The 54,638-nt window shown below is 59.4% G+C and carries 56 protein-coding genes and 2 tRNA genes (2 of these 58 cut by a window edge); 29 read left to right on the top strand and 29 right to left on the bottom strand.

Features of this window, described 5'->3' with window-relative positions; genetic code table 11:
- Nucleotides 1-46: the end of a hypothetical protein gene (locus Q3Y53_RS01605; RefSeq protein WP_226424731.1), read on the top strand. It extends 164 nt beyond the left edge of the window; the window shows 46 of its 210 coding nt (coding positions 165-210); the start codon falls outside the window, past its left edge; it ends in the stop codon at nt 44-46.
- Here the strand turns inward: Q3Y53_RS01605 and Q3Y53_RS01600 are convergent.
- Nucleotides 1-968, bottom strand: the 5' portion of a protein-coding gene (locus Q3Y53_RS01600) for an SDR family oxidoreductase (protein ID WP_303532116.1). The gene continues 1 nt to the left of window position 1, outside the view; 968 of the gene's 969 nt are visible here — the first part of the coding sequence; it begins with the start codon at nt 966-968; only part of the stop codon is in view: it crosses the left edge, with 2 bases visible at nt 1-2. The two genes, Q3Y53_RS01605 and Q3Y53_RS01600, sit on opposite strands and share 47 nt — an antisense overlap.
- A gap of 32 nt (nt 969-1,000) precedes the next feature.
- Between Q3Y53_RS01600 and Q3Y53_RS01595 the strand changes: the two genes are divergently transcribed.
- Complete coding sequence (locus Q3Y53_RS01595) at nt 1,001-1,168, top strand: serine protease inhibitor (RefSeq protein WP_226424733.1); 168 nt, start codon at nt 1,001-1,003, stop codon at nt 1,166-1,168.
- Nucleotides 1,169-1,171: 3 nt separating this feature from the next.
- Here the strand turns inward: Q3Y53_RS01595 and Q3Y53_RS01590 are convergent, their stop codons facing one another.
- Nucleotides 1,172-1,567, bottom strand: a complete 396-nt coding sequence (locus Q3Y53_RS01590; RefSeq protein WP_226424734.1) for an HNH endonuclease — start codon at nt 1,565-1,567, stop codon at nt 1,172-1,174.
- A 161-nt stretch (nt 1,568-1,728) separates the two neighbouring features.
- On the opposite strand from Q3Y53_RS01590, the gene Q3Y53_RS01585 reads away from it, so the two are divergent.
- A complete protein-coding gene (locus tag Q3Y53_RS01585) occupies nt 1,729-3,333 on the top strand; it encodes a DEAD/DEAH box helicase (protein ID WP_303532113.1) in 1,605 nt (534 codons plus the stop codon).
- Here Q3Y53_RS01585 and Q3Y53_RS01580 read toward each other — a convergent pair.
- From Q3Y53_RS01580 to Q3Y53_RS01570, 3 genes are all read right to left on the bottom strand, one after another.
- Nucleotides 3,288-3,578: a hypothetical protein gene (locus tag Q3Y53_RS01580; RefSeq protein WP_303532111.1), complete on the bottom strand. Its 291-nt coding sequence runs from the start codon at nt 3,576-3,578 to the stop codon at nt 3,288-3,290. The genes Q3Y53_RS01585 and Q3Y53_RS01580 overlap by 46 nt on opposite strands.
- Nucleotides 3,579-3,669: 91 nt before the next feature.
- On the bottom strand, nt 3,670-4,080 hold the full coding sequence (locus Q3Y53_RS01575) for a DUF6554 family protein (protein WP_226424737.1): 411 nt from the start codon (nt 4,078-4,080) through the stop codon (nt 3,670-3,672).
- Nucleotides 4,081-4,113: 33 nt separating this feature from the next.
- Complete coding sequence (locus Q3Y53_RS01570; protein WP_226424738.1) at nt 4,114-4,626, bottom strand: AbrB family transcriptional regulator; 513 nt, start codon at nt 4,624-4,626, stop codon at nt 4,114-4,116.
- Between the two features lie 84 nt (nt 4,627-4,710).
- Between Q3Y53_RS01570 and Q3Y53_RS01565 the strand changes: the two genes are divergently transcribed.
- From Q3Y53_RS01565 to Q3Y53_RS01555, 3 genes are all read left to right on the top strand, one after another.
- Nucleotides 4,711-5,034, top strand: coding sequence for a chemotaxis protein (locus Q3Y53_RS01565; RefSeq protein WP_303532106.1), 324 nt, complete (start codon nt 4,711-4,713; stop codon nt 5,032-5,034).
- Nucleotides 5,035-5,072: 38 nt separating this feature from the next.
- Entirely contained in the window at nt 5,073-5,291 is a 219-nt protein-coding gene (locus Q3Y53_RS01560) for a hypothetical protein (RefSeq protein ID WP_226414611.1), read from the top strand.
- A gap of 109 nt (nt 5,292-5,400) precedes the next feature.
- The gene (locus Q3Y53_RS01555; protein ID WP_226424740.1) at nt 5,401-5,622 is read left to right on the top strand and encodes a hypothetical protein; all 222 of its coding nucleotides are present in this window, start codon (nt 5,401-5,403) and stop codon (nt 5,620-5,622) included.
- A 21-nt stretch (nt 5,623-5,643) separates the two neighbouring features.
- Here Q3Y53_RS01555 and Q3Y53_RS01550 read toward each other — a convergent pair.
- A tRNA-Gly gene (locus tag Q3Y53_RS01550) sits at nt 5,644-5,715 on the bottom strand.
- Nucleotides 5,716-5,747: 32 nt separating this feature from the next.
- Nucleotides 5,748-6,896: an alanine--glyoxylate aminotransferase family protein gene (locus Q3Y53_RS01545; protein WP_303532100.1), complete on the bottom strand. Its 1,149-nt coding sequence runs from the start codon at nt 6,894-6,896 to the stop codon at nt 5,748-5,750.
- 38 nt (nt 6,897-6,934) lie between these two features.
- On the opposite strand from Q3Y53_RS01545, the gene cbiD reads away from it, so the two are divergent.
- From cbiD to mrdA, 6 genes are read left to right on the top strand one after another with little or no spacing between them, the layout of a single operon-like run.
- The gene (gene cbiD, locus Q3Y53_RS01540; RefSeq protein WP_303532097.1) at nt 6,935-8,041 is read left to right on the top strand and encodes a cobalt-precorrin-5B (C(1))-methyltransferase CbiD; all 1,107 of its coding nucleotides are present in this window, start codon (nt 6,935-6,937) and stop codon (nt 8,039-8,041) included.
- Between the two features lie 32 nt (nt 8,042-8,073).
- Entirely contained in the window at nt 8,074-9,660 is a 1,587-nt protein-coding gene (gene guaA / locus Q3Y53_RS01535) for a glutamine-hydrolyzing GMP synthase (RefSeq protein ID WP_303532094.1), read from the top strand.
- Entirely contained in the window at nt 9,660-10,283 is a 624-nt protein-coding gene (locus tag Q3Y53_RS01530; RefSeq protein ID WP_303532091.1) for a sulfotransferase, read from the top strand. The genes guaA and Q3Y53_RS01530 overlap by 1 nt, the downstream gene beginning before the upstream one ends.
- Before the next feature lie 57 nt (nt 10,284-10,340).
- Nucleotides 10,341-10,952 (top strand): hypothetical protein, encoded by a 612-nt coding sequence (locus Q3Y53_RS01525; RefSeq protein ID WP_303532089.1) that lies wholly within the window; start codon nt 10,341-10,343, stop codon nt 10,950-10,952.
- A gap of 9 nt (nt 10,953-10,961) precedes the next feature.
- Nucleotides 10,962-11,345: a hypothetical protein gene (locus tag Q3Y53_RS01520; RefSeq protein ID WP_226424746.1), complete on the top strand. Its 384-nt coding sequence runs from the start codon at nt 10,962-10,964 to the stop codon at nt 11,343-11,345.
- Nucleotides 11,342-13,168 (top strand): penicillin-binding protein 2, encoded by a 1,827-nt coding sequence (gene mrdA / locus Q3Y53_RS01515; protein WP_303532087.1) that lies wholly within the window; start codon nt 11,342-11,344, stop codon nt 13,166-13,168. Before Q3Y53_RS01520 ends, mrdA begins: the two co-directional genes overlap by 4 nt.
- Here the strand turns inward: mrdA and Q3Y53_RS01510 are convergent.
- From Q3Y53_RS01510 to Q3Y53_RS01490, 5 genes are all read right to left on the bottom strand, one after another.
- Entirely contained in the window at nt 13,137-13,817 is a 681-nt protein-coding gene (locus tag Q3Y53_RS01510) for a sulfotransferase (protein WP_303532086.1), read from the bottom strand. The two genes, mrdA and Q3Y53_RS01510, sit on opposite strands and share 32 nt — an antisense overlap.
- Nucleotides 13,814-14,974, bottom strand: coding sequence for a glycosyltransferase family 1 protein (locus tag Q3Y53_RS01505; protein WP_303532083.1), 1,161 nt, complete (start codon nt 14,972-14,974; stop codon nt 13,814-13,816). Before Q3Y53_RS01505 ends, Q3Y53_RS01510 begins: the two co-directional genes overlap by 4 nt.
- A 13-nt stretch (nt 14,975-14,987) precedes the next feature.
- Nucleotides 14,988-16,184 (bottom strand): NAD-dependent epimerase/dehydratase family protein, encoded by a 1,197-nt coding sequence (locus Q3Y53_RS01500; RefSeq protein WP_303532081.1) that lies wholly within the window; start codon nt 16,182-16,184, stop codon nt 14,988-14,990.
- A 74-nt stretch (nt 16,185-16,258) separates the two neighbouring features.
- On the bottom strand, nt 16,259-16,432 hold the full coding sequence (locus tag Q3Y53_RS01495) for a photosystem II assembly protein Psb34 (RefSeq protein WP_303532079.1): 174 nt from the start codon (nt 16,430-16,432) through the stop codon (nt 16,259-16,261).
- A gap of 92 nt (nt 16,433-16,524) precedes the next feature.
- Entirely contained in the window at nt 16,525-17,343 is an 819-nt protein-coding gene (locus Q3Y53_RS01490) for a thiazole synthase (protein ID WP_303532077.1), read from the bottom strand.
- Between the two features lie 51 nt (nt 17,344-17,394).
- Here Q3Y53_RS01490 and Q3Y53_RS01485 point away from each other — a divergent pair, with 51 nt between their 5' ends.
- Nucleotides 17,395-17,940 carry a hypothetical protein gene (locus tag Q3Y53_RS01485; RefSeq protein WP_303532074.1) on the top strand — a complete coding sequence of 182 codons (546 nt, stop codon included), beginning with the start codon at nt 17,395-17,397 and terminating at the stop codon, nt 17,938-17,940.
- A 38-nt stretch (nt 17,941-17,978) separates the two neighbouring features.
- Here the strand turns inward: Q3Y53_RS01485 and Q3Y53_RS01480 are convergent, their stop codons facing one another.
- Genes Q3Y53_RS01480 through rpmI form a run of 3 tightly spaced genes read right to left on the bottom strand, consistent with a single transcriptional unit; the run spans nt 17,979 to nt 19,110 of the window.
- A complete protein-coding gene (locus Q3Y53_RS01480; RefSeq protein ID WP_226424753.1) occupies nt 17,979-18,497 on the bottom strand; it encodes a tetratricopeptide repeat protein in 519 nt (172 codons plus the stop codon).
- Nucleotides 18,498-18,508: 11 nt separating this feature from the next.
- The gene (rplT, locus tag Q3Y53_RS01475) at nt 18,509-18,856 is read right to left on the bottom strand and encodes a 50S ribosomal protein L20 (RefSeq protein ID WP_011363098.1); all 348 of its coding nucleotides are present in this window, start codon (nt 18,854-18,856) and stop codon (nt 18,509-18,511) included.
- Nucleotides 18,857-18,912: 56 nt separating this feature from the next.
- Entirely contained in the window at nt 18,913-19,110 is a 198-nt protein-coding gene (rpmI, locus tag Q3Y53_RS01470; protein ID WP_006852081.1) for a 50S ribosomal protein L35, read from the bottom strand.
- A 57-nt stretch (nt 19,111-19,167) separates the two neighbouring features.
- Here rpmI and Q3Y53_RS01465 point away from each other — a divergent pair, with 57 nt between their 5' ends.
- The 3 genes from Q3Y53_RS01465 to Q3Y53_RS01455 are packed head-to-tail and all read left to right on the top strand — an operon-like array spanning nt 19,168 to nt 23,336.
- Nucleotides 19,168-20,727 (top strand): SpoIID/LytB domain-containing protein, encoded by a 1,560-nt coding sequence (locus Q3Y53_RS01465; protein ID WP_303532057.1) that lies wholly within the window; start codon nt 19,168-19,170, stop codon nt 20,725-20,727.
- 24 nt (nt 20,728-20,751) lie between these two features.
- Nucleotides 20,752-22,071, top strand: a complete 1,320-nt coding sequence (locus Q3Y53_RS01460) for a glycosyltransferase family 2 protein (protein WP_303532054.1) — start codon at nt 20,752-20,754, stop codon at nt 22,069-22,071.
- The gene (locus tag Q3Y53_RS01455) at nt 22,071-23,336 is read left to right on the top strand and encodes an exo-alpha-sialidase (RefSeq protein WP_226424756.1); all 1,266 of its coding nucleotides are present in this window, start codon (nt 22,071-22,073) and stop codon (nt 23,334-23,336) included. Before Q3Y53_RS01460 ends, Q3Y53_RS01455 begins: the two co-directional genes overlap by 1 nt.
- On the opposite strand, the gene Q3Y53_RS01450 is transcribed toward Q3Y53_RS01455, so the two are convergent.
- From Q3Y53_RS01450 to tig, 5 genes are all read right to left on the bottom strand, one after another.
- Nucleotides 23,333-25,123 (bottom strand): DNA polymerase III subunit gamma/tau, encoded by a 1,791-nt coding sequence (locus tag Q3Y53_RS01450; protein WP_303532049.1) that lies wholly within the window; start codon nt 25,121-25,123, stop codon nt 23,333-23,335. The two genes, Q3Y53_RS01455 and Q3Y53_RS01450, sit on opposite strands and share 4 nt — an antisense overlap.
- A 23-nt stretch (nt 25,124-25,146) precedes the next feature.
- Entirely contained in the window at nt 25,147-25,785 is a 639-nt protein-coding gene (locus tag Q3Y53_RS01445) for a lecithin retinol acyltransferase family protein (RefSeq protein WP_226424758.1), read from the bottom strand.
- 4 nt (nt 25,786-25,789) lie between these two features.
- On the bottom strand, nt 25,790-27,139 hold the full coding sequence (clpX, locus tag Q3Y53_RS01440) for an ATP-dependent protease ATP-binding subunit ClpX (RefSeq protein ID WP_303532047.1): 1,350 nt from the start codon (nt 27,137-27,139) through the stop codon (nt 25,790-25,792).
- 90 nt (nt 27,140-27,229) lie between these two features.
- Entirely contained in the window at nt 27,230-27,904 is a 675-nt protein-coding gene (gene clpP, locus Q3Y53_RS01435) for an ATP-dependent Clp endopeptidase proteolytic subunit ClpP (RefSeq protein WP_038551825.1), read from the bottom strand.
- A 43-nt stretch (nt 27,905-27,947) separates the two neighbouring features.
- A complete protein-coding gene (tig, locus tag Q3Y53_RS01430; protein WP_303532044.1) occupies nt 27,948-29,357 on the bottom strand; it encodes a trigger factor in 1,410 nt (469 codons plus the stop codon).
- A 156-nt stretch (nt 29,358-29,513) separates the two neighbouring features.
- Between tig and Q3Y53_RS01425 the strand changes: the two genes are divergently transcribed.
- The 3 genes from Q3Y53_RS01425 to Q3Y53_RS01415 are packed head-to-tail and all read left to right on the top strand — an operon-like array spanning nt 29,514 to nt 33,535.
- The gene (locus tag Q3Y53_RS01425; RefSeq protein WP_303532042.1) at nt 29,514-30,536 is read left to right on the top strand and encodes an aspartate-semialdehyde dehydrogenase; all 1,023 of its coding nucleotides are present in this window, start codon (nt 29,514-29,516) and stop codon (nt 30,534-30,536) included.
- A complete protein-coding gene (gene dapA, locus Q3Y53_RS01420) occupies nt 30,536-31,444 on the top strand; it encodes a 4-hydroxy-tetrahydrodipicolinate synthase (RefSeq protein WP_303532040.1) in 909 nt (302 codons plus the stop codon). The genes Q3Y53_RS01425 and dapA overlap by 1 nt, the downstream gene beginning before the upstream one ends.
- 51 nt (nt 31,445-31,495) lie before the next feature.
- Nucleotides 31,496-33,535, top strand: coding sequence for a ribonuclease J (locus Q3Y53_RS01415; RefSeq protein WP_226424763.1), 2,040 nt, complete (start codon nt 31,496-31,498; stop codon nt 33,533-33,535).
- Here the strand turns inward: Q3Y53_RS01415 and Q3Y53_RS01410 are convergent.
- Genes Q3Y53_RS01410 through holA form a run of 3 tightly spaced genes read right to left on the bottom strand, consistent with a single transcriptional unit; the run spans nt 33,521 to nt 37,140 of the window.
- Complete coding sequence (locus tag Q3Y53_RS01410; RefSeq protein WP_303532038.1) at nt 33,521-34,288, bottom strand: hypothetical protein; 768 nt, start codon at nt 34,286-34,288, stop codon at nt 33,521-33,523. The two genes, Q3Y53_RS01415 and Q3Y53_RS01410, sit on opposite strands and share 15 nt — an antisense overlap.
- A gap of 33 nt (nt 34,289-34,321) precedes the next feature.
- Nucleotides 34,322-36,127, bottom strand: a complete 1,806-nt coding sequence (locus Q3Y53_RS01405; RefSeq protein WP_303532036.1) for an aspartate kinase — start codon at nt 36,125-36,127, stop codon at nt 34,322-34,324.
- A 47-nt stretch (nt 36,128-36,174) separates the two neighbouring features.
- On the bottom strand, nt 36,175-37,140 hold the full coding sequence (gene holA / locus Q3Y53_RS01400) for a DNA polymerase III subunit delta (protein ID WP_303532033.1): 966 nt from the start codon (nt 37,138-37,140) through the stop codon (nt 36,175-36,177).
- A 9-nt stretch (nt 37,141-37,149) separates the two neighbouring features.
- Between holA and Q3Y53_RS01395 the strand changes: the two genes are divergently transcribed.
- A complete protein-coding gene (locus Q3Y53_RS01395; protein WP_303532745.1) occupies nt 37,150-37,797 on the top strand; it encodes a precorrin-8X methylmutase in 648 nt (215 codons plus the stop codon).
- Here the strand turns inward: Q3Y53_RS01395 and tilS are convergent.
- A complete protein-coding gene (gene tilS, locus Q3Y53_RS01390) occupies nt 37,745-38,680 on the bottom strand; it encodes a tRNA lysidine(34) synthetase TilS (protein ID WP_303532030.1) in 936 nt (311 codons plus the stop codon). The genes Q3Y53_RS01395 and tilS overlap by 53 nt on opposite strands.
- 103 nt (nt 38,681-38,783) lie before the next feature.
- Here tilS and Q3Y53_RS01385 point away from each other — a divergent pair, with 103 nt between their 5' ends.
- Nucleotides 38,784-39,542, top strand: a complete 759-nt coding sequence (locus Q3Y53_RS01385) for a DUF561 domain-containing protein (protein WP_303532027.1) — start codon at nt 38,784-38,786, stop codon at nt 39,540-39,542.
- Nucleotides 39,543-39,551: 9 nt separating this feature from the next.
- Here Q3Y53_RS01385 and Q3Y53_RS01380 read toward each other — a convergent pair whose 3' ends face one another.
- Nucleotides 39,552-40,283, bottom strand: a complete 732-nt coding sequence (locus Q3Y53_RS01380) for a sulfotransferase (protein ID WP_303532024.1) — start codon at nt 40,281-40,283, stop codon at nt 39,552-39,554.
- A 134-nt stretch (nt 40,284-40,417) separates the two neighbouring features.
- Between Q3Y53_RS01380 and psbZ the strand changes: the two genes are divergently transcribed.
- A complete protein-coding gene (gene psbZ / locus Q3Y53_RS01375) occupies nt 40,418-40,606 on the top strand; it encodes a photosystem II reaction center protein PsbZ (RefSeq protein ID WP_006850156.1) in 189 nt (62 codons plus the stop codon).
- Nucleotides 40,607-40,670: 64 nt separating this feature from the next.
- Nucleotides 40,671-41,153 (top strand): 6,7-dimethyl-8-ribityllumazine synthase, encoded by a 483-nt coding sequence (gene ribH, locus Q3Y53_RS01370; protein WP_303532020.1) that lies wholly within the window; start codon nt 40,671-40,673, stop codon nt 41,151-41,153.
- A gap of 4 nt (nt 41,154-41,157) precedes the next feature.
- Here ribH and mutS read toward each other — a convergent pair whose 3' ends face one another.
- Together mutS and Q3Y53_RS01360 are read right to left on the bottom strand one after the other, a co-directional pair.
- Entirely contained in the window at nt 41,158-43,869 is a 2,712-nt protein-coding gene (gene mutS, locus Q3Y53_RS01365; protein WP_303532018.1) for a DNA mismatch repair protein MutS, read from the bottom strand.
- 52 nt (nt 43,870-43,921) lie between these two features.
- Complete coding sequence (locus Q3Y53_RS01360) at nt 43,922-44,377, bottom strand: GNAT family N-acetyltransferase (protein ID WP_303532015.1); 456 nt, start codon at nt 44,375-44,377, stop codon at nt 43,922-43,924.
- Between the two features lie 70 nt (nt 44,378-44,447).
- On the opposite strand from Q3Y53_RS01360, the gene uvrB reads away from it, so the two are divergent.
- Together uvrB and Q3Y53_RS01350 are read left to right on the top strand one after the other, a co-directional pair.
- On the top strand, nt 44,448-46,487 hold the full coding sequence (uvrB, locus tag Q3Y53_RS01355) for an excinuclease ABC subunit UvrB (protein ID WP_303532013.1): 2,040 nt from the start codon (nt 44,448-44,450) through the stop codon (nt 46,485-46,487).
- A gap of 4 nt (nt 46,488-46,491) precedes the next feature.
- Nucleotides 46,492-47,334: a glycosyltransferase gene (locus tag Q3Y53_RS01350; RefSeq protein ID WP_303532010.1), complete on the top strand. Its 843-nt coding sequence runs from the start codon at nt 46,492-46,494 to the stop codon at nt 47,332-47,334.
- On the opposite strand, the gene Q3Y53_RS01345 is transcribed toward Q3Y53_RS01350, so the two are convergent.
- On the bottom strand, nt 47,307-47,945 hold the full coding sequence (locus tag Q3Y53_RS01345; RefSeq protein ID WP_303532009.1) for a sulfotransferase: 639 nt from the start codon (nt 47,943-47,945) through the stop codon (nt 47,307-47,309). The two genes, Q3Y53_RS01350 and Q3Y53_RS01345, sit on opposite strands and share 28 nt — an antisense overlap.
- The gene (locus Q3Y53_RS01340; protein ID WP_303532008.1) at nt 47,942-48,754 is read right to left on the bottom strand and encodes a glycosyltransferase; all 813 of its coding nucleotides are present in this window, start codon (nt 48,752-48,754) and stop codon (nt 47,942-47,944) included. The genes Q3Y53_RS01345 and Q3Y53_RS01340 overlap by 4 nt, the downstream gene beginning before the upstream one ends.
- A 141-nt stretch (nt 48,755-48,895) precedes the next feature.
- Between Q3Y53_RS01340 and Q3Y53_RS01335 the strand changes: the two genes are divergently transcribed.
- The 4 genes from Q3Y53_RS01335 to Q3Y53_RS01320 all read left to right on the top strand — a co-directional run bounded on the left by Q3Y53_RS01335 (nt 48,896) and on the right by Q3Y53_RS01320 (nt 54,094).
- Nucleotides 48,896-48,967, top strand: a tRNA-Gly gene (locus Q3Y53_RS01335).
- Nucleotides 48,968-49,188: 221 nt separating this feature from the next.
- Nucleotides 49,189-50,400 (top strand): HlyD family efflux transporter periplasmic adaptor subunit, encoded by a 1,212-nt coding sequence (locus Q3Y53_RS01330; protein WP_303532007.1) that lies wholly within the window; start codon nt 49,189-49,191, stop codon nt 50,398-50,400.
- A gap of 35 nt (nt 50,401-50,435) precedes the next feature.
- Nucleotides 50,436-51,131 (top strand): peptidylprolyl isomerase, encoded by a 696-nt coding sequence (locus Q3Y53_RS01325; protein WP_303532006.1) that lies wholly within the window; start codon nt 50,436-50,438, stop codon nt 51,129-51,131.
- Nucleotides 51,132-51,136: 5 nt separating this feature from the next.
- Nucleotides 51,137-54,094, top strand: coding sequence for a peptidase domain-containing ABC transporter (locus Q3Y53_RS01320; RefSeq protein ID WP_303532004.1), 2,958 nt, complete (start codon nt 51,137-51,139; stop codon nt 54,092-54,094).
- The last annotated feature ends 544 nt before the right edge of the window (nt 54,095-54,638 follow it).

Genomic DNA, 54,638 nt, shown 5'->3' with positions numbered 1-54,638 from the left:
CAACCGTTGGCTGATCGAGGGGGAGAACGCAGGTCAGACGGAGTGAGTTTGTCCTGGTTCAGGCAATCCTGCAGCCCGACGCGGTAGTTCGGATGCAGCAACGTGTAACCGAGCTCGTGGCAGAGCTTGTGGTTGCTGACGCGGCGGTTCTCGCTCCAGAACGACTGAGCCATCGGGCTCATGCTGTCCACGATCTGGGCGAACGGCTCCAGTGGTGGAAGGGCACAACCCAACAGGGCTGCCGCATGTCGCATCAGTTCGGCTGTGGGAGCCGGGAGGTCATCCACCACATTCACGACGGCTTTGTTCAACACAGTCCCGTCGCCCATGGTTGCTGGAGCTCCCTGCTCAGCGCGATGCATGAGGTGCCAGCAGGCCCCGGCGATGTCCTCCACGTGGATGCGGCAGAACACCTGGCCGGGCTTGTCGATCAAGCGCGCACGACCTTGCTCCAAGCCGTTTAGCACCGATCGTCCTGGGCCATAAATGCCTGGCAAACGCAGAATCTGGATCGGCAGACCGGAGCGCAACCAAGCTTTTTCGCACTTGAGGCGGCGCATGCTGCGGTCCAGCGCCGGCGCCGGGTCGTCCTGCTCCGACACCCAACCGCCCTGGCGATCGCCGTAAACCCCTGTGGTGGAGAGGTAGCCCGCCCAACGCAGCGGCAGGCTTCTGAGCGTTGGCAGCAGCTTCGACAAGACCGGATCGTTGCCTTCGCGATCCGGGGGGATGGTGGACAGTAGATGGGTCACGCCCTCCAGGGCAGCTGGGTCGAGCTGGTCCTGACCGTTGCTGTCGAAGAGCAGGTCAGCCTCGGCAGAGTCAAGGGAGCGGCGGGTGCAGAGCACCGGTGTTCCCAGGGCTCGGGCCAGCTTGGCCAGACAACGTCCGCTGTATCCGCCGCCCAGCACCAGCAGCTTGGTGTCAGCCGCCAGAGGCTTCGACCGCTTGACAAGATCAGCAAGCATCAGTACACCTGTATTAGATCAAATGTACTGTCGTGACGACGTCGTCTCTCCATCGCTCCCGCTCCGGGGCCATTGTGCTCCGGGCCATCCTGACGGCTGCCCTGCTTGCCAGTGCCATGGTGCTGGCACCTGAAGACCCTGGTGTTCAGGCCTCCATTTGTCAGCGGCACCACTCCACGGATGTCTGCCGAGTTTGGTGAGCCTTAGGCGGCCTGAGCAGCGATCGGGAAGTCGTCGGGATCGTTGATGGGGTGATCCGGTTGGGCCCACTGCAGTAAGCGAAGGGCGAGTCGTAGGTCGCCATCCATCCAGGCTCGAATCGCCATGGCGCGACGTGGGTCATAGAAGCGCTGTCGCCGGTACCAGTCGAAAACGTCGGCGTCAGATTTTCGGCCGTTGCAGGACAAACAGGCCGGTACGCAGTTTTCAGTAACGCTTGACCCCCCTTTGGCCTGGGGGTGAATGTGATCAATTGATTCAGAAGGTTTGCCGCAATAAATACAACTTTGGCCGGTAAATGTATGAAGGGACTGTCGCCATCTTCGGACACGCAATTTGGGGCAGAGTTCGTCGAGAAAAACCGCGTCCCTGCTATGCATCCGAATGCATCGGTTGAGGTAATTCTGCCTTGAACGAAAAGCCAGTCAATGTGTCGAGCGCTGCATTTTCGACAATTTTTTGGTCTGAGATGTGAATCTTGATCTCAGTGCTTGCACGCTGATCTGAGTTCACTAAAGTGATTGTTTGTGGGGGGCTGTTGGTGCCGTCAAATCCCACATTGACCTGTTGCCTGGATCTCTCTCCAGCAGGACTGATCCGCGTGGTCAGCCCGTTTGATGCGGTGACCCAGTCCCAGTTGCGTCGGATCAAGCCCAGGGGGCGTTGGATCGGCCCCGGCCATGGCTGGGATTTTCCCTTGGCCGCAGCCGATGCACTTCAGCAGGCCCTCGGGCGCCGTTTCCCTGTCACCTCTGCTTTGCAGCAGTGGCTTGATTGGTGCCAGCACCCTCTGCCCCCGCTGCCCCCGCACCGGACCCTTGTGGCGGCAGCAGATCTTGACGAAGCCCTGCAAGATGGTCGTCGCCCTCTGCGCCATCAACGCTCCGGTGTCCGTTGGCTCTTGGCCCGTCGCGGCGCCGTTCTGGCCGATGAGATGGGGCTGGGAAAGACCCTTACAGCTTTGTTGGCGGCCCGTGCCCTGATGCGCTGCGCTGACGTGCGGTTGCTTGTGGTGGCTCCCGTCGGTCTGCATCCCCACTGGCGCCGGGAATCAGAGGCCCTTGGGGTTGAGCTTGAGTTGGTGAGCTGGGCTCGCCTGCCCGACACCCTGCCGCCAGCGGGAACGCTTCTGGTGGTGGATGAAGCGCATTACGCCCAGTCACTGCAGGCGCAGCGCACGGCTGCTTTGCTGCGTCTGGCCCGTCATCCCCGTCTGCGGGCGATTTGGATGCTCACGGGGACCCCAATGAAGAACGGTCGTCCGTCCCAGCTGTATCCCCTGCTTGCAGCCATGGACCATCCAATTGCGCGGGATCAACGCCAGTTCGAGGAGCGGTATTGCCAGGGGCACTGGCGGGAGGGTCGAACCGGCAAACGCTGGCAGGCTTCCGGGGCCAGTCAGCTGGAGGAGCTGCGTCGCCTGAGTCGACCGTTGATCCTTCATCGCCGCAAGCAGCAGGTGGTGGACCTTCCCCCCAAGCAGCGACGTCTTCACCCTGTGGTGCTGTCGGAGGCTGAGCTCACAGGCTTCGATCATCGTGTTGAGCTGGTGCTGGATGACTACCGGCGTCGGGCTCGTCTCGGAGAGGTGCGACGTGATGCTGAGCACCTGGCTCTGCTCACCTCCATGCGTCAGATCGCAGCGGAATTCAAATTGCCGGCGGCCCAGCAGCTGGTGGAGTCACTGCGCCGGCAAGGGGAGGCGGTGGTTCTGTTCAGTGGCTTTGTGGCCCCATTGCAGTTGTTGCAGCAAACCCTCGGCGGCGAGTTGTTGACCGGTCGTCAGCGCCCTGCTGAACGTCAGGAGAGTGTGGATCGGTTTCAGCAAGGTCAGAACGATTGTCTGCTGGCCACCTTTGGCACCGGTGCCCTTGGCTTCACCCTGCACCGGGCCCGTCATGTGGTGTTGTTGGAACGACCTTGGACGCCAGGCGATCTCGACCAAGCCGAAGATCGCTGTCATCGTTTGGGGATGGGGGATGGCTTGACCTGCCATTGGTTGCAGCTCGGTGCAGCGGATCAGCTGGTGGATGGTTTGTTGGCGAGCAAGGCGGAACGGATCGAGGTGTTGCTGGGGCCTCGGCGCTTGTCGCTGCAACGTCAATCACTCTCCGCCATGGTGCGGGATTGTTTGCAGGTGCTTTGACGCACCTGGAGTTCGTGCTGCAGCATCGGGTCGACTGGCTGGCTCGACTGCTTCAGCAGCGACAGTGCCAATTCGACGTCGTCGCAGGCTTTGGCTTGATTGCCAAGCAGGGTCCAGACAAGGGCACGGTCCCGATGCAGATCGGCCTGATCCGGTGTCTGCTCGATGGCCTCATCACAGCGTTTAACCATCAGCTTCAGGTCATCCATCCGGAAATTGCCGAGGCAACTGGAGACGAGTGGCATCGGTGTGTTGGCAGGCGTCGAGGGTTGCTTGCTTTGGCAGCCAGCCATCAACACAGCAGCCAGGAGAGTCAGACCCAAAAGCCCTGAGGGATCAGTAGCTGTAGCGCGTGGTGTCTTCGGTGCTCTCGATGGTGCTTTCGGTGACGGATGTGGAGTTTGCAAGGGCGGCAGCGGTGGCTGGTTGGGTGTTTCCGCCGAACAGATCACCAAGGAACTGGCCACAGTCGGGGAAATTGCCGGGGTCCTGGACAACGGCTTCCGTAATCATCACCGAGGCATGCTCCGGGGATGTTTTGAACACGCCGCTGCGCTGCCGTTTGATCACGGCGTAGGCGGCTTTCCAGCTCACCTCGTGCTCGTTTCCGCTGGAACGCATGTAGCAATAGATCTTGGCGCCCTTCTCTTCAGTGGCTTCGGCCGCTTGCAGGGGGTGGGTCACGCTGCTGAGAGCGCCGATCAGGGCCGCGGCGGACAGAACCAGCGATGACCTGATGGGACCCATGACGTTAGTAGTGGATTGGCCCCAAGGTATCGATCAGCTTCCAGCTGTCGAGGGGATGATCAGTCGCACCACCAACGGCAGCACCAGCAGCACGGTGATCAACCGAACGGCATGGAGAGCGGCCACCGCGGCACCGACTCCGAATTCTGCGCCCACAAGGCTCATGCCACTGATGCCACCTGGGGCAGCGCCAAGCAAGGCCACGATGGGATCAATACCGAGCAAGCGGCTGGTCCACAGGCCTACAACCAGTCCTGTCAGCACCAGCGCCAGGGTGATCAGCACTGCTGGTTTCCAGAGGAGTTGCAGTTGTTCCAAGGACGCTCGCGTCAGGCCGGTTCCGATCACGGTGCCGATGCCGATCTCAAGAACGGTGCGCGTTCCCGGTGGCCATGTGGCTGGTTCCAGCTGGCCGCTCATGCTGACAATGCCAGCACCCAGCAGGGCTCCCGCCAGAGGTGCAGCGGGAATGCCGCTGAACAGAGCCAGCAGTCCGATGGCGCTTCCAGCCACCAGGTAGAGCGCCAGCGTTGCCAAGGAAGGCATCGGTCTCGATCGCGTCATGTCAGCTTGATCTTGAGACAGCGGCGCTCCTGTGTTGTCATCAGCGCAACCATCAGCTTTTCGGTGATGACGTCCTCCGTGTCCTTTCGGATCACCCGCACTGCGGAAGATCTCGCTCAAACCATCACGGCTCTATCGCAGCGCTTGGTGAAACTGGAACAGCGTCAGGAAGCGCTTGAGCTCCAACTGCGCCAGCAGCAGAAGGATCTGAATGCTGTCCCGGACGAAGAGATCTCCACTCTCGAGGGCGTTGAAGCTCTGTTGCGGGAAACGCGTGAACTGTTGGAGAGCACAGCTCCGATGTCAGAGGCTGAAATGACTGAAGAGTCCTCTCAGAACCATGCCTGGGGTCAGGAGGACGAAACAGAAGCGAGTCGCGATGTCGCGTAGGGGTGGCGCGCGGTGCCAAAATAAAAAGAAAGGCAACTATGGCTATCACCATCCCTGCCTCTAGTGCTTGCGCTTCACGCACTTTGCACGGCATGACCATCTGGACCCGTTCAGGTTTCCTTGAAGGTGGGCATCAGCTCGAGAAGCTGGAGTTCGCGCTCGCCCTCGCTGAAGCGAAAGGCGATCAACGCCGCTGCTCTCAGTTGCGGGATCGGATTGCTGATCTGGGGGGCAATGCTGAAGAACCTGGTACCTGAGCTGAACCCGAAGAATTGAACAGTTGTCGTTCGGCAACTCCGCAGATCGCGTGTGAGATGGTCTAAATATCAATTAGAGCTACTCTTTTGTTGATAAGGGAATTCGAAGTTGATCCTGACGCTTACGAAAACAAAACAATTTGAGACGGCTGCTCAACAACGTCAGGATCACGAATCAGTTGCGCAAGACTTGTTCGCTAAGGCTCGACAGTGTGCTGAGGATGGCCGAATTAATGAGGCAGGTTCGTTGATCTTGCAGGCCTTGGGTCATGAACGCCGTGCTGGATCTGCCGGCCCCCAGGTTCTTCAGCTCATCAAGCCTCGCACTTGATAAGTGTTTGAAATTTGTTCAAGCGGGTGACCGGACTCGAACCGGCGACGTTCAGCTTGGGAAGCTGACATTCTACCACTGAATTACACCCGCAAAGGGGCGAGATCGCTCTCGCCACCTGTGTTTTAGCCAAGAGCAGCGGAGGCTGCAGCGACCCCTGTTCCCATGCTGCCTTTGTGCAGGCCAAGGGACTGAAGGGTGGATTCAATCGCAGCGACGGCGGTCAGAACATCCCGGTCGCAGACATAGCCGAGATGGCCGATGCGGAACACCTGACCTTTCAGGTGGTCTTGTCCTCCAGCCAGAAGAATGTCGAATTTCTCTTTGACGGCTTTGCGCAACTGTTCTGCATCGATGCCTTCGGGAGCCACGGCGGTGATCGCCGGGCTGCCACAACCCTCGGCAGCAAACAGGGGCAGGCCCATTGCCTTCATGCCCGCCTGGGCGGCGGCACGATGGCGGGCGTGGCGGGCAAAAATCGCCTCTAGGCCTTCCTTCTGCATCATCTCCAGAGCAGCTTCCAGGCCGAAGTAGAGGTTCACTGCCGGGGTGAAGGGGTTGCTGTCCTTCGCAGCTGTTTTCCGGTAGGGGCCCAGATCCAGATAGAACTTGGGCAGATCGGAGAGCTCGTAGGCCTCCCAGGCCCGTGCGCTCATGGCCACAAAACTCAGGCCTGGAGGAAGCATGTAGCCCTTCTGTGCGCCTGAAGCCACCACATCCAGTCCCCACTCGTCCATCGGCACGTTGGTGGCACCAAGGCTGGTGACGCAGTCCGCCAGGGTCAGCGCGGTGCCGTGGGCCTTCACGTGACGGGCAATGCTCTCCAGGTCATTGATCACCCCTGTCGAGGTTTCCGAGTGGGTGAGGATCACGGCCTTGATCGCTTTGGCGCTGTCGGCTTCCAATGCCGAGCGGAAGGCCTCCGGATCGAGGGGCTGGCCCCACTCCGCCTTGATCACCTCAACATCCAGTCCGTAGGCGCGGGCCACCTTGACCCAGCGTTCGCCGAACTTGCCGTTGTCACCGCAGAGCACCTTGTCGCCGCGGCTGAGGGTGTTGATGATTCCCGCTTCCATGGCAGCGGTTCCGCTTCCGGTGATCACCAGCACGTCGCTCGTCGTCTGGTGCAACCACTTCAGTTGTTCGGTGGTGCGCCGCACGATGGCCTGGAACTCCCCGCTGCGGTGGCCGATGGGGTGACGACCCATGGCCTTCAGCACCGTTTCCGGCACCGGGGTGGGGCCCGGAATCATCAGGGTGAGCTTGTCCTGCATGGCGCGGGGGATGCCAATCGGCGACTCTAGAAAACAGCTTGTCCGGTTCCATCGCCCCCTCCAGCTCTGGATTGACCCTGCCGGTGTGGGTGGCGGCGGCGGCCAAGGCGGCCCTGGAGGTGTTGCTTGGCGAGCCGTTCAACGCTGAGCAGCGTCTAGATCAGGCGGCGGATCAACCGTCGTTGCAGGTGCCGGTTTGTTCGGCAGCACCCTTGGCGGATGGTCAGGCCCTGGGGATCAGCCGTTGTGATCCTGGGCAAGGCCTTGATCTGACCCGGGATCTTGAGGTCTGGGTTCGGGTGGCTTGGATCGCCGCATCACAGCCGGTGCTCCAGCTGCAGGCTGGAGAAGGGGTGGGTCGTTTTGGGCCTGAGGGCGACGTTTGCCTCTCCGGTTTTGCCCGTGAGCTGTTGGAGCGGAATCTGCTGCCCCTCTTGCCGCTCGGTCGGGGCTTGCTGGTGCAGCCGATTCTTCCGCTGGGCCGCACCCTGGCCGAACGCACTAGCAATGCTGCCTTCGGCGTTGTGGATGGTTTGGCCTTGATCGGCACCCAGGCGGAGGTGCAGCGCAGCGCTGCACCGGATCAACTGCAACAGGTGTTGGCAGACCTGAGGGCGCTCGGTGCGGATCCGGCGTTTCAGGGACGCCTCGTTCTGGTGATTGGTGAGAACGGCTTGGCTCTGGCCCGCCAGCAGGGTCTCGGACCCGTGCTGAAGGTGGGGAACTGGGTGGGGCCGGTGTTAGTGGCCGCGGCGGAGGCTGGTGTTCGTGATCTGCTGCTGCTGGGGTACCACGGCAAATTGATCAAGCTGGCCGGCGGCATTTTTCACACCCATCACCACCTGGCCGATGGCCGTCTGGAGGTGTTGGTGGCCCTGGGACTGGATGCCGGCTTATCGGCGGCTCAGATGCTGCAACTGCGCGGCGCCGCCTCCGTTGAGGAGGCCTTTCAGGAACTGGATGCCAATCAAGCCAGGGCCATCGGCCAGCATCTGGCCGCGATGGTGGAGCAGCGCAGCCAGTCCTATGTGGCCCGCTACGGCGCGTGGTCAATGCGGATTGGTACTGCCCTGTTCGACCGCAGCCGCACCCTGCGTTGGTGGGGACCGGAGGGGGAGAAGCGCTTCTTTACATTGAGGGATTGACGCTCGTCAGCGAGCGATACCTCCCAGGATCGATGTCCCAGCCCTCGTCCGACACTCAGCGTCAGCCGGCCATCGTCATTCTTGATTTCGGCTCCCAGTATTCGGAGCTGATTGCTCGGCGCGTGCGGGAAACCGAGGTGTTTTCGGTGGTGCTCGGCTACAGCACTTCGGCGGAGGAGCTGCGACGCATAGCTCCGAAGGGAATCATCCTCAGCGGTGGCCCCAGTTCCGTGTATGCCGAACATGCGCCCTTGTGCGATCCCGGCATCTGGGATCTGGGCATTCCCGTGCTGGGGGTTTGCTACGGGATGCAGCTGATGGTGCAACAGCTCGGTGGAGTTGTTGAGGCTGCCATGGGTAAGGCCGAATACGGCAAGGCGCCCCTCGAAGTGGATGACCCGACGGATCTGCTCACCAATGTCGACAACGGTTCGACGATGTGGATGAGCCATGGCGACTCGGTAAAAGCACTGCCGGAGGGGTTTGTGCGCTTGGCCCACACCGCCAACACGCCGGAGGCGGCGGTGGCGCACCTTCAGCGCAAGCTCTACGGCGTGCAATTCCATCCCGAGGTGGTGCATTCCACCTGCGGCATGGCTTTGATCCGCAATTTCGTCTATCACGTTTGCGGTTGTGATCCCGATTGGACCACCGCGGCGTTCATCGATGAGGCCGTAGGCCTGGTTCGGGAGCAGGTGGGCGACAAACGTGTCCTGTTGGCTCTATCCGGAGGAGTTGACTCTTCCACCCTCGCCTTCCTGCTCAAGAAGGCGATCGGTGATCAGCTCACCTGCATGTTCATCGACCAGGGCTTCATGCGGAAGGGTGAGCCCGAGTTCCTCATGGACTTCTTCGATCGGAAGTTCAACATCCATGTGGAGTACATCAATGCTCGCCAGAGGTTCATCGGCAAGCTGAACGGCATCACCGATCCGGAAGAGAAGCGCAAGATCATCGGCACCGAGTTCATCCGGGTCTTCGAAGAGGAGAGCAAACGGCTCGGACCCTTCGATTACCTGGCCCAGGGCACGCTTTACCCCGATGTGATCGAAAGCGCTGGCACCAACGTTGACCCCAAGACGGGCGAACGGGTTGCGGTGAAGATCAAGAGCCACCACAACGTGGGTGGTCTTCCCAAGGATCTTCAGTTCAAGCTTGTGGAGCCCCTGCGCAAGCTGTTTAAGGATGAAGTGCGCAAGGTGGGTCGCAGCCTCGGCCTGCCCGAGGAGATCGTGCGCCGCCATCCTTTCCCGGGGCCTGGTCTGGCCATCCGCATCTTGGGTGAAGTCACCGACGAGAAGCTGGATTGCCTGCGTGATGCCGACTTGATTGTTCGCCAGGAAATCAAGGAAGCAGGGCTGTATCACGACATCTGGCAGGCCTTTGCTGTGCTGCTGCCGGTGCGTTCCGTCGGTGTGATGGGGGACAAACGCACCTATGCCTGGCCGATCGTGCTGCGATGTGTGTCCAGTGAGGACGGCATGACCGCCGATTGGTCCCGCCTTCCCTACGACTTGATGGAGACCATCTCCAATCGAATCGTGAATGAGGTGAAGGGGGTGAATCGGGTGGTGCTCGACATCACCAGCAAGCCTCCCGGCACGATCGAGTGGGAGTGATGGCGTGGGTTTGGATGCGGCCCAAACCGGGCCGCATCTTTTTGATCGGTCACAACAAGTGCGGCACCCGGTCGTTCCACAAGCTGTTGCGGAAGAACGGCTACAGCTCGATCCACTACGACAAAGGTCGCCTGGCCCGCCGGATTCAGGCCAACTTCACCTTTTCCAAGCCGCTGCTGGATGGTGTGGATGGCTATTGCGGCTACACGGACATGGAACTCTGCGGCGAGTTCTATGCCTACCGCCTCTTCCCTCTGTTGGATCTGCAGTATCCAGGCTCCTGCTTCATCTACAACACGCGCGACGTGAGCCGCTGGGTCGACTCACGCATGAATCACCGCAAGGGCAAGTACGCCCGTGCCTACCTGGATCGGATGCGTCGGGCCTATGACGATCCCTCATTGACGCTGGAGGACCTGCGTCAGCACTGGGAGGAGGCCTGGCAGCGCCATGACCTCGATCTGAAGCGCTATTTCGCAGGACGCAGCAATTTCTTCGCGTTCAACATCAGCGTGCCGTCCGAGCAGGCCGCTCTTTGCCGTTTTCTCAGGCGTCGGGGCTACAGGATCCGCGGCAAGGTGTTGCCCCATGCCGGCGCGCGATCTGCGCAGGCCGCAAGCTGATTCACGGCTGGCGACGGCCCTGCATCACCGATACCTTGGGCCACCGGCCTTTGGGATATGACGGCGACACAACAGCAGGAAGTTCAGCTGCAGCGCAGGTTGCAGCAGGACAGCATTCAGCTGGGTGGCCGCACGATCTATCTGAACCCCTTCCTCTATTGGCGGCGGTTCGACAGCAACACCGATCGCTGGCTGCGGGAGCCCGGACAGCTGACGGAGGATCAGATCACCGCCAATCGCAGCCGGTTTTACCCCGAACTCGACTGGGGTCAGCTGGATGATCACGCCACCGCAGTCCACGATGGCGCTGTGGAGATGTTCCTCAAGAGCCTTGAGCTGATCAGCACCTTCCATCCCGAGCTGGGTTCCGGGCAGATGCTCGAGGTGGAACGCAAGATGACGATCACCAAGAAACGGGCCTTCGAGCGTTGGGTGGACAAGGTGATCCGGCGGCGTCAGCGCGATGAAACCCGTGAGAATCGGCGCTTTGAGCGCAGCCGCTTCTGGCGTGCCTGGCGCGAGTGGATTCTGCTGGACACCACCCAGAAAGCCTTGGTGCCTGTGGCGATGTTGATGGTGCTCAGTGGGGTGATGGGCTGGTCGTTGGCGGCGGACCGTTCAGCTTGTCCGACATTGGCGCTTCCTTCGGGACAGACTGGGGTTCGTTGATCTGGCCCCATGGCCGCTGATTCCACCTCCGACAACCCGCTCGACCAGTTGCGTCTCTCACTGATGCAGGACGTGCTTCCTGTTGGGCTGGCCGTACTTGAGAGGGCTCGGCAGGGGGGTCCCGGCAAAGTGGTGGAGGTGTTTACGGCGGGGTCGGAAGATCCCATCGCTGATTTGCGTCAGGAGGGTGAGCCCGTGGCGCGCGACGTACGAGAACAGCTGGACACCGTGAGCCCCGGACTGGGCAATCCGGTGATGCCGGTTTCGATCTCTGTCGACGAACCGGCAACGGTTGAACAGGACGGCCCCGATGACCTGCTGCCAACCCTGCGGCGGATTGAAGAGCGCCTTGAGGAGTTGCGCCGTCGCTTGCCAGCGCAGCAACAGGAATGACCCGTTCCGCCCAGCAGCGTCAGACCGGTCTGCGTCAGCAACCCCTTGTTCTGCTGCTGTTGGTGCTTTTGTTTTGCAGTGCCATGGTCAGCCGTCTTGTCTGGATGCAGCTGCTGGAGGGGTCGCGCTTTCGCGAACTAGCGGACGAAAACCGCATCCGTCTGGTGCCACGCTCGCCGATCCGCGGTCGGTTGCTCGATCGCAAAGGCCGGGTGCTGGCCACCAGCAAACTCACCTATTCCTTGTATCTCGAGCCGCGTCTGGTCAGCGATGACGACTGGCCTGATCTGCGGGATCGCCTGGCACGGCTGCTGAATTTGAAGCCTGATCTGCTCGACCAGCGCCGGCAGAAGGGCCTGGATCGGGATGGTTACCGCACCACGTTGGCCTTGGATCTCAAGCCCGAACAGGTGCTGCGCTTCCGTGAACAGGCTCTTGGGTTGCGGGGCGCCCAGGTGGATGTCGACATCCTGCGCTCCTATCCCAACGGAACCCTGGCGGCCCATGCCCTGGGTTACACCCAGCCGATCACGGAAAATGAATTCGAAATCCTGTCGGAGAAGGGCTACAAGATCCGCGACCGGATTGGTCGCACGGGTGTGGAAGCCGCCTATGAGCGCCATCTGCGCGGCAAATGGGGCGGCCAGATGCTCGAGGTGAATGCCATGGGCGAAGTGCAGCGCAACCTGGGCGATCGACCTTCCCAAGCAGGAAAGGATCTGGTGCTCACCCTCGATCTGGATTTGCAGCGGGTGGCGGAGCAGGCGCTGGCGGACAAGCCCGGTGGCGCTGTGGTGGCTTTGGAGGCGGCCACGGGTGCCGTGTTGGCTTTGGCCAGCCGTCCCAGCTTTGATCCGAACTTTTTCTCCAAGCTGATCACCACCCAGAAGGAGTACGACGCCCTCTTCTCCAATCCGAAGAAACCGTTGCTGTCCCGGGCCATGAATCCCTATGACCCCGGCAGCACCTGGAAGCCGGTCACCGCGATGGCCGGCATGGAGTCCGGAAAATTTCCGCCCAACACCAAGCTTCACACCAAGGCCTGCATCACCTATGGCGGCCACTGCTTCCCGGATCACAACGGGGCTGGTTTCGGTCACATCGGCTATGTCGATGCCCTGCGCTTTTCCAGCAACACCTTTTTCTACCAAGTGGGAGTGGGAGTCGGCTCCAAAGCGCTGAAACAGGCCGCTGATCAGTTGGGCTTTCAGCAGAAAACCGGCATTGAGATCGGCTGGGAAGAGAGCGTCGGGTTGGTGGGGGATGAAGATTGGGCCGCCCGTGGCCGCGGCTGGACCGATCCCGGTACCAGCCCCTGGATTCCAGAGGACATGGCCAGTGCCTCCATCGGTCAGTCCGTGGTGCAGATCACCCCCCTGCAGCTGGCTCGCGCCTATGCGGTGTTCGCCAATGGCGGTTGGTTGGTGACGCCGCATCTCGCCGCCGGTGACATCGACTGGCTGAGCCCCGAGCACCGCACCAAGGTGGCGATGAGGCCATCAACGTTGCAGACGATCCGGGAGGGCCTGCGCAAAGTGGTGGAGGCCGGCACTGGTGCTGGCCTCAATGGGCCTGGTATTCCTCCGGCGGCTGGCAAAACGGGAACGGCAGAGGACAGCACGGGAGGTCCAGATCACGCCTGGTTCGGCTGTTATGCCCCCTATCCGGACGGCAAGATCGTGGTGGTGGCCTTTGCCCAAAACACCCCTGGAGGTGGATCGGTGCATGCTCTGCCGATGGCCAAGAAGGTGCTGGCGGAGTGGGAAAACATTTCCAAGCAAACAAGAATTACTAGGAGTACAGATCTACCATCTTTTCGATGAGAAAATAGTATTTAGTTAGTTGTTCTTGGATCAATCTAGATTCGTCTCTTGTGTTTTCAAGGAAAGTAAATGCTCGTGCATTGTGGCAATAATTGAATTTATTGCTATTCAAAAATTTGATTAAAACTTGGCCATAATCATTTTCTTTTGTAATGTCTATTGAAAGAAAGTCTTTTCTGCCTCTGAAGTAAGCATTTACTTGTGTTGAGTAGATCCTGTATTCGGCAATCCATTTGGTGATTGATAATTCAGGATTTGTGAAAAAGTCTTTCGCCATCCATCCAAGTGTTGGGTGATGAATTGCTTGACTTGGTTCTGGCGTGCTGTTTAGTCTTAAAACATGCTTTACCCTTGATTTGAGCCATGATTTTTCTTCTCTATGATTGTAAATAAACAAACTCCCTGGAAAAGCTTTGTCTAAGGCTATAAAATCTGATCTAGATCCATCGCAATAACATTGATATTTGAAATCTGTCTGGATTAGAGGTTTTTTTCTGCTTAAGTGAGTCCATTCAGTGTTATGTATTGATTTAAGGCCTAGTTCTAAGAAGGTTTTATGGAGAGACGATGTACCAGTTTTATTGAATCCTATGCAAAAGATTTTTCTATTCACCACTTTACTTTGAGTTGCCTTGTGGATGGGATTCATGCTGCGCTTTGATTTTCTTCCTGGTCAACACCTTTTAACAGCACTTTGCGGTAATACGTACGCAGTTGTTCGGTGGCACCTGCCCAGCCCCAGCGCTCGGCTTCGGCACGGGCTGCAGTGCGCAGAGCTTGTCGTTCCAGGTCGTTCCCGAGCAAACGGCGGGTGGCCTCGATCAGGCTTGCAGCGCCGCCATCCGAGCCATCGGGTTCATAAAGGCAGCCGTTAACGCCGTCGCTAATGATGTCGGGAATGCCGCCACGGTTGGCGCCGACCACGGGACAACCTGCCGCCATGGCTTCCAAGAGCACCAGCCCCAGCGTTTCTGTGCTGGAGGGGAAGAGGAAGGCATCGCCGCTGGCATAGGCCCCTGCCAAGTCTTCCCCGGCGAGATAACCGACGAAGGTGGTGGCGGTTCCTTCGAAGTGCTTTTCCAGTTGTTGGCGGTGGGGACCATCCCCCACAAGGGCCAGCCGTGCATCGGGTAAGGCCTCCAGAACGGGGCGGATCCGTTCGATCTGCTTCTCTGCGGAAAGGCGACCGACGTAGAGCAGCAGGGCACCGCGGTCGTCATACCCCCCGAGAAGCCTCTGGCGAAGTTCCGTGCTGCGCAGTTCGGGACGGAACAACTCCGTGTCGACGCCCCGCTGCCACAGATCGGTGTGCTGAATGCCCTTGCCGCTGAGCTCCTTCACCATGGCGGTGGAGGTGCACAGATTCAGCAGGGCCTGGTTGTGGGCGGCTTTGAGCATTTCCCACAGGAGCGGCTCCAGCATTCCCAAGCCGTAATGCTCGAGGTATTTGGGCAGATGGGTGTGATAGCTGGCGACCAGAGGAATGCCCTTGTTCTTCGCGAGCCAGATGCCGCCGAGACCCAGCACCGCCGGGTTCACCACGTGGATTAGATCCGGCTGAAACGCATCGATCGCCTCCGACACCGCTGGGCGTGGCAAGGCCAGTTTGAGCTCGGGATAGAGCGGCAGTGGCATCGCCGGCACGCCGATCAGGCGTGCACCCATGTACTCATCCGGACAGCCTTCAGGACAGAAGACCACCACCTCATCGCCGGCGTCCACCAGATGCTTCACCGTCTTGGTCAGACGGGTGACGATGCCATCGACCTTCGGCAGGAAGGTTTCGGTGAAGAAGGCGACTTTCAAGGATGAAGTTCGATCAGGATGCGGTACCGATGGCCTGGGCCTGGGTTTTGGTCCAGGCGGAGGTGCAGAGGATGCGGTTGCGGTCGCAACGGTCGGCATAGCGGGTGGCAATCTCCACCACCTCCTTCAGCAGGCCGTCATCGAGTGTGGTGGGGTTGAGGCCCAGTTCGATGAAGCAGCGGTTGTCCACGATCAGATCGTTCTCAACGGCCTCGTTACGGGGGTTGGGCAAGTTGTTGACCTGAGCGCCGGTGATAGCGGCCACCTTCTTGGCCAGTTCGCCCACTTGATGGCTTTCGGTCATCTGGTTGAAGATCTTCACCCGCTCCCCTTGTTCCGGAGGGTTCTCCAGCGCCAGCTGGACGCAGCGCACGGAATCGCGGATGTGGATGAAGGCGCGGGTCTGGCCACCGGTGCCATGCACGGTGAGCGGGTAGCCGATCGCAGCCTGCATCAGGAAGCGATTCAGCACTGTGCCGTAATCGCCGTCGTAATCGAAGCGATTGGTGAGCCGCGGGTCACGGTCGGTGGCATCGGTGTTGGTTCCCCAGACGATGCCCTGGTGCAGGTCGGTGATGCGGACCTTGTCGTTCTTGTTGTAGTAAAGGAAGAGCAGCTGATCGAGTGTCTTCGTCATGTGATAGACACTGCCGGGGCTTGCCGGGTGGAGGATTTCCTCCTCGAAGCGGCTGCCGTCGGGCTGGGGCACTTCCACCTTCAGGTAACCCTCGGGGATGGTGGCGCCGCGGTGGGAGCCATAGCCGTAGACGCCCATGGTGCCGAGATGCACCACGTGGATGTCCTGCCCGCTTTCAACGATGGCGGCCAGCAGGTTGTGGGTGCCGTTGACGTTGTTGTCGACGGTGTAGCGCTTGGTGGCGCTGCTCTTCATCGAATAGGGCGCGGCTCGCTGTTCCGCGAAGTGGACCACCGAATCCGGGCGTTCCTCCAGCAGCAGATCCAGCAACCTTTGGTACTCATGAGCGATGTCCATGTGGACAAACCGCATCGGCTTGCCGCCGGTCTCCTCCCAGGCCTTGAGGCGCTCGCCGATGCTCACGATCGGAGTCAGCGACTCAACTTCAAGGTCGATATCGATCTTGCGACGGCTGAGGTTATCCACGATCAGAACATCGTGGCCCTGATCCGCCAGGTTCACCGCACAGGGCCAGCCGCAGAAGCCGTCACCGCCGAGAACGAGAACTTTCACCCCAAACTCCTACTGGAACGAGCGTGATGCTCACTCCGGGCAAGCTACTACAGGGATTTTCAGTGTGAACTCTCTCAGCTGATGGCGACGGTCACCGCCACCATGGCGGCCACCAGCAATCCACCGGTCACCAGCATCATCTTTGAGCTCCGGTTGCGGCTTTGGCTGGAGGCGATGTCCATTACCTCCATTCGTGGCTCCTTGGCGAAGGCGTTGAGACGACCGCCGTCTTCCGTGGTGACCGACATGGGTCCAATGCGACTGGTCGGACCTTATGAGTCCAAATGCTTATTGCCTGCCTTTGTGAAGCAGGCTTCACCTCACTTCATCTCTCTTCACTTCATCGGGGTGACTGCACTAGGCCCGTGGTCGGTGAGCTGGCAGAGGCCTGATCCTTTCGCGGCAAGCGCCCAGAGAGGTGGGCGGTCCGTCCGGCCATCACCGCCTGGCCCATGGCCTCGGCCATGGCTGCGGGGTCGCCGGCCAGGGCGATGGCGCTGTTGACCAGGACGGCATCGGCGCCCATTTCGAGGGCTTGTGCCGCCTCGCTTGGAACACCGATGCCGGCATCCACCACCACCGGCACCTTGGCGTTTTCGATGATCAAACCGATGTTGGCGGCATTGTTGAGCCCCTGGCCCGAGCCGATCGGAGAGCCCAAAGGCATCACCGTGGCGCACCCGACTTCTTCCAGCCGTTTGGCCAGCAGGGGATCTGCATTGATGTAAGGCAGCACCGTGAACCCTTCTCTCACCAATTGTTCTGCAGCGTTCAAGGTGCCAATCGGATCGGGCAGAAGATGTCGGGAGTCGGGAATCACCTCCAGCTTTACGAAGGTGTTGTCCTCCTGCCCCGCCAGCTTGGCGAGCTCCCGTCCAAGCCTGGCGACGCGCACCGCTTCTTCAGCATCGGTGCAGCCCGCCGTGTTGGGCAGCATCCAGATCCGCTGCCAATCAATCGCTTCCATTAGGCCCTCATGGCCTGCCGCAACGGTCTGCACCCGGCGCACAGCCACGGTGACCATGTCACAGCCGGATCGCTCGATGCTCTGCTGCATCGATCCCATGGATGGATATTTGCCTGTTCCCGTGAACAGGCGGCTGTTGAACTGGCGTCCGCCAATGGTTAGGGGGTCGGAGTAGGGGGAGGGCGAATCCATGACGCGTCTGAGCAAAAGGGCCTACCGTTCCTTCATCATCCATCGTCATCCATGCCGTTCCTGCTTGCCATGGATCTCCCGGCTGGCAGCCAGGTGCCGTTTCAGACCAATCCCCAGTTGCCTCTGGATCCGATTCAGTTGGCGGTTCCTCTGGAGCTCGATGAAATCGAAGTGGAGAGCTTCGACCCGGTTGCACGCGCTGCTGAACTGGCGGCATCTCTGCCCCGCCAATGGTGCGGCACGTTTGAGCCTTTTGATGGCAATCCCACCGTTGATGTCACGTTGGACATCACTCAGATGACGGCCATGGGCCAGATGGTGGATCTCCGGGGAACTATGACCCTTGGCTCCGTCATCACACCGGTTCAAGGCAATCTCCATGCCAAGTCGGATCAGCTTGATCTCATCCCCTTGGCGGATCCTTTGATTGCGGGCCTTGAGCCTGGCGGCGTCTTCCTTGGACTGCAAATGTTCAGTCCCACCAGCTGGCAGGCGCCTCGTCTCGTCAACGTGGCCAACCCCAGCACTGGAGTGGGCGGACGTCTGGCCCTGACCAGCGTCTGTCAAGAGGAGCCTCCTGTTCAGCCTCTCTGGTGATCACATCTTTTTGAGGCACCAAATGTTTTTAAACGAACTCAGCTGTTCCGACGTTTGAGTTTCTTCAGGCCTTTTTTCGCTGTGGCGTTGTCGGGTTCTAGTTGAAGTGTCTGCTCGTAGAGGGAGATCGCTTCAGAGTCCTTCAGCAGCTTTTCCTGGGCAAAAGCCAGGTTATTGAGGGCTACGGGGTAATCCGCTTTTGCCTTCAGAGCCAGCTTGTAATGCTTTATGGCACCGGAGTAATCCTTCTGTGCGGCCAGGGCAAAGCCGAGCGCATTTTCGATTAGCGCACGGGCTTCATCAGGTTCACCACTCAAGCGTTTCAGTGCCTGCTTCAAGGTGGCAGCTGCCTGCGGATACAGCCGCTTGCGTAGTTGAACTGATCCGAGCTCGTAGAGATCAGATGCCTGTCGCGAAGAGGCCTTTTCGGATTTCTCGAGTTCAATCAGCCGTGCTTCATCACGGCGCACACGAAAAAATTGTCGGCCCACCACCACCGCAACGATGGCAAGCAGGCCGACCAGGCCCAGCAGGTAGGTCTGGGGCAGCAGGTTCACGGTTTGAAAATTCAGCTCTTGGCTGCAGCCACGACGTTGGTGAAGCTGCCGGGGTCGACGACCGCCAGTTGAGCCAGCATCTTGCGATTCAGGCGCACATCTGCCTTTTTAAGGCCGCCCATCAGACGGCTGTAGCTCACACCATTCAGGCGAGCAGCGGCGTTGATGCGTGCAATCCAAAGGCGACGGAAATCGCGCTTGCGACGACGACGATCGCGGTAGGCATTGCAGAGGGCTTTCATCACCCGCTGGTTTGCTGTACGGAACAGGGTTCCGTTGCCACCACGGAAGCCACGGGCCAGCCGCAGGATCTTGTTACGGCGTTTACGGGCGACGTTGCCTCTCTTGACGCGGGCCATGAGGTTGGAAGGGTTAGATCAGGTCTTGTTGAACGGTCTCGTCTGAGCAGCTGTGCTCAGGCGTAGGGCATCATCAGGGTCACGCGCTCCTCATCGGTGCGGTCCACCACGGCCTTGGTGGCCAGATGACGCTTCTGCTTGGGGGTTTTGTGGTCCAGCAGGTGGTTCCGGAATGCGCGACGACGCAGAAATTTGCCGGTGCCGGTTGCTTTGAACCGCTTCGCGGCAGCTTTGCGGGTCTTCAGCTTGGGCATTGGTCTGCTCGTTCGGACACAAACGACAACAATACGTCCCGACGTGCCCCCCGCTGAATGATTCGGCTCCTGACGCTCACATTGCTGCTTTGCATGGGTCTGGGCTGTCGCGCCCGCGAGCGTGGTGATGTTCTCCAACCCCCTGTGACTGAGCCCCCTGTAGTGGAGCCGGTTCAACGGGCGACGCACCGTTCCGTCGCTGACCCACCGCCGGTTGAAGGTCTTGAGCCTGTGCTCTGGGTGGCTTTGGAGGATCACCTCGGTGCCACGGCAACCGCCGCTCCCTTGAATCTGCGTGCCTTTGCTGGATCGCTCAGCCTTCGCGACGCCACCGGGGAGCACGGAAGTGGTTCGGGTTTCGTGATCAGCTGGCGAAGCGTTGCTTTGGACCGTCCGCTGACGTTGGCTCGCCGGATCGCAGGCCCCTACGCCAGTTTTGAGTCGGCGGACCGCGTTGCCTCCCGTTGGCGTGATTTGGGGGTTGCGGCCGAGGTGGCCCATCCCAAGGAATGGGAGGTGTGGGCGCCGGAAGGTTCCCCTGTGCCAGAGGGTCTAGCCGTGCGTGATTGGCAAGGCAGCCTTGCCAACACCATCGAACCGGTGTTGGAGACGTCGGAGGGGGAACGTCCTCTGCAGGGTCCTGTCTTGATCGAAGCTTCGGATGGGTTGCTCTGGGCTGGTGGACGCTTTGAGGGGCCCTTCCGTTTGCAACGGGATGCCTATGGCAGTTGGACCCTTGTTGAGCAGGTGCCGGTGGAGCGCTACCTCGAGGGGGTGGTGCCCCATGAGATCGGTGCTGGTTCACCGATGGCGGCGTTGCAGGCTCAGACTGTTCTGGCGCGCACTTGGGCTTTGGCCAATAGCCATCGCTTCAGCATCGATGGCTATCACCTCTGCAGCGACACCCAGTGTCAGGTCTATAGCGACCCTCGCCATGCGGGAGCTGCTGTGCGGGAGGCGATTGCAGCCACGCAGGGCAAATTGCTCAGCCTGAACAACCAGCCGATCAGCGCTGTGTATCACGCCACCAATGGCGGGGTCATGGCTGCCGGGCCGGAAGCCTGGGCCATGCAGCCCACCATCTATTTGCGCCCAAGAGCGGATGGGGATGAGGGTTGGAGTAACCGTCATCCCTTGCCCCTGCAGCAGCGCCAGGCGGTGCAAGCGTTGCTGGCGGATCGTTCCGGGGCCTATGGCGAGCAGCATCCCCGCTTCCGCTGGACCCGAATTCTCTCTAGTGCAGATTTGCGTCAGGCCCTGGGAGCAGCGGCAGGGCCGCTGGTTTCCCCCTTGCGCTTGCAGGTTCTGGAGCGGGGCGTCAGCGGCCGGGTGCTGGCTCTGCAGATTTCAGGCAGCGGTGCCGCCGCTCCAGTCATCCTCAAGTTGGATGCCATCCGGCGCACCCTTCGCACACTGCCAAGCACTCTTTTCATGTTGGAGCCTCAGGGGGTTGAACGCTGGCTGGTGCGGGGTGGTGGCTTCGGCCATGGGGCCGGTTTGTCGCAGGCTGGAGCCATCGATCTGGCCTGGCGTGGCTGGCCGGTGGAGCGGATCCTCAGCCATTACTACCCAGGGACTGTCTACGGCCCACTCTCAACACCAATGCAGTCCCCTTAAAGTCCTTCCCACCTGGGCAGCTGGATGAGCTCGAACGCCACATCGAGTGATCACCGTCGGGTGAAATCGGCAGCGTTCCTGTTCGCCTGCGGATGTGCTGGCGCTGCTCCCCACTGGCTGGACTCAGCCCGTTCGCTCTGGCCAGCCATCAGCCTTGCCTTGATGCTGGGGGGATATGGGCTGCGTTCCGTCATGCGCGGGCAGCTGACACGTGGGTCAGCGGAGTCCATGCCGGCGATGGATCCGACGAAGCTTCCCAGCCTTGATGTGGTGGTGGCCGCCCGCGATGAAGAGGCGGTGGTGCCGCGTCTGGTGGAACGGCTCACTTCGCTGCGTTATCCATCCGGTCAGCTCACCACCTGGGTGATCGACGACGGCAGTCTTGACCGGACTTCTGAGTTGCTGGACGATCTGGCCACCCAGCACCCTGGGCTGAATGTCATCCATCGCCAGCGCAATGCCGGTGGTGGCAAGTCGGGTGCGCTCAACACCGCCTTGGATCGTCTTAAGGGCGAGTGGCTGTTGGTACTTGATGCAGATGCCCAGTTACAGGACGACCTGCTTGAGCGTCTCGTCCCCTACGCCCTGGAGGGTGGCTGGTCGGCAGTGCAGCTGCGTAAGGCTGTGATTGATGCCGATCGCAATTGGTTGACTCGATCCCAAGCGATGGAGATGGCTTTGGATGCGGTGATCCAGTCGGGGCGACTGGCGAATGGAGGGGTGGCGGAGCTGCGGGGGAACGGACAGCTGATCAAGCGTTCTGTGCTCGAGTCCAGCGGAGGTTTCAATGAAGACACCGTCACCGATGACCTTGATCTCAGCTTCCGCCTGCTGACCCTCGGCGCCTTGGTGGGAGTGTTGTGGGATCCTCCGGTTCAGGAAGAGGCGGTCCCAGGTCTCCCAGCCTTGTGGAAACAACGACAGCGCTGGGCCGAAGGTGGATTGCAGCGCTTCTTTGATTACTGGTCGGTGCTCACGTCAGCCCAGCTCAGTCTGCGCAAACGTTGGGATTTGACGGCCTTTTTTCTGCTCCAGTACGCCCTGCCTGTGGTGTCCTTCGCTGATCTCACCACGGCCCTGATCACCCGAAGTGTGCCGGTGTACTGGCCCTTGTCTCTGGTGGCTTTCAGTGTGTCGGGTCTCGCCTATTGGCGCGGTTGTCGCAGCGGTAGTGAGGGGCCGGAGATCCCTTCTGCGAGCCTGCCCAATCTTGTGGTGGGGATTGCCTACCTAGGCCACTGGTTTGTGGTGATTCCCTGGGTAACGCTGCGGATGTCACTGTTCCCCAAACGCCTGGTCTGGGCCAAAACCAGCCATGGTCAGGACCATCCGGTCCAGGTTTGATGGTTCCCCCTTTTTCGTCGTTCGATCAGGCGCAGGATCGCTTTGAGGATCTGGCTTGGGGACAGGTTCTTGTCACCCCCTTTGAGCTGGGGGCTTGGGCGTTGCTGGAGCCGATGGGGGAACAAAACCATGCACCTCAGTTGTGTTGGATCCGTCCCGATCTGTTGGGTTGTGTCTGGATGGCGGGCAGCGGAGAGGGCACCGCTGGGATGTCGGTGTTTCTATCTCTTTTGGGTGCTGAAGGGGGAGGTTGGTCTGAACCGCAGCGGATTTCCCGGGATGTGGAGCGCTCGGAGCAGAACCCCCTGCTGTTCGTCTCCGAAGGGTGTTTGCACCTGATCCATTCCGCCCAAGTGGTGCGCGATCCAGAGGATCGCTCTGCTCTCGAGACATCCAGCAGCTTTTCCATGCAGTGGACAGCTGTCCTCCGGCATCAGCGGCTGGCGTTGGAGGGCCTTGATCCTTCCGATCCTGAGACCTGGTCGGCCGAGGCATGGTCCACTCCCCTTGACCTGTTGGACGATCCCGCCTTCTGCCGCCACCCCCCCCATCCCTTGGAGAACGGCCACTGGTTGTTGCCGATCTACCGCAGCCTGGAAGCGGGCGGGGCCTTTGGTCACGACCACAGCGAGATGGTGGGTCTGGATCCGGTAGGTCAGTGCCTGGGCCAGCCGGTCAGCATTCCAGACAGCACCGGCAGGGTGCACGGCTCCGTCGTTGCCTCGCGGGATGGAGCTCAACTGCTCCAGTTCTTTCGCAGTCGTCTCGCGGATCAGATTTATCGAAGTGTGAGTACAGATGACGGCCAAACCTGGTCAGCTCCTGAGCCCACCCAGCTGCCGAACAACAACAGCTCCATCCAGGCCTGCCGGCTGGCGAGTGGGCGATTGGCGATGATTTTCAACCGCTTTGGCTTTGCGCCGGATCCGGTTTCGTCGGAGGAGCAGCTGGAGTGGGGAGAGGCCCGTTGGCCGCGAACCCGATGGCCGTTGTCGATCGCCATCAGCGATGACGATGGCCTTCATTGGCCATGGATCCGCGACATCGACACGGGTTTCGGTTTCTGTGGTCCGATGAATTGGGACCTCAATGGACAACTGGCCTACCCAACCCTGATCGAGGGGAAGCCTGGGGAACTGCATGCGGCCTATTCCTGGGCCGGACGTCAGGCCATTCGTTACGTCACTTTGCGCGAACTGGAGGTGATCGGGTACGACCCTGACGCCTCAGCCTTTGGTTTTTCTGACGTCAGTTCATCCCGTTAATTGATCTCGTCAACGTCGAGCACCTGACCGTTGAAGAAGTCCGCCAGATTGCGGGCCTGACGGTCCAGGCCTGAGGGCGGGTTGGGTTGAGTGCTGGTTTCCGGCGGGGCTGGGGCTGGTTTCGGGTCCATCGGTTTGGCTTGAGTGCGCGGCAGTTCTGGAGCTGGAGCTGGTGTTGCTGCGGGTGCCGGAGTTGGTGTTGGTGCGGGGGGCTCGACCGCGGCTGGCGGAGTGATCGATGGTGTTGTGATCGGGGCTGTTGCAAGCGGAGGTGGCATGGCGTTGTTGCTGGCCTCCAGCACCAGCTGCCTTGAGCCGCCCAGAGCTTTGGCCACCGCCTGTTCCAGCAGAGACGCCCGGCTCTGCACCATGCCCATCCAGTTGCCAGCCACCTGCACAACAGCGCGGTTGGCATCCAGGCGCACCAGTTGGGCCTGTTGCGACAGCAACATCCGGGTTGAGGGCAGTTCGAGGCTGCCCAGGATCTGTTGCCACAGCTCGGGCAGGTTCGTGCTGGGTGCCGGCGCAGGAGTGGAGACCGTCGGCAGTTCTGGTGATGTTGCCGGTGCAGGTTTTGGACTGGGCGCGGGTGCCTCGGATGTGGGGGCTGCGGCCGAAGGAGCTGGAGCAGGAGGGGCGACTGGGGTTGTCGGCGGGGTTGCTGCTGCCGTTGTGGGTTGAGCCGCTACTACCGGTTCCGCCAGCAAGCCCAAGAGCAGCACTTCCAGCCACAAGCGCGGCTGCACGCTTTGGCGCAGTTGTTGCTCGCTGCCGCGCAGTTGGGCCTGCCATTGCAGCAAGCGGGCCCTGCCGATCGCTTTCGCGAGGGCGGGCAGCTGATCGCGGAACTGGGGTGAAACGCTGGTGAGCTCCAGTCGGTCTGGAGCGGCGGCCATCAACACCAGATCCCGCAGCATCCCGGCCAGGCCCTGCAGCACGGCTCCGGGATCCCGACCTCGGTCCAGCAGGTTGCGGGTGGCTTCCAGCAGTTGCACCGGTTCGGCGCTGCTCATGGCCCCTACAAGCTCCAGCAGCTCCTGTTCGGGCACGGCCCCCAGCAGATCCCACACCGCAGCGGCTTCGATCGGTGGTGGCAGCAGACTCAGTTGATCCAGCAGGCTTTCCGCGTCCCGCAGGCCTCCCTGCGACCGCTGGGCCACCACATGAATGGCTTCAGGCTTGATGTTGATCGCTTCCTGTTCGGCGATCCAACTCAGATGAGTGTTGAGGGCATCGAGCGGAATGCGCCGGAAATCAAAGCGTTGGCAACGGCTGAGGATCGTCGGCAGCACCCTTTGCGGGTCGGTGGTGGCCAGGACGAACACCACCTGCGGTGGTGGTTCCTCCAGGGTTTTCAGCAGGGCGTTGAACGCTGCGGTGGACAGCATGTGGCATTCGTCCACCACGTACACCTTCCAGCGGGCCTGTACCGGAGCGAAGCGAGAGCGTTCGATCAGTTCGCGGATGTTGTCAACACCGGTGTTGGAGGCGGCGTCGATCTCGATTACATCGAGCGCTGTTCCGGCGGCAATTGTTGTGCACAGCTCGCAGGTGCCGCAGGGCTCTGGCGTCGGCCCCTCGCTGTTCAGGCAGTTGAGCGAGCGGGCCAGGATGCGGGCGCTGGAGGTTTTGCCGGTGCCTCGGGGGCCACTGAACAGGTAGGCCGGGGCAATCCGATTACTAGTGAGGGCGTGGCCCAGGGTGGCGGCGATCGCCTCCTGCCCCACCAGCTGATCAAAGCGCTGGGGCCGGTATTTGTGATGCAGCGGCTGGTAAGCCGAACTCATGCGCCGCGAGCGTTGAAAGGAGATTACTCAGAGGATTCCGAGCCTGGAAGGGCAGGGCGCTGCTCGAGCAGGGAATCAATCCGTTGTTTCAGGTCTTCCACGGCCGCCAGTTCATCGGCAAGGCTTTGCCCCGTGAGCAGCAGGCTGCGATCCGTGCCGTCCCCCGCCCGTTCCAGCAGACCCTCCAACTTGTGCAGCAGTGAGAGGCGCAGACGTTCCAGCTTCTCCACCCCCCGTTTGGCCATCGTGCGCGCATCGTCATCGAGAAGGCCCCGTTGCACCAGGAGTTCCAGTCCCTTGATCAGGGCCGATGGCATCAGGCCACTCCAGTTGCGGGCCCGATCCAGGAATGAGTCCACCTGCTCGCTGCGATGGCGCCCGGTTTTGCACCATGTGGCGAAGTGCTCGCAGTTGTTGAACAGCAGGTTGTAGTCCTGTTCCCCCAGGCGTCCCATGGCCCGGCGCAAGGTCACACCCACCGGAGAAGCCTCGGCATGGCTGATCACCCGCAGCGGTTGCCCCTGACTGAACTCTTCCAATGGGCTGCGCAGAATTTCACGCCCTTCCAAGTAGTGGGCGACGGTTCCGTCGCCGAGGTCGATGCCGTGGTGGTTGAACAGGCCGTGCTGACGCGGCACCTCAAGGTGGTCAGCGGCAGCCAAGACCTCAGGCGGTTTTTTGTTGTTCCGTTCCAGGCAGGGGAAGCACCTTGCCGCCCGTGTGTTCTTCCACCATCGCCCGGGTGACGGTGAATTCCTTCACCGACGTCTGCGATGGCAGGTCGTACATCAGATCCAGCATCAGTTCCTCAACGATGCCGCGCAAAGCGCGGGCACCGGTCTTGCGCCGGTGGGCTTCCTGGGCGATCGCTTCGATGGCGTCATCGGCGAACTGCAGTTGCACGTTGTCCATGCTCAGCAGGGTGCGGAACTGCTTCACCAGGGCATCGCGGGGTTCGGTGAGGATCGACTGCAAGGCACTTTCGTCCAGGGGCTCCAGCACGGCACTCACCGGCATCCGTCCGATGAATTCCGGGATCAGGCCGTAGCGCACCAGATCATCCGGCTCCAGGTGCCGCAGCACTTGGGCGGCCTGAAGGTCGCGGTTGGTGCGACTGCGTCCACGGCCGTCGCTGGGCATGAAGCCGATGGCGTTGCGGCCCATCCGCTTCTGCACCACGTCTTCCAATCCGACGAAGGCACCACCGCAGATGAACAGGATCTGGCTGGTGTCGATCTGGATGCAGTCCTGATAGGGGTGCTTACGTCCTCCCTGGGGTGGCACATTGGCCACCGTGCCCTCAAGCATTTTCAGCAGGGCCTGCTGCACACCTTCGCCGGACACATCCCTTGTGATCGAGGGGTTTTCGCTCTTGCGGGCGATTTTGTCGATCTCATCGATGTAGATGATGCCCCTCTGGGCCTGGTCCACATCCATATCGGCCTTCTGCATTAGCCGCAGCAGGATGTTTTCAACGTCCTCACCCACATAGCCCGCTTCGGTGAGGGTTGTGGCATCGGCCACGGCGAAGGGCACGTCCAGCATCTCAGCCAGGGTCTGCGCCAACAGCGTTTTGCCGCAGCCGGTGGGTCCGATCAGCAGGATGTTGCTCTTGTGCAGGCGGGTTGCCGTTTCTTCGGTTTCGCCCTGGCCGTCCCCTTGCCAGGCCAGACGTTTGTAGTGGTTGTAGACCGCCACAGACATCACCTTTTTGGCCGCGTCCTGGCCAACCACCTGCTGATCCAGGAAGCTCTTGATCTCCTGAGGCCGGGGAATCGAGGCCAGGGTCGGGGCCGGTTTGCTGCTCTTCCTGGCGGCTGGCGTGGCCTTGCGGTTTGGCTCGTGGCTTTGGCGTGGGTTGCCCTGACCATCCACCAGCTCTTCATCCAGGATCTCGTTGCAGAGATCGATGCATTCGTCGCAGATGTAAACGCCAGGTCCGGCGATCAGCTTGCGCACCTGGTCCTGGGATTTCCCACAGAACGAACATTTCAGATGGGCGTCGAACTTGGCCATCGAACGCTGGGCACCACTCAGGAGAACAATTCAGGAATCAACCGATGGGGTCTCCCTGAACACACAGGATCGAGAACAGAAAGGCGTCTGTCAGCCTTCCGTAATGATTCCTCCGTCCCCGGAACTGTCCACCACGCGATCGATCAGGCCGTATTCAACCGCTTCTGCTGGAGAAAGGAAGTAGTCGCGGTCGGTGTCTTCCGAGATCTTGTCGAGCGGCTGGCCGGTGTGGTCCGCCATCAGCCCGTTCAGGGTTTCCTTGAGATAGAGGATCTCCTTCGCCTGGATCTCGATGTCCACCGCCTGACCCTGGGCACCACCCAGGGGTTGGTGAATCATGATCCGAGCGTTGGGCAAGGCGAGACGCTTGCCTTTGGTGCCTCCGGAGAGCAGAAAGGCACCCATGCTGGCGGCGAGGCCGTAGCAGATGGTCACCACGTCAGGGGCGACCTGCTGCATCGTGTCGTAGATCGCCAGGCCAGCTGTGACGGACCCTCCCGGGGAGTTGATATAGATCTGAATGTCCTTCTCAGGATCCTCGGCTTCGAGGAACAGCATCTGCGCCACCAGGGCATCGGCAACGGCGTCATCCACCCCCGTGCCGAGGAAGATGATTCGCTCCCGCAGCAGGCGCGAGTAGATGTCGAAGGCGCGGTCTCCGCGACCGGACTGTTCCACAACCGTGGGCAGTGGCCCCGGTGCCGAGACGGGCATGGCGGCCCGCCAGCGGTTCTGGATGGGGTGGTGACTGCGGGCGTCGATCACGCGATCGGTATGCGGTGAAGTTCGCTCAATCTATGGGCGTTGCTCAGTCCTTGGCGTCCGCCTTGGACTTGCTCTTGGCTGAGGTCTTCTTGGCGGCGGCCTTTTTCTTGGCTTCAGCCTTGCTGTCGTCAGTGGATGGGGCCTTTTCGGTGAGGGTGCTGTTCTCCTCGAGCCAGCCCATCAGACGATCCTGCATGAGGTCATCCATCACGGCTTGACGCAGGCGCTCGGGATCGATCTTGGCGTCGGCGGAGAGCTCTTTTTTCACCTCCTTGATCTTGGCGTCCACGTCCTTGTCGTCGAGCTTGATGTCCTCCGCTTCGGCCAGGGCGGTGAGGGCAAAACTGCGGCGCAGGCGCTCTTCAGCCTCAGGGCGCGAGTTCTGCATCAGGTTGCGCACCAGGTCGGGGGTGAACAGCGACTTCACATCCATGCCCTGCTGGGCGAACTGGGCTGCGGTTTGCTCCAGCAGGTTGCGGCTTTCCTGTTGGATCAGGGCTTCTGGCAATTCCACCTCGAGCTGCTCCACCAGTGCGGCGACGAGGGCATCGCGGCGGTTGCTGGTTTGACGCCGCTCCGCGTCGTCCTTGAGCCGCTGCTCCAAGTCCTTGCGCAGGTCCGCCAGGGTGTCCTGTTCGCTGGCCTGCTTGGCGAAGGCGTCGTCCAGCTCGGGCAGTTCGCGGGTCTTGAGGTCTTTCAGTTCGATTTCAAAGCCAGCCTTGCGTCCACGGGCGTCCTCCTTCGGATAGTCGTCGGGGAACTGGCAATCCACGGTTTTGGTCTCGCCGACCTTCATGCCGATGACCCCTTCGATGAAGCCAGGGATCATCCGGCCGTTTTCCAGGTCCACATCCATGGAATCGGCACTGCCGCCCTCGATTTCGCTGCCGTCATCGCTGTAGGTGCCCTTGAAGCCCAGCACCGCGATGTCGCCGTTTTGGGCGGCGCGATCTTCCACGGGAACGACTGTGGCCATCTGCTTGCGGGAGTCCTCAAGCATCGCGTCGACCCGGGAGGCGTCGTAAGCGACGGTTTCGAATTCCGCTTCCAGCCCCTTGGTGCTCTTCAGTTTCGGCGTCGGAGCGACGTCGGCTTCCAGGGTGAACGTGAGCTCCTTGCCAGGCTCAAAGCTCTCCAGCAGGCCGTCGAAGCCACTGCTCAGATCAGGCTGGCTGATCGGTTCCAGTGATTCCTGCTTGATGGCGTCGCGCCAGGCGTTGTCGATCAGCTTTTCCAGCGCTGTGGCCTTGATTCGCACGCCACCCAGCTGTTGCACCAGCACCGTGCGCGGCACCTTGCCCTTGCGGAAGCCCGGCAGGTTGATGCTGCGGCTGAGGCTGGTGATCGCGTCTTCGTAACTCGTCTTGCAGCGCTCCCCAGGAACGGTGACCGTCACCGACAGGCGGCTGCTGGGGCGGGCTTCGGTGGTCACCTTCAGGGCTGCAGCGCTCATGGGGGAAGGGAAAGGGCAGCCCAGCACTTTATGCAATGGGTGAATTGGGGCTGGATCGGTAAGCTGAGCCGGTCGCATCGCGGCATCACGATCTCTACGCAGTGATGTCAATTTCGAGAAACGACAGGTTTTCGTTCAGATCGTTCACTCCACCGCTTGTCTTCGACTCTTCCCAACCGTCCTCTCAATGTTGCTGTTCTGGGTGCCAGCGGTGCTGTTGGCCAGGAACTGCTGCTGCTGCTTGAGGAGCGCCATTTCCCCGTTGGCGAGTTGAAGCTGCTGGCGTCGGCCCGTTCGGCCGGTCAGACCCAAGCCTGGAATGGCCGCACCCTCACGGTGGAAGAGGTCTCGGCCCGATCCTTTGAAGGGGTCGATCTGGTGCTGGCGTCGGCCGGTGGTTCTGTTTCGAAGCAGTGGCGAGAGGCCATCACCGCTGCAGGTGCGGTGATGGTGGATAACTCCAGTGCCTTCCGGATGGAGGACGGTGTGCCGCTGGTGGTGCCCGAGGTCAATCCCGATGCGGCTTTCGCCCACAAGGGAGTGATCGCGAACCCGAATTGCACCACGATCCTGCTCACCCTGGCTTTGGCTCCTCTGGCAGCGAAGCGGGCGATGCGCCGGGTGGTGGTGAGCACGTACCAATCTGCCAGTGGTGCTGGTGCTCGCGCCATGGAAGAGCTGAAAAATCTTTCGCAGACCGTGCTGGACGGCGGAACTCCCAAGGGAGAGGTGCTGCCCTATTCCCTGGCTTTCAACCTCTTTTTGCACAACTCACCCCTGCAGGCCAACAGCTATTGCGAAGAGGAGATGAAGATGGTGAACGAGACCCGCAAAATCATGGGTCTTCCGGATTTGCGCTTCACCGCCACTTGCGTGCGGGTGCCCGTGCTGCGGGCCCATTCAGAAGCGGTGAACATCGAGTTCGAGACCCCCTTCCCAGTTGGTGAAGCGCGCGAGCTGCTCTCGGCTGCCCCCGGTGTTGAGTTGATTGATGATCCGACTGCGAACCGCTTTCCGATGCCGACGGATGTGACCGGTCGTGACCCGGTGGCGATCGGCCGGATCCGTCAGGACATCAGTGATCCGAATGCCCTGGAACTCTGGCTGTGTGGGGACCAGATCCGCAAGGGAGCGGCGCTCAACGCCGTTCAGATCGCTGAACTGTTAATCGAGAAGTGATGACCCAGACCGCCACCCTCTCGCCAACGCCCTTCGGCCGTGTCGTTACCGCGATGGTGACTCCCTTTGATGCCAGCGGTGCTGTGGATCTCACCGTCGCCGCACAGCTTGCCCGGCATCTGGTGGATCAGGGATCAGATGGACTGCTGGTGTGCGGCACCACCGGCGAATCGCCAACCCTCAGCTGGGATGAGCAGTTGCAACTGCTTCAGGCAGTTCGAGAGGCGGTGGGCAGCGACGTCAAGGTGTTGGCGGGCACCGGCAGCAATTCCACGGCCGAAGCGGTGGAGGCCACCAAGGCAGCGGCGGTGGCTGGCGCTGATGGGGCTCTCGTGGTCGTGCCCTACTACAACAAGCCTCCCCAGGAGGGCTTGGAGGTCCATTTCCGGGCCATCGCCGAGGCAGCTCCTGAGCTGCCGTTGATGCTCTACAACATTCCTGGCCGCACCGGCTGCAGCATCGCTCCGGCCACGGTGGCGCGGTTGATGGACTGCCCCAACGTGGTGAGTTTCAAGGCCGCCAGCGGCACCACCGAAGAGGTCACGGCGTTGCGCCTGGCCTGCGGACCCCAGTTGGCGATTTACAGCGGTGACGACGGGCTCACCCTGCCGATGCTTGCTGTCGGTGCCGTTGGTGTGGTGAGTGTGGGCAGCCATGTGGCGGGCCCTGAGATCCGCGCCATGATCGAGGCCTATCTGAACGGCGATGGTGCCTCCGCACTCGCCCTACACGACGCTCTTATTCCCCTGTTTAAGGCCCTGTTCGCCACCACCAATCCCATTCCCGTCAAGGCTGCCCTGGAACTCAATGGCTGGTCTGTCGGTGCACCCCGTCCGCCCCTGTGCCCCCTTTCTGACGACATGAAACGTTCGCTTACCACCGCCATGGCCGCCCTCCGTCAGACCTAGCCCGGTCCGGCTTATCGGCTTACGCAACCCGTTCTTTACACATCGTTTTTCATGGTTAACAACGCTCGATCCAGCAAGGGGCAGGAGCCCTGTCTTCGGGTGATCCCCCTGGGTGGTCTGCACGAAATCGGCAAGAACACTTGCGTGTTCGAGTACGGCGATGACCTGATGCTGGTGGATGCCGGTCTGGCCTTCCCGAGCGATGGCATGCACGGGGTGAATGTGGTGCTCCCCGACACCAGCTTCCTGCGCGAGAACCAGAAGCGGATTCGCGGAATGATCGTCACCCATGGTCATGAAGATCACATCGGTGGAATCGCCCACCACCTCAAGCACTTCAACATTCCTGTGATCTACGGGCCGCGGCTGGCTCTTTCGATGCTCACCGGCAAGATGGATGAGGCCGGGGTCCGCGACCGCACCACCCTGCAGACCGTTGGTCCGCGTGATGTGGTGAAAGTGGGTCAGCACTTCTCGGTGGAGTTCATCCGCAACACCCACTCGATGGCCGACAGCTTCACGCTGGCCATCTCCACACCGGTGGGAACCGTGATCTTCACGGGCGACTTCAAGTTCGACCACACCCCGGTCGATGGCGAAAACTTCGACATGGCCCGCCTCGCCCACCACGGTGAGAAAGGTGTCTTGTGCCTGTTCAGTGACTCCACCAACTCGGAAGTTCCTGGGTTCTGCCCGCCGGAGCGCTCGGTGTTCCCCAACCTGGATCGCCACATCGCCAATGCCGAAGGGCGGGTGATCGTTACCACCTTCGCCAGCTCGATTCATCGGGTGTCGATGATTCTGGAGCTGGCCCTGAAGAACGGCCGCAAGGTGGGGCTGCTGGGCCGCTCCATGCTCAACGTGATCGCCAAGGCCCGCGAACTGGGCTACATGCGCGCGCCGGACGAACTGTTTGTGCCGATCAAGCAGATCAACGATGTGCCCGATCGCGAAACGCTGCTGCTGATGACCGGCAGCCAGGGAGAGCCGCTGGCCGCTTTAAGCCGCATCTCTCGTGGTGAGCATCCCCAAGTGAAGGTCAAGACCACCGACACGATCATTTTCTCGGCCAGCCCGATCCCTGGAAACACGATTTCCGTGGTCAACACCATCGACAAGCTGATGATGTTGGGCGCCAAGGTGGTCTACGGCAAGGGCGAAGGCATTCACGTCTCTGGCCATGGCTTCCAGGAAGACCAGAAACTGATGCTGGCCCTCACCCGGCCCAAGTTCTTCGTGCCTGTGCATGGTGAACACCGGATGCTGGTGCAGCACTCCCGCACCGGCCATTCAATGGGGGTTCCGGTCGACAACACCTTGATCATCGACAACGGTGATGTGGTGGAGCTCACCCCGGATTCGCTCCGCAAAGGCAGTGCGGTGAAGGCGGGTATCGAGCTGCTGGATCAATCCCGCAACGGCATCGTTGATGCCCGGGTGCTCAAGGAACGCCAGCAGCTGGCGGAAGATGGCGTGGTGACGATCTTGGCCGCCATCAGCACCGATGGCGCCATGGTGGCTCCGCCGCGGGTGAATCTTCGCGGTGTGGTCACCACAGCCGATGCTCGCAAGATGTCGTTGTGGGTTGAGCGTGAAATCAAGTGGGTGCTCGAAAACCGCTGGAAGCAGCTCTGCCGCAACACCGGTGACAAGGCACCGGAGGTGGACTGGATGGGTGTGCAGCGTGAAGTGGAGGTCGGCCTTGGCCGCCGCATGCGTCGTGAACTGCAGGTGGAGCCGCTGATCCTCTGTCTGGTGCAGCCGGCTCCTGGCGGCACACCGGTTTACAAGGGCCGTGCCGATGCAGAGCCCGATGACCGTCCGGCTCCCCGCGGTCGCGGTGGTCGTGGCGGTGGCTCTCCCTATGGCCGTCGCAATGGTGGTGGAGGTGGAACCCCCGCTCCGGTGCGGAACGCTCAGGGCAACGGTCGTTCTGGCTCGGCAACCCCTGCCCCCGTTCGTGCGGCGGCAGCAACGGCAGTGGTGGAGAAAGTGGCTCCTCAACCGGTTGCTGAAAAGCCAGCCCCTGCTTCTCAGGAACCGGAGATGCCTGCAGGCCGTACCCGTCGTCGTCGTTCAGCGGCCAGCTGAGCGGGCGATCGCTTCTTTAATCCTGTTGATCAGCCCCATCGGCTCATTGGAGTCGGTGGGGCTTTTGATTGGAGGCTGGAGTTGGACTCGCAGCCAAGATTTCTCCAGGAGATCCGTGGCTGCAGGCTCCTGGGGTGTGGGCTCGACGGCGTCGAGGGGGGGCTCTTCTTCAGTGGGCTCTGGCTTGTGGTTCGCTATCTCGACTTCAACGTCTAAAGCGGCTTCCGGGGTGAGCGTTGGCTCAGGGCTTGGGACAGGAGCAGGAGTTGGAGTTGGACCCGGGGTGGTCTGTGGTTCATCGTCACTGGACAACCACGGCATTGCGGTGACTACATCAGCTCGTGCGGGCTTGGCTTGATCGGAATCCGTGCTCAGGAAGGGATCTTTCAGCAGGTCAGGGATGGCGCCATCGGTTGCAGGCGTCGTCCCTGCTTCGCTAGCGGTGTGTTCTGATCGGCAGCGCTCTAGCCCTTGTTCCGCTAGGGCTGAGATGGTGGCGTCAGGTTCACCCTCCAGAACTTGTTGGTAGGAGAAAGAAGCCTCCTCTGGTTGCTGGAGACCATGCAGCTGGATGTGACCCAGGAGCAACGACACCACCGCCTGCCAGTCCAAGACCAGGCTTCTGTCGTGCTCGTCTGTTGCGCTTTGGAGTTGATCCCACAACGCTGAAGCGAGGGTATGGGCCTCGGCGTACTCCCCCAGGCCATAGGCCCGTTCCGCGGCTTGGTAGTGCTGCTCGAAATCGGCGTCCACGCGTTGGGGGGCCAGTCCCCCCGTTGTAGACCGTTAGTCGGGGTCGTGCGGTGAAGCGGTGCCTTGGGCGGTGTGACGCTCTTCACCTCCCAGCCCGAACCCGGTGTGCACCACCTGGAGGGCCTGGACGCCGGCGTCTTCTGCCACCACACAGCTGGTTCTGATTTCGCTGGTGGCGATCAGGCCGATGTTGATGCCTGCATCCGCTAGCGCACGGAACATGCGCCCCGCTGTTCCTGGTGTTGCAGGCATCCCAGCCCCCACAGCACTCACCCGGGCAATGGCCTCACCATCTTCCAGAGCGGCTCCGGGCCACTGGGCCAGCAGGGGTGCCAGGGCCACATCGGCGCGGGCGCGGTCGTCCTTGCGCAGGATGAAGGTGATGTCGCGCGATCCGTCGTTGTGTTGCCGTTCCGATTGAACGATCGCATCGAGGCTGATGCTGTTGTCCGCCAGGGCTGAACAGAGAGCAGCTGCAGTGCCGGGTCGATCGGGCACGTGGCGAACACTCAGTTGCACCTGGTCGCGGTCGAGGGCGACGCCGCGCACTTCCGGTTCCCCGCTGCCGTTGTCGGTGGGATTGATGCGGATTTGTGAGTCCTCCAGGTCGAAGGCCTCCTGCACCGCCTGAACTGCCTTGCTGCCGGCGCCGGAGTCAATCACGCAGCTCACCTTCACCTCACTGGTGGCGATCAGGCGAAGGTTGATGCCTTGCTGACACAGGCAGTTGAACAGCCCGGCGGCAATGCCAGGGCGCCCCATGATTCCGGCCCCGCTGATGCTGAGCTTCGTCAGCCCTGCTTCGGATACCAGATCGCCGCCCAGTTGATCGAGAACCTTCTGGCTCACAGTGCGGGCCAGCGCGAGATCCGCTTCGGCCACCGTGAAGGTGATGTCGTTGCTGCTGCCCTCGTGGGTGGCCTGAATGATCAGGTCCACATTGATTCCTGCATCGGAGAGGGTTTCAAACAGTCGTGCGGCAATACCGGGCTGATCGGGAATGTGGGAGAGGGCGACCACAGCCTGTCCGCCCACTTCCTCCATCCCATCCACAGGACTGCCGAGCTCTAGGCCGCTGCTACTGATCGGACGGGCTGAACGGCTGGTGATTCGGGTGCCCGGGGCATCACTCCAACTGGAGCGCACCACAAGGTTCACGCCGTAGTTGCGGGCGATCTCAACGGCCCTGGGATGCAGCACGGAGGCCCCAAGGCTGGCAAGTTCCAGCATTTCGTCGCAGCTGATCGTGTCCATCAGCTGGGCATCGGACACCTTGCGCGGATCGGTGCTGAGAACACCCGGAACGTCGGTGTAGATCTCGCAGGCATCGGCACCCAGGGCCGCCGCCAGGGCGACAGCGGAGGTGTCGGAGCCCCCGCGCCCAAGGGTGGTGATTTCGTTGAGGCCATCACTGCTGGTGCTGGTGCCCTGGAAACCGGCAACCACCACCACCTGGCCAGCTGTGAGGCGGTTGCGGATTCGGTCGGTGCGAATCCCGAGGATCCTGGCCCGGCCATGGGTGGATTCCGTGGCGATGCCCACCTGCGGACCAGTCATGGATGTTGCACTCACCCCTTGGGCGTTCAAGGCCATCGCCAGCAAGGCGATCGACACCTGTTCGCCACTGGCCAGCAGCATGTCCATCTCTCGCTGGGTGGGGGCAGAGGTGATGGCGTTGGCCAGACCCGTCAATTCATCGGTGGTGTGGCCCATGGCGGAGACCACCACGACTACGTCGTGCCCCTCCTCACGGCAACGTCCGATCCGATCGGCCACTGTCTTGATGCGTTCCACGCTGCCGACGGAGGTGCCCCCGAATTTCTGCACCAGGAGGGCCATGGGCCGGGCTTCAGCAACGCTGGATTTTCTCACCTGGCGGGCAGCGATCAGCCCAGCAGTCCGTCGCGGAAGGCATCGCCAGGCTGGGCACCGCGTTTGAGCCGCGCCTCCACCTCAAGCAGTCGGCCTAGCAAGGAGAGGAAACGTTTGGCTGGCCGACCCTGCAGTTGCTTGCGCATCACGTAGATGCGTTTGGGGTTGCCGATGCCAGCGGCCTTGGCGATCACCGCCACATCCCGTTCCCCTTGCTGTTCCAGCATGCTCACCCAGAGCCAACCCCGGATCTGACCGGTGAGGGTGGCCATGATGCGCAGGGCTGGTTCCCCCGCTTCGATCAGGGCATCCCAGCGGGCAATCGCTTCGCCGGGGTTGCCCTCCAGCAGCGCATCGCCCACGGACAGGGCGTTGGTGGAGCGTCCCCCCACCAGCTCATGCACCCGTGCAGCCGAAATGGTGGTGCCGCGCAGGGACAGCTTGCGCAGTTCAGATTCAAGCCGGGCGCTGTCGGTGCCGATGGCCTCCACCAGGGCATCGATGGCATCTGGCTCAACCTTCAGGCCCAGAGCCTCGGCCGTGCGTTGCACTAATTGGCGCTGACCACTGCCATCCCAGGCCGCTGGCAGCGGGAAGCTCTGTTCCTGATCGAGCCCGCTTTTGATCCGCTTCTGCAGGGCTTTGGTGGTGCGCAGGCGACCATCCGGTTTGGCCGGGTTCACCAGCACCAGGTGGCTGCTGTCGGGGATCAGGTCGAGGGCGGCTTCAAACCGGTCGGCCAGTTCACTGGGGCAGCCGTTGCAGAACGGACTGCGTTGCAGCAGCACCAGCCGTTCGCCCGTGGCGAAGGGAGGGGTGCGGGCCTCCTCGAGGGCCTGCAGGGCTTGCCCAACGTCCGCCCCATCCAGGCGGCTGAGGTTGAGGCTGCTCCAGCTGGGATCGACAACCCGGCCGATCAGAGCGTCGATGGCCCGGTCCCGCGCAGCGGCGTCATCACCCCAGAGCAGATGGATCGGCATGGGTTGATGATGGCGTGGATGGCCCAGGACCACCCGATCTTCACCGAAAGCATCCGGCGGATCCGGGCGGCTCTGGGGGACACGGGCCTGCCGCCGCTACAACAGCAGGTGCTGGAACGGCTCGTGCACAGCAGTGGTGATCTATCCCTGGGGACATTGCTTCGCTTCAGCGAGGGGGCCTGTGAGCAGGGATTGGAAGCGTTGAAGCAGGGGGCGTCGATCCTGACGGACACTGCGATGGCCGCGGCAGCGGTGGCTCCGATGGCCCAACGCACCCTCGGCAGCGCCGTGCACACGGTGCTGGAGTGGGCCCCTGAGGCGGCGCCGTCGGGTTCAACGCGCACGGCGGCTGGCATGGAGCAGGCTTGGCGCTCGCTCGCGGTGGCGTCACCGGCTCCGGTGGTGCTGATCGGCAGTGCGCCGACCGCCCTTGAGGTGCTGTTGCAGCAGGTGGCCGCCGGTGCTCCAGCCCCCAGCTTGGTGATCGGCATGCCGGTGGGTTTTGTGGGGGTGGCGGAAAGCAAGAAGCATCTGGCAGCCAGCGGTCTGGCCCAGATCCGTTTGGAGAGCAGCAGGGGTGGGGCCGGTCTGGTGGCCGCGGCGGTCAATGCTCTGCTTCGCGCTGCAGCAGCACCAGCTCCCCCCCTTTCCAGCTGAATTGCCAGCCCCCGGCCAGATCGGCTGAACCACCGGGAGCACCCTTGTCCAGTCGTCGGCTGAGCTCGTCCAGTTGGTTGGCCGGAAGGGGTGGCAGCCCCTGCTGCTGCAGCCACTGCGCCAGCAGCAGGCGACGGGTGGCTGGGCTCAAGGCCCCCAGGCCGCGGCGGTCCAGGCCAGTAGGGGTTTGCAGAACCTCCAGGGCCATCTGGCTGAGTTCCGTCTGACTGTCCCGCACGTGGGACACCCGTTCGGCCAGCTCGCTCATCCGCTGCGTGCTGCCTGGATGCAACTCCTCCAGCACCGGCAGAATCTCCTGGCGGATCCGGTTGCGGGCGAACTCGGGGGATTGGTTGCTGGGGTCCTCCCAGATCGGCAAGGCGAGGTCCCGGCAGATCTGAAGGGTGTCGTTGCGCTGCAGGTGCAGCAGCGGCCGGCGTAGCTGGGGTCCTTCTGGGCTGAGGGGGCGGATGCTCGGCAGAGCTGCTAGGCCGGCCAGGTCGCTGCCGCGGGCCAGCTGCAGCAGCATCGTTTCGGCCCGGTCGCTGGCGGTGTGGCCCGTCACCACATCGGCGCCTGCTTCGCGGCCTCGTTGTGCCAGCCGTTCGTAACGCCACTGCCGGGCTTTGGCTTCGCTGGGCACCTGTCCAGGCGCTGCCTGGTCCACCTGCAGGAGGAGTTCCCGCTGTTGGCACCAGGCCCCGAGCTCCGCGGCGATCCGGCTGGAGCCGTCGTGCCAGCGGTGGTCGCCATGCCAAAGGCTCAGGCTCCAGCCGTGCATGGGCGCCAGATCTTGCAGCAACGCCAGCAGAGCCATGGAGTCTTGTCCGCCGGAGACCGCCAGCAGCAGTGAGCTGCCTTGCGGCAGCAGCTGTGGCTGCATCAGCAGGCGCCGGTGCAGGCGGTCATGCCAGGACGTCCAGCCCAAAGGGAGAGGTGCGTTTCCCCCACGGTGTGAGAATCAGGGCATCGCTGTCCAGTCCCCCATGACCCGTCTTCAGCAGCTGCCCGTTTCTTTGCAGCGCAGTCTCGAGCAGCGCTCTGCGCTCAAGGTGATCGCTGGCCTGATGAATTTCGATGCCGCCAGCGTGGCGCGGGTCGCCTGTGCAGCAGGGCGTGGCGGTGCTGATCTGATCGACGTGGCCTGCGACCCCGGCCTGGTGCGTCTGGCGATTGAGGCCTCCGGTGGCGTGCCCGTGTGCGTTTCATCAGTGGAGCCCGAGCAGTTCCCTGCGGCGGTGGAAGCCGGTGCGCTGATGGTGGAGATCGGCAACTACGACGCCTTCTATCCCCAGGGCCGGATCTTTGACGCGGCTGAGGTGCTGGACCTCACCCGCCGCACCCGCCAACTGCTGCCCAGCGTGGTGTTGAGCGTAACGGTGCCCCATGTGTTGCCGATGAATGAGCAGGAGCAGCTGGCCATCGATCTGGTGGGGGCCGGTGCTGATCTAATCCAGACCGAGGGTGGCACCAGTGCCAAGCCCTTCAGCGCTGGCCACCTGGGCTTGATCGAGAAGGCTGCCCCCACCCTTGCGGCGGCTCACAGCATCAGTCGCGCCGTCGATGTTCCCGTTCTGTGTGCGTCTGGTCTTTCTGCGGTGACGCTGCCGATGGCGATTGCCGCTGGTGCGGCCGGTGTGGGTGTTGGTTCTGCTGTGAATCGCCTCCAGGATGAGCTGGCGATGGTGGCGGTTGTCCGCGGTCTGCGTGATGCCCTCGGCAGCGCTGTCGCGGCCCGCGTCTGAGGCCTCGCCTTAGGTCCACTCCCATTCGATGCCATAGCGGCTCCGGACGCCGGCAACGGTCTCTGCCAGTTGCTGCCTGAGTTGTTGGCGTAGGGCTGGGTCGATACGGTCACCCAGCCCATCACCGGCATTGGCGCGTGGCAACGCCCCAGGCAAATCGATGGGAGTGAGTTGGAGAAAACTGAGCAGCTTCTGCCAGATACTCTCCGGCGTGGAGAACAGGTCTTCACTGCGCAGGATCAGCAGTTGCTCTCGGGGGAAGAGGACTTCGTAGCGGTCCAGCTGTTCCAGATAGCGGCTGCGGCTCAGATAGCTGTGTTTTTGCAGGCTGATGGGATCGCCGCTCTTCAGGCGTCGAGGTTCAGCGGCTAAAGCATCGGCCGGCTTCAAGGTCTCAAAGCCCCGTTTGCGAGCGTGAAACAGCTGAGAGATCGTGCGTTCCACCGGATCCCTTAGCAGCACCACCATGCGGGCCTTGGGTAGGAGGTTGTGGATGCGTCCCGGCACGTCGGGATGGAACAGATAAAAGGGCGTGATCTCCCCGCACACTTGGTCGGGCTGGGCGTTGGCGAAGTGGTTCCGGTACCAGCCTTCCCCTGCGTCGTGGTTCTGATCAAAGAAATGAACTTCCTTGCAGGCCGGCAGATAAACGTCCGGGTGCTGCTCTAGCAAGCGATGCAGTGTTGTGGTGCCACCTTTCTGGGTGCCGAGACCGAGGAACTCAGGTAGGGGAGCTGCCATTCAGCAGGTGTGGCCGATTGGCAGCATTGTGCTGGGGCTGTAAGGACAGAACGCCTTCATGGTGTGAAGAGTGGCGCTCATTGCCTCGGAGCTATCTGTTCGCATGTGAAAATCAACCCCTGTCATCCAGACCCATGCAGTTCATCAACACGCTGACCGTTCTGGCCCTGGTGGTGGCGTCTTTTGCTTTGATCGTTGCGGTGCCTGTGCTGTACGCCTCCAGCGAGGACAGCGGCCGTTCCAACCGCCTGATCCTGCTGGGCAGTGCCGTTTGGGTGGCCCTGGTGCTGCTGAACTGGGGTGTGAGCTTCTTCGTCGTCTGAGTTCAGCCCTCAGCGGAAACCTGGCGGGTGCCACGATGGCTGAGATTCAGTCGGCACCTTCCCAATGGCCACGTTCGAAGGACGTTTTTCTGACGCAGCTGGGCTGCGCGTCGGCATCGTTGTGGCTCGTTTCAATGATCTGGTCACCGCCAAGCTGCTGAGCGGTTGTCTTGACTGCCTCAAACGCCACGGTGTTGATGTGTCGGAGACCAGCCCCCAGCTCGATGTGGCCTGGGTGCCAGGGTCGTTCGAACTGCCGATCGTGGCCCAGCAGATGGCCCGCTCCGGCCAGTACCAGGTGTTGATCACCCTGGGTGCGGTGATCCGTGGGGACACCCCCCATTTCGATGTGGTGGTGGCTGAGGCCAGCAAGGGCATTGCGGCGGTGGCCCGCGACACGTCGGTGCCGGTGATCTTTGGTGTGTTGACCACAGACACGATGCAGCAGGCGCTGGAGCGGGCTGGCATCAAGAGCAACCTGGGCTGGAGCTATGGGCTGGAGGCCCTGGAGATGGGCAGCCTGATGCGCGCGTTGCCGTCGGTTTGATGCTTCAGGCCGCCAGCTGATCCAGCACCTGACGCGCCCGTTGCACCACAGGCTTGGGAACGCCGGCTAACCGCGCCGCTTCGATGCCGTAGCTGCGGCTGGCGCCGCCGGCCTGCACCTGATGCAGGAACACCAGGTCGTCACCGGTTTCCTCCACCAGCACCTGGAAGTTGGCCACGTTGTCGCGTTCTGCGGCCAGGTTGTTGAGCTCGTGATAGTGGGTGGCGAACACTGTGCGGCTGCCCAGATCCCCGGCCAGGTGCTCGCTCACGGCCCAGGCAATCGAGAGGCCATCGAAGGTGGCGGTGCCCCGCCCGATCTCATCCAGCAGTACCAGGGAACGATCGCTGGCGTGGTGCAGGATGTTGGCGGTTTCGGCCATCTCCACCATGAAGGTGGACTGGCCGGCGGCCAGATCATCCACGGCACCCACCCGGGTGAAGATCCGATCAGCGATGCCGACGCTGGCGGATCGGGCCGGCACCCAGCTGCCGATCTGAGCCATCAACTGGATCAGGCCGATCTGGCGTAGATAGCAGCTCTTGCCACTGGCGTTGGGGCCCGTGAGTACCACCAGGTCGGTGCCGTCACCGAGCTGCACATCATTGGCAACGAACGCTGCTTCCACCAGCCGTTGTTCCACCACCGGATGGCGGCTGGCCTCCAGCTGCAACACGCGGTCGTTGCTGATGGTTGGTGCGCAGTAGCCACCGCTGGCGGCCACATCGGCCAGGCCGGTGAGGGCATCGAGAGCAGCAACGGCGCGGGCCGCCTGGCGGATCGGGGCAGCCATGGCTCCCACCTGCTCGCGCAGCTGACAGAACAGCTCGTATTCCCGCTGGCAGGCCCGGGCCCGCAGCTGGAAGATGCGGCCCTCCCGCTCCTTGAGATCGGGGGTGATGAAGCGTTCCTCGTTGGCCAGGGTTTGGCGCCGGATCCAGTGGTCCGGCACGGCGGTGGCCTTGGCTTTGCTCACCGCCAGGAAGTAGCCGAAGGTGCGGTGGTGCTGCAGCTTCAGGGTGCTGATGCCACTGCGTTGGCGCTCCTGCTGCTCCTGATGGCTGAGCCAGGCGTCCTGATCGTCCAGCTGGTTGCGTAGCCCATCCAGCAGCGGGTCGACGCCGTCGTGGATCAGATCGCCTTCGGAGAGCGATAGGGGCGGCGCTTCCACCAGGTTGTGGCGAATCGTCTGGGCCAGCTCCGCCAGGGCGGGATCGGGGGTGAGCAGGTCCTGCAACCAGTTGGGCCCTCTGGTGATGGCAGATTCCAGCCGGGCGGTGAGCTGGGGCAACCGTTCCAATCCATCGGCGATGGCCACCAGATCACGGGCACCGGCATGGCCCGCGCCGGCCCGGCCGGCCAGCCGTTCCAGGTCGCCCATCGGCCGCAGCAGCTGGCGGATGGCCAGCCTCAGGCTGCGTTCATCCACCAGGTTGCTGACCAGATCCTGGCGTTGCTGAATGGCCTGCTGGTCCATCAAGGGTGCTTCCAACCAGCGGCGCAGGCAACGGCCGCCCATGGCGGTGAGGGTGCGATCGATCGCCCACAGCAACGACCCCTGCAGCTGGTTGTCGCGTTGGGTGGCCGTGAGTTCGAGGTTGCGGCGGGTCTGGGCATCCAGCACCAGGGCATCGCCGCTGTGCAGGATCGCCGGCACCTCCAGGGGAATGCGGCTGTCGTCCTCCAGGGGCTGGGTGTCCTGCAGGTAGCGCAAGAGGCCGCCGAGAGCCTGCAGAGCCAGCGGATGCTCCGGCAGGCCCAGGCCATCGAGGCTGCTGAGGCCGTAATGCTGCTGCAGGGTGCGCTCCGCTTCCACCGGGCTGAAGGGGGTGCTGGCCATCGGCGTCAGCCGCAACCGTTCCGGGCACCAGGCTGGCCGCTCGGCGTCGTGGGCGGCGGCCCAGAGCAGTTCGGAGGCCTCCTGCTGGGCCAGTTGCTGGTGCAGGGCGCTGCTCTCCTCCCGCTGCATCACCTGCACCTCGCCGGTGCTCACATCGGCGCTGGCAAGGCCCCAGCGCAGGGGCTGCTGGCCCTGGGCCGGTTCCACCACCACCGCCGCCAGCCAGTTGTTGCGGCGGGCGCTGAGCATGCCCTCCTCCAGCACGGTGCCGGGGGTCAGCACCCGGGTGATGTCCCGCTTGAGCAGGGCGCCTTTGGTGGGGGTGGTTTCCAGTTGATTGCAGAGGGCCACGCTGTAGCCCTGCTTGATCAGTTCGGCGCAGTAGCGTTCGGCGGCGTGGTGGGGGATGCCCGCCATCGGCACCCGGCCAATCGCTTTGCCGCCCTCCTTGCCGGTGAGCGTGAGCTCCAGCACCCGCGAGAGTTCGATGGCGTCTTCGAAGAAGCACTCGAAGAAGTCGCCCAGGCGGTAAAGCAGCACCCGCTCTGGATGGGCGGCCTTGAGCTCCACGTAGTGGCGCAGCATCGGCGTGAGCTGCAGCGGATCCAGTTGGCTGTGGTGGGCCCAGGCCGGTTCGTCGCTGCTGGGTTCGGGATTGCTTGCCCCTGGGCTGTCAGCACTGATGTCGCTGGCGTTGGCCTGGCGCGTTCGGGGCCGGGCGGCAGCATCGGCCCCAAGTTCGTCGTCGCTGAGATCGTGGCTGGCCGCCGCAGGTTCGCTGGTGGTTGCCGCCGATGATGGGGCTGCCGGTTCAGGGGCGCCGAACAGATTGCCCTGCAGGGCGTCGTCAGTGGGCTGGGACGCGGACCGGGGCATCGGCTGATCTGACGAGTTCGGATCGTACCGGGCCTGACAGGATTGAGATGCTTCAGCGGCGCAACACCATCAGCTGCTGAGGATTTGCATCTTGGAAGCCCAGTTGCCGGTAGAAGCCGGCGCTCTTGGTGGTCATCAGATACACGCGCTCCACGCCCACAACGGGCGGTGTATGCAGCAGTTCTTCGATCACCCGGCGTCCGAGGCCGTGGCCCTGGAGATCGCCGGCCACAACGATGTCCCAGAGCACGGCTCGGCTGAAGCCATCGGAGGTGGCCCGGCCGAAGCCCACCAGCCGTTTGCCGCGCCAGAGGCTCACCACGGCATCGCTGCCGGCCAGCAACCGCCGCAGCTGAGCAAAGCTGCGGCCCCGGGCCCAGAAGGCATGGCGATCGAACAGTCGCTGCAGCTTGATCAGCGCTCGGCTGGGGCGCAGATCCGGCCCGAGGCCGAGCCAGCGCAGGCCAGGGGCACCGGGCGCATGGTGAACCAGCCGGATCGGGGTCACGGGTCGGGGGCCGCAGCACTTCATCTTGCTCCCCGGCGATAATCAAAAGCCGCCGTCTGGCATCGCACCCATGCCCGCCTACGACCTCACGGCTCCCTATTCCCCCAAGGGCGACCAGCCCACGGCGATTGAGCAGTTGGTGAAGGGGGTGAACGGCGGCGAGCGCTATCAGACCCTGCTGGGGGCGACGGGTACGGGCAAGACGTTCACGATGGCCAACGTCATCGCCCAGACCGGCCGGCCGGCGCTGGTGCTGGCCCACAACAAAACCCTGGCGGCGCAGCTCTGCAATGAGCTGAGGGAGTTTTTCCCCGAGAACGCCGTTGAATACTTCATCTCTTATTACGACTACTACCAACCGGAGGCCTACGTTCCGGTCAGCGACACCTACATCGCCAAAACGGCGTCGATCAACGAGGAGATCGACATGCTGCGTCACTCGGCGACGCGTTCGTTGTTTGAACGGCGCGACGTGATTGTGGTGGCCTCGATCAGCTGCATCTACGGCCTGGGCATTCCCAGTGAATACCTCAAGGCGGCGGTGAAGTTCGAGGTGGGCGAGACCCTCAATATTCGCGGCCAGCTGCGGGAGCTGGTGAACAATCAGTACAGCCGCAACGACACCGAAATCGCCCGCGGCCGTTTCCGCATGAAAGGGGATGTGCTGGAGATCGGCCCCGCCTACGAAGACCGTCTGGTGCGGATCGAGCTGTTCGGCGACGAGGTGGAGGCGATCCGTTATGTAGACCCCACCACCGGCGAGATTCTCCAGAGCATGGATGCGGTGAACATCTACCCGGCCAAGCACTTTGTGACGCCGAAAGACCGGCTGGATTCCGCCATCAGCGCCATCCGCTCAGAGTTGCGGGAGCGGCTGGATGTGCTCAACGGCGAAGGCAAGTTGCTGGAGGCCCAGCGGCTGGAGCAGCGCACCAAGTACGACCTGGAGATGCTGGGGCAGGTCGGCTACTGCAACGGGGTAGAAAACTACGCCCGTCATCTGGCTGGGCGCGAAGAGGGCACCCCGCCGGAGTGTCTGATCGATTACTTCCCGGACGACTGGTTGTTGATCGTGGACGAGAGCCACGTCACTTGCTCGCAGCTGCAGGCTATGTACAACGGTGATCAGGCCCGCAAGAAGGTGCTGATTGAGCACGGTTTCCGTCTTCCCAGCGCGGCGGACAACCGACCCCTCAAGGGGGAGGAGTTCTGGGAGAAGGCGCGGCAAACGGTGTTTGTCTCAGCCACCCCGGGCAATTGGGAGATGGAGGTGAGCGGCGGTGAGGTGGCCGAGCAGGTGATTCGCCCAACGGGAGTGCTCGATCCGGTGGTGGAGGTGCGGCCCACCACGGGCCAGGTGGACGATCTCCTCGGGGAGATCCGCGATCGGGCCAGCAAGAACCAGAGGGTGCTCGTCACCACCCTCACCAAGCGGATGGCAGAAGACCTCACCGATTACTTGGCGGAAAACGAAGTGCGGGTGCGTTATTTGCATTCAGAGATTCACTCGATCGAGCGGATCGAGATCATTCAGGACCTGCGCCTGGGGGAATATGACGTACTCGTGGGGGTAAACCTGCTGCGGGAGGGTCTAGACCTGCCGGAGGTGAGCCTGGTGGCGATCCTCGATGCTGACAAGGAGGGTTTTCTGCGGGCTGAGCGCTCCTTGATTCAGACCATCGGCCGAGCCGCCCGCCATGTGGAGGGGGTGGCGCTGCTCTATGCCGACAACATGACCGATTCGATGGCCAAGGCCATCTCCGAAACCGAGCGGCGCCGGGCGATCCAGCAGACGTACAACGAGAAGAACGGAATCGTTCCAACAGCTGCGGGTAAGAAAGCTAGCAACTCGATCCTCAGCTTCCTGGAGCTGAGCCGCAAGCTGAAGCAGGACGGCCCTGATGCGGACCTGGTGGAAGTGGTGGGCAAGGCCGCCAAGGCTTTGGAGAACGATCCCGATGCCGGCTTGGCGTTGGAGGCGCTGCCGGAGTTGATCGATCAGCTGGAGGCCAAGATGAAGGAGGCCGCCAAGAAGCTGGACTTCGAAGAAGCCGCGAACCTGCGCGACCGGGTCAAGCAGTTGCGTCAGAAAATGGCAGGGACGGCCTGAGCTGATGCATCTGTTGCTTGCGCTCGACCGGGGCTTTGAAGCGCTTGGCTCCGTCGCGCTCACCTCTTACCTGTTACATCATCGGTTTGAGTCGGTGGTGCTGGTTACCCCCCCGGAGCAGCGGTTGCTGCAGCTCGAGACGGTAGCTGCCGGATTCGGCGTTCCACTGGTGTGGCAACCGATTGGCTCTGAGGCCGCTTTGCACCGGCTTGATCCGGCCCTGCAGCCCTATTTCTTTTGCATCGAAGCGCTGCAGCAGCGTTCGCCTGGCCGCTACCTCTACGTGGATGCCGACACCCTCTGCGTGAGCGAGCTTTCGGCATTAGAGGATCTGCCGTTGGATGTGTCCCATCCCTTGGCGGCCTGTTCCCACGGTCGGCCGATGCCCGATCGATCCTTGGTATTCGGTTTGGAGTCTCCTTATCACTATTTTAATGCCGGGGTGATGCTCTTTGATGCTTCCGCATTGGCTAGTCAGATCACCCCAACGGCCGTGGTCGATTACTACCTCAAGCACCGGGCATTGTGCCGTTTCAGGGAGCAGTGCTCCCTCAATGGCTTGCTGCGCGGGCAGGTTCAATACCTTCCGGGCCAATACAACCTGCTGAGCTGGATGCGCGAACGCCAGGCTCAGGGGCGTTGGCACAATGTTGGTGCTAACCCCATGGCTTATTGCCTGCGTGATGTGCGGCAGCGCATGGCGATTGTGCATCTCTCGGCGGGGGCTCTCCCGACTCGGGTGGATCCCAGTCGCCACGAACGGGTTGATCGATACTGGCTGTATCTAGAGCAAGCGTTGCTGCAGGGACAGCCGCTGACTCAGCTCTTGCGTTTCGCTGATTGGTGATTGTGGGGGAAGCGCCGCTGGGTGATTGAAAAGTGGGGGCTCAGGAAGCGGTTCAATTTCTTCACCGGTGTGGCTTGGATGTGGAACACCAGGAGTTGCTTGGGTGCTGCATTTTGGAAGTAGCTCAACACCTCGGCATGGTGTTCGTACCAATCCATGAGCCACCGCTGCTTGAGTTGCCGTTTGGTGAGAATGCCGTCGCGGGTCACGGCACGTTTATAGGCCGCGGCGAATTGGCCCTGGTCGTGCTGCAGGCGGGAGCCGAGCCAATCAAAGGGTTCGCGAGTGTTGAGGATAAATAGAGCCTCGGGGTAATCCCGGTGAAGTTCACGGAAGTAGCGGCAGCCTTCGATTAGAGGGGCACCATCACTGTTGCTGCGACCCCAGGGAGAGCCTGGGATGCAGTTCATGTCGGTGTAGGCCGTCCAGCGATCGATGCCCTCAAGCAGTGGTCGACCCTCCGCGCGGTTGCGATGCAGGGCTAGGGCAAGAGTGTTAGCCCGCCAGTGCACCGAAGCAATGCCATTGGCTGTGAAGTAATCGTGAAAGGAGGTAGTGCCGCACTTGTTGAAGCCGATTAGAAAGATGCGGGGCTGTTCGCAGCGATTCATACGTTGCTCCAGCGGTCGTCTTGCCAAAGCATCCGCTGAGCGGGGTTGTCCAGCAGGTTGCGGGCGAGTTCTGGCACGGCGAGAGCTCTGATTGCCTCCACTGGGAATGGTTTGACCTCATTGAGCCTTCGCACGGTCATTACTGCCTCGTGAAGTTCGGCTTGACGACGATGCAGGGTGCCCTCGGGGTGCTTGCGGTAGCTCACATGTTCTTCATCGATTGCTCTGATGGTCACTCCGGCTCGGGCCATGCGTAGGTAGAGGTCATAATCCTCGGCCAAACTGAGACTGTTTCGGAAGCCGCCTCCTGTCGCATCGAAAGCTTTACGTGTGAAGGCAGTTCCAGGGTTGGTGATGAAGTTGAACATCTCAAGCAAGGCTGCGCAGAAGGGTTGCAGCACGGGCTTAGGGCGGCCTGCGGGTCGTGCTGTACTGAACAGACGTACTCGCGTGTAGATCAGTTGTGGCTCGTTGGCATCGAGCAGTTCCAGGCAGCGAGCTGCCCGGTGTGGGTGGTTGAGATCGTCGCTGTCGAGGGTTAGTAGGCGAGGACTATGCGCCATGGCAATAGCCTGGTTGCGAGCAGCGCTTACGCCGGTTTCGCCATCTGACAGGCGGGAATAGCGGATGCGTCTGTCAGCGAAGACTTTTACCAAATCTTGTAGGTCGATGCGGTCGCTGTGGTCGTCTACCACTAGGGCTTCCCACTCGTCCAAGCTTTGGGCAAGGCAGCTGGCGAGCGCTGCTTTCAGCTCTTTGGGTCGGTTCTTAGCAGGGATCAGGAAGCTCACGACGGGTGTCCTGGTCATCTCCGGGCCGGAACAGTTGGTGCATCATCTAATGAATGGACATCGTTGTACTTGATGCGCTCTTGCACCATGGAATTGACCTGCGGCACCCCGATAGTGCATAGTTCATGAGCCAAAGGGAAAGCCCCTGAGGTCCTCAGTGCGGATGTAGCTCAGTGGTAGAGCATCTCCTTGCCAAGGAGAGGGTCGAGAGTTCGAATCTCTTCATCCGCTTACCCTTTTTCCTTATAATAAATTCCTCCTTGGTATAAGCCTGACCCAAGCAATTAATTTGCATGCTTAATGTTGACGAGTTATTATATTTTCACCCTGATTAATTCTGACTCTGCATATTTTTGCCAATTCAAGTAAAGAGTGGTGTTTTTAAATTTCCTTGAGATAGACAGAGAGCTTAAAATATAGTAATATGGGCCCACATACTCTTAACATTTCAGGTGAAAAAAAAGGAGGCAAGCGATTCTGTAGATACAGATGCTGCGGAAAAGCCGACAGATAATCTGTCTTTATCAGTGAAGAAAAAGGCCAGTTCTGCTATTGATCAGTGGATGGCCAAAAATCGCTCACTTGTTTTACGCCAAACGCCAGTTTGGGCACAGACTTTAGTTGCTGTAGCGGTATCTTTGTCAGGTATAGCGTTGTTGGGTGGTATATTTTTTAGAATAGATGAAGTAATAACTGTTCAGGGTCAGCTCAAGTCAATTGGAGGAACCGTAGATGTAGAGACACCTGCTGGCGGAAGAGTAGAAGAGGTTCTCTTCAAGGATGGAGATTATGTTGAAAAGGGTGATCTTTTAGTTCGCTTCGATACCAGGGATGCAGCTCAACAGAAGCAGACAAATGAAGAAATTATTGAATTACAGCAGGCACAATTTGCTTCACAAGCAAAAAGTCTAGATAGCCAAATAAATTCGCTTTCTAGTAGGCAAGATGTTCTTAAGCAACGCCTTGAAACTCAGACATATATTTCAAAGGAGATGAAAACATTAGTTGAAGCAGGTGGTTATCAGAAGCTTCAGTATTTGAGCCAACTAGATCAAATATATGAACTTAAGCAGCAAATATCTGAAATTGATGAGCAAAAAGAAAGAGCAATGCTTCAATTAAATCAAGTTACTTTAAATAATAAAAGAAAAATCAGTGAGCTCAAAAGTGCTGTTAGGACCGCTGAATTGCAGCTACAATACAAAAATGTAGTTTCACCTGTGGCTGGGATAATTTTCGACCCCCAAGTAACTTCTCAATCTGTCTCGCAACCAGGCGAACGAATAGTATCGATAGTGTCTCAAAATGGTCTCTTTGGCGAGGTTTTGGTTTCGAACAGGGATATTGGCTATATCCAAAAGGGTCAGGACGCAAAAATAAGGGTAGATGCTTTTCCCTTTGCTTCCTACGGAGAAATTGATAGCAAAATTTCAAATATATCGGCTGACGTATTACCTCCAAGTCAAGAGGCAAATTTTTTCAGATTTCCAATCAAGCTTAAAATGAACAATAGTTATCTCTTGAAAGATAAAGTTAAAATCCCTCTCAAGCCTGGAATGTCGATCTCAGCAAATATCAAGTTGCGGGATAAGCCCGTTATCAGTCTCTTGAGTGATATACTTGTAGATCAGACAGATAGTGTTAGAAGCATTCGTCAACAATGAATCTTACAAGATCGCCCTTAGACTTAGTAGAACCATTGCCGCGAGAATGGTTTGATTCTCATAAAGTAGAAGAATTAGAAACGCTCTTGCTTCAAAGCTATGAGTTCTTGAAATCTGCTGACCTAATCAATACTGCTCTTGACTCCTGGATTAAACTAAAAGTTTATCAAGATCAATTATTGGTTGAGAATTCTGATGAGGTAAAGATTGACTCTGTTGACGTTAAATCCTTAAGTGACGATGATCTAAATCGATTGAAATTGGCATGGTCATCTCGGATGTGGGGACATAAAGTCGAAACGCTATTTTTAAAGCATAGACAATCATTAGAGTTGGTTTCGTGTCGGATTTTGCGTGTACGAGAAAAAAATCTTGCGCAAGAGCTTTATCATCGATTAAAAGCCGAGGAGTCTACATTCGGCGAAGTTTCTTATGAATTTGGCCATGGTCATGAAAAATATACAGGCGGGCTATATCCTCTACAGCCTGTCATGAAATTGCCCAATGTAATATCGGAATGCATAAAGACACTCCAAATTGGTCAAATTTCAAAACCTTTAAGAGCGGGCTCATTTTATTTTGTTATACAGATCAATGAATATAAGCCAGCAAAATTTGACCCCGATTTTTTTGTCAAGATTTATGATTTAGAATTTGCCGATTGGCTTGCCTCTTCACAGAAGCATCTCCTCAATCATCTAGAATCATTAAGCTCACCTGAGGTTTCATAAATCTAATGCAGAAGGACTATCTAGAAAAAATTGTTAAGTCTGTTTCTCAACAGAATCCATATGCACATCTTTCCGCTGAAGAAAGTAATTTATTGTTCAAAGATAGTAAACTAATTAAATTTTCGATTGGAGAAATTGTTCTACGTCCTGATGAAATATCGTCTTGTTGTTACTTACTAATAAGCGGTGAATGCAGGTTACTGGTTCGTGATCCATCAACAGATGAATCAATAACCATAGATCGGAGGGGTTCCGGTCAATTGCTCGGATGGGCTTCCTTATTGCGTGCAGGACCCTGTGAATGGGCGATGGCGACCAATGAGACCATCGCATTACAGATTGACTCGGCTTTATTTTTGAATCTATATCGAAGCAATGAAAGATTTGCATCTTTTTTTGAATCTCTTTCCAATCTTCAAGAGTCATATTTAGTTGCTGCTTTGGTCTGTAAGGATGCGGCTTTTAAAAAATTAGGATGGAATGAAGATGTTAAGCAAGCTGCCCAATTAGCTAAGACATTGACTATATCGTTTGATAAACCCTTTACTCCACCAGACTCTAGTTATCTATGGCATGTCAGCAGTAATAATATTCATACTCATAAACCAGGCACTCAATTAGCCCCCGATGAATTAATCCCTAAGCCTGAAGGTTTTCTTTTAAAATGTAGAGTTATTGGCTTTCCTAAGGCAAAACTTGTCATATCGAATGAAGCTTCCTCGTCTCTTCTAAATTCTAGTGCTGTTGAGCATGAAGATTTAGCCGGTGCATCTCTAACTCAATTAGGGATTTTAGAGCCCGAGAAACTTGACAATTTCCAGAAATATCCAGTTATTTACGGCAAAGGACCTATTAAAGAGGTTCTCGCAGTTTTACAAATGATTGCTGAGTTTAATTCCGTTCCTATTAAGCGTGATGTCTTAGAGCGCATCTTGGAAGATCGATTGACACGTGAAAAGCCAATTAACTTGCAGTTAATGGCTAAGCTCTGTGATTTGATTGGACTTAAGAGTACAATTGCAAATGTCGAGTTCCAACATATTTCAAACCTTGAAGTTCCATCTATTCTCTTTATAGAAAATGTTCCAAATATATTATTTTCCATTAATCACGAATATGCAGTAATCGCTTGTCCACGCTTGGGCATTAAAAAAATATCATTACAAGAACTTTCCACCTTTTTTGATGATTCAGTTGACTTTGTTTTAGCGAAGCGCACAGATGCCACTCCATCATCGCAATTTGGTTGGTCTTGGTTTACGCCCCTAATACAAAAGTATAAAAAATCTCTCATCCTGGTCTTTGTTGCGTCATTGTTCGCACAAATGTTTGCGCTAGCGATACCTCTACTGATCCAACAAATTATCGATAAAGTACTAGCACAGGGCAATTTAAGTAGTTTAAATGTACTTGGTACTACTATGATAGTTTTGGCCCTTTTTCAAGGGTTTTTGATGGGGCTAAGAACCTTTATTTTTGTCGATACAACAGATCGAATGGATTTGTCGCTTGGATCAGCTGTGATAGATCGTCTTTTATCTTTGCGTCTTTCGTTTTTCGAAAAGCGACCAGTTGGTGAATTGAGTCAAAGGTTAGGAGAATTAGGTACGATTAGATCATTTCTTACAGGCACTGCATTAGTTTCGGTTTTAAATATAATTTTTGCCGTTATATATCTAATTGTTATGATTATATATTCACCACTATTGACTGCTGTCGCCTTAAGTACTCTTCCGATTTATGTGCTGATGGTTATTTTTGTTTCACCTATATATAAAGGCCTTATCAGAAAAAGAGCGGTTGCAAATGCAAAAACGCAAAGTCATTTAATCGAAGTACTTGGTGGTATTCAGACAGTAAAAGCACAACACTTTGAAGTCACAGCTAGGTGGAAGTGGCAAGATCGATATCGTGAATCTGTTGATCAAGGTTTTAGGAGTACAGCACTTGCTGCTACTTCTGGTGAAATCGGTAAATTCTTAAATCAGGTTGGAAGCCTTCTTGTTCTTTGGGTTGGTATGTGGCTCATATTAAAAGGTGAATTAACCCTTGGACAGCTTATTGCGTTTAGAATAATCAGTGGGATGGTTTTAGGTCCTTTAATGCAATTATCTACCCTTTATCAGGGTTTTCAGGCTGTGCAGCTTTCTATGGAAAGATTATCAGACATCATTGACCAGAACCCTGAGCTCTCTAGAGAAGACGACTTCAAGCAGATACCCCTGCCTTCTATAAAAGGCTCTATTCGATTCGAAAATGTTTCCTTTAGATTCAAAAAGGAGGGGCCTTATCAGGTTGATAATGTTAGTTTAGAAATTAATCCTGGCGACTTCGTTGGGATTGTGGGGTCAAGTGGGAGTGGCAAAAGTACTCTTATGAAATTGTTGCCTCGCTTATACGACCCTGAAATTGGACGTATACTAATTGATGATTATGATATATCCAAAGTTAATCTTTCTAGTTTGAGACGACAGGTTGGAATTGTTCCGCAAGATTCTCTATTATTCGAAGGAACTATATCTGAAAATATTGCACTCAATGACCCTGACGCTACGAGCGAAGAAATTATCAATGCGGCTAAAATAGCCTGTGCTCATGATTTTATAATGGGACTGGGACAAGGTTATGCAACTCCATTATCAGAGCGTGGAAGCAACTTGAGTGGTGGTCAACGTCAAAGGATTGCTATTGCAAGAACTATATTGTCAAATCCCAAACTTTTAATCATGGATGAGGCGACTAGTGCTTTGGACTATAATACGGAAAGACAGTTATGTTTGAACTTACAGAAGTGGTGTTCTGGTAGAACTGTTCTTTTCATCACCCACAGGTTAAGTTCTATACGATCCAGCGATTTAATTTGTGTTATGGATTCAGGTTGTCTTGTGGAAAAAGGTACTCATGCTTCTCTTCTGAGCCAAGGGGGAATATACAGCGCTTTGTATAGTCAGCAGGGTGAATAAAGTTTATAGATATCTAATTAGTTGTTTCATGTCATTTGCTGCGTATAATTTTCTCTATCCTTGGGATTTGTTTTATTGCTTTTTGGATGATTGACTTTTTCTTTTGGTCTTCGAATAGTTCAAATTACCTTTTGCTGTCCGGCTTTGTCTAATCGCTTTTGTTCCCGTCATTGGTAATTGGCTATTTAATAAGTAGAATGAATGCGAGATTAATGAGCTTATTTTTAGGGCTTTTATATGCATGCTTTTTGTCTTGGCAATAAATTCTAGACTTATATAGAATCAGTTCGCTTTTGGTTCAATTATATTTTTAGTGAATCCTCTGTATAGAGGAATATAGCTGATGTGTGGAGGTAAGAGCAACGGCCTAAAGAGCTTTGAATAAGGCAGTTGAGACTATTGCCGTAAGTGATTGCTATCCACAAAAAAGGACAGAAAAAATCCCTCCCTACGGAGGGATCTAGTTGATGTGTGGAGGTAAGAGCAACGGCCTAAAGAGCTTTGAATAAGGCAGTTGAGACTATTGCCGTAAGTGATTGCTATC

It is taken from the genome of Synechococcus sp. YX-04-1 (assembly GCF_030546365.1).
In the GTDB taxonomy this organism is placed as follows: domain Bacteria; phylum Cyanobacteriota; class Cyanobacteriia; order PCC-6307; family Cyanobiaceae; genus Parasynechococcus.
The sequence above is the reverse complement of the archived record's forward strand: the minus strand, read 5'-3'. Positions and strand labels throughout refer to the sequence as shown.

Excerpts from the sequence above, each read along its gene's own strand:
- Q3Y53_RS01380 (WP_303532024.1), bottom strand. The coding sequence starts at position 40,283 with ATGGCAGCTCCCCTACCTGAGTTCCTCGGTCTCGGCACCCAGAAAGGT.
- dapA (WP_303532040.1), top strand. The coding sequence starts at position 30,536 with ATGACCCAGACCGCCACCCTCTCGCCAACGCCCTTCGGCCGTGTCGTT.
- Q3Y53_RS01575 (WP_226424737.1), bottom strand. The coding sequence starts at position 4,080 with ATGGGTCCCATCAGGTCATCGCTGGTTCTGTCCGCCGCGGCCCTGATC.
- mutS (WP_303532018.1), bottom strand. The coding sequence starts at position 43,869 with ATGCCCCGGTCCGCGTCCCAGCCCACTGACGACGCCCTGCAGGGCAAT.
- Q3Y53_RS01560 (WP_226414611.1), top strand. The coding sequence starts at position 5,073 with ATGGCTATCACCATCCCTGCCTCTAGTGCTTGCGCTTCACGCACTTTG.
- Q3Y53_RS01350 (WP_303532010.1), top strand. The coding sequence starts at position 46,492 with ATGCATCTGTTGCTTGCGCTCGACCGGGGCTTTGAAGCGCTTGGCTCC.
- Q3Y53_RS01510 (WP_303532086.1), bottom strand. The coding sequence starts at position 13,817 with ATGAATCCCATCCACAAGGCAACTCAAAGTAAAGTGGTGAATAGAAAA.
- Q3Y53_RS01395 (WP_303532745.1), top strand. The coding sequence starts at position 37,150 with ATGGCGTGGATGGCCCAGGACCACCCGATCTTCACCGAAAGCATCCGG.
- clpX (WP_303532047.1), bottom strand. The coding sequence starts at position 27,139 with ATGGCCAAGTTCGACGCCCATCTGAAATGTTCGTTCTGTGGGAAATCC.
- Q3Y53_RS01450 (WP_303532049.1), bottom strand. The coding sequence starts at position 25,123 with ATGAGTTCGGCTTACCAGCCGCTGCATCACAAATACCGGCCCCAGCGC.
- Q3Y53_RS01580 (WP_303532111.1), bottom strand. The coding sequence starts at position 3,578 with ATGCCACTCGTCTCCAGTTGCCTCGGCAATTTCCGGATGGATGACCTG.
- Q3Y53_RS01570 (WP_226424738.1), bottom strand. The coding sequence starts at position 4,626 with ATGCCTTCCTTGGCAACGCTGGCGCTCTACCTGGTGGCTGGAAGCGCC.
- Q3Y53_RS01495 (WP_303532079.1), bottom strand. The coding sequence starts at position 16,432 with ATGTCGGTCACCACGGAAGACGGCGGTCGTCTCAACGCCTTCGCCAAG.
- Q3Y53_RS01405 (WP_303532036.1), bottom strand. The coding sequence starts at position 36,127 with ATGGCCCTCCTGGTGCAGAAATTCGGGGGCACCTCCGTCGGCAGCGTG.
- rpmI (WP_006852081.1), bottom strand. The coding sequence starts at position 19,110 with ATGCCCAAGCTGAAGACCCGCAAAGCTGCCGCGAAGCGGTTCAAAGCA.
- Q3Y53_RS01320 (WP_303532004.1), top strand. The coding sequence starts at position 51,137 with ATGCAGAAGGACTATCTAGAAAAAATTGTTAAGTCTGTTTCTCAACAG.
- mrdA (WP_303532087.1), top strand. The coding sequence starts at position 11,342 with ATGACCCGTTCCGCCCAGCAGCGTCAGACCGGTCTGCGTCAGCAACCC.
- tig (WP_303532044.1), bottom strand. The coding sequence starts at position 29,357 with ATGAGCGCTGCAGCCCTGAAGGTGACCACCGAAGCCCGCCCCAGCAGC.
- rplT (WP_011363098.1), bottom strand. The coding sequence starts at position 18,856 with ATGGCCCGCGTCAAGAGAGGCAACGTCGCCCGTAAACGCCGTAACAAG.
- Q3Y53_RS01545 (WP_303532100.1), bottom strand. The coding sequence starts at position 6,896 with ATGCAGGACAAGCTCACCCTGATGATTCCGGGCCCCACCCCGGTGCCG.
- Q3Y53_RS01485 (WP_303532074.1), top strand. The coding sequence starts at position 17,395 with ATGCCGTTCCTGCTTGCCATGGATCTCCCGGCTGGCAGCCAGGTGCCG.
- ribH (WP_303532020.1), top strand. The coding sequence starts at position 40,671 with ATGGCCACGTTCGAAGGACGTTTTTCTGACGCAGCTGGGCTGCGCGTC.
- Q3Y53_RS01340 (WP_303532008.1), bottom strand. The coding sequence starts at position 48,754 with ATGACCAGGACACCCGTCGTGAGCTTCCTGATCCCTGCTAAGAACCGA.
- Q3Y53_RS01590 (WP_226424734.1), bottom strand. The coding sequence starts at position 1,567 with ATGCATAGCAGGGACGCGGTTTTTCTCGACGAACTCTGCCCCAAATTG.
- Q3Y53_RS01415 (WP_226424763.1), top strand. The coding sequence starts at position 31,496 with ATGGTTAACAACGCTCGATCCAGCAAGGGGCAGGAGCCCTGTCTTCGG.
- guaA (WP_303532094.1), top strand. The coding sequence starts at position 8,074 with ATGTCCCAGCCCTCGTCCGACACTCAGCGTCAGCCGGCCATCGTCATT.
- tilS (WP_303532030.1), bottom strand. The coding sequence starts at position 38,680 with ATGCAGCCACAGCTGCTGCCGCAAGGCAGCTCACTGCTGCTGGCGGTC.
- uvrB (WP_303532013.1), top strand. The coding sequence starts at position 44,448 with ATGCCCGCCTACGACCTCACGGCTCCCTATTCCCCCAAGGGCGACCAG.
- Q3Y53_RS01460 (WP_303532054.1), top strand. The coding sequence starts at position 20,752 with ATGAGCTCGAACGCCACATCGAGTGATCACCGTCGGGTGAAATCGGCA.
- Q3Y53_RS01490 (WP_303532077.1), bottom strand. The coding sequence starts at position 17,343 with ATGGATTCGCCCTCCCCCTACTCCGACCCCCTAACCATTGGCGGACGC.
- Q3Y53_RS01530 (WP_303532091.1), top strand. The coding sequence starts at position 9,660 with ATGGCGTGGGTTTGGATGCGGCCCAAACCGGGCCGCATCTTTTTGATC.
- Q3Y53_RS01525 (WP_303532089.1), top strand. The coding sequence starts at position 10,341 with ATGACGGCGACACAACAGCAGGAAGTTCAGCTGCAGCGCAGGTTGCAG.
- Q3Y53_RS01520 (WP_226424746.1), top strand. The coding sequence starts at position 10,962 with ATGGCCGCTGATTCCACCTCCGACAACCCGCTCGACCAGTTGCGTCTC.
- Q3Y53_RS01455 (WP_226424756.1), top strand. The coding sequence starts at position 22,071 with ATGGTTCCCCCTTTTTCGTCGTTCGATCAGGCGCAGGATCGCTTTGAG.
- Q3Y53_RS01565 (WP_303532106.1), top strand. The coding sequence starts at position 4,711 with ATGACGTCCTCCGTGTCCTTTCGGATCACCCGCACTGCGGAAGATCTC.
- psbZ (WP_006850156.1), top strand. The coding sequence starts at position 40,418 with ATGCAGTTCATCAACACGCTGACCGTTCTGGCCCTGGTGGTGGCGTCT.
- holA (WP_303532033.1), bottom strand. The coding sequence starts at position 37,140 with ATGCCGATCCATCTGCTCTGGGGTGATGACGCCGCTGCGCGGGACCGG.
- Q3Y53_RS01465 (WP_303532057.1), top strand. The coding sequence starts at position 19,168 with ATGATTCGGCTCCTGACGCTCACATTGCTGCTTTGCATGGGTCTGGGC.
- Q3Y53_RS01385 (WP_303532027.1), top strand. The coding sequence starts at position 38,784 with ATGACCCGTCTTCAGCAGCTGCCCGTTTCTTTGCAGCGCAGTCTCGAG.
- Q3Y53_RS01345 (WP_303532009.1), bottom strand. The coding sequence starts at position 47,945 with ATGAATCGCTGCGAACAGCCCCGCATCTTTCTAATCGGCTTCAACAAG.